The sequence below is a fragment of the Saccharopolyspora sp. NPDC002376 genome, from assembly GCF_053593195.1.
The window spans coordinates 1-57,671 of sequence record NZ_JBSFBZ010000013.1 but is presented as its reverse complement, the minus strand read 5'-3'; the positions used below and the strand labels follow the sequence as shown (position 1 = coordinate 57,671).

The window sequence follows — 57,671 nt, the reverse complement described above, 5'->3', positions numbered from 1 at the left end:
GCGACCGAGCAGGCTCAGCGCGCGCAGCGCGAGTGGGCGCAGGTTCCGGCACCGGTGCGCGGGCGCGTGATCGCCGGGCTGGGCCGGCTGGTGGAGGCCAACAAGGAGTCGCTGGCGCGGCTGGTGACCCGCGAGATCGGCAAGCCGCACGCCGAGGCGCTGGGCGAGGTCCAGGAGATCATCGACACCTGCGACTTCTTCGTGGGCGAGGGGCGGCGGCTCTACGGCCAGACCGTGCCCTCGGAGATGCCGGACAAGCAGCTGTTCACCTTCCGGGTCCCGGTGGGCGTGGCAGTTGTGATCACCGCGGGCAACTTCCCCGTCGCGGTCCCGTCCTGGTACCTGGTGCCCGCGCTGCTGTGCGGCAACGCCGTGGTGTGGAAGCCCGCCGAGTACGCCGCCGGTGCCGCTCGCGCGCTGGCCGAACTGGCCTGGCGGGCCGGGGTGCCCAAGGGCGTGCTGAACCTGGTCTACGCCGACGGCGAATCGACCTTCCAGGGCCTGGAGACCGCGTTGGCGGCGGGCACCGTGAACAAGGTCGGGTTCACCGGCTCCAGCGCGGTCGGCGCGCAGGTCGGCGCGCTGTGCGGCAAGTACCTGCAGAGCCCGTGCCTGGAGCTGGGCGGCAAGAACCCGATGATCGTCACCCCGGACGCCGAGCTGGACCTGGCGGTGGAGGGCGCGCTGTTCTCCGGCTGGGGCACCGCCGGGCAGCGCTGCACCTCGCTGGGCAACCTGATCGTGCACCGGGACATCCACGACGAGTTCGTGCGCCGGCTCGACGCGTCGCTGCGCGCGGCGACCATCGGCGACCCGAGCGGTGACGTGCTCTACGGGCCGCTGCTGGACCAGAAGTTCGCCGACAACTTCGAGAACATCCTGGGCCAGATCCAGGATCACCACACCGTGCTCGGTTCCGAATCGGTCGGGCGGATCACCGAATCCGCGCCGCGCAAGGGTTTCCACGGCGACCCGTCGACCGGCCTGTACTACCACCCGGTGCTGCTGGACGGGCTGCGCCCGGACGACCACGTGTTCCGCAACGAAACCTTCGGGCCGATCGTCGGTGTGAGCACCTACGAGACGCTGGACGAGGCCATCGAGCTGGGCAACGCGCCAGGCTACGGGCTGTCCGCGGCGATCTACACCACTGACCCGGCCAGCGCGTTCCGGTTCCGGCAGGGCATCGGCGCGGGCATGGTCAGCGTGAACAACTCCACCTCCGGCGCCGAGGCGCACCTGCCCTTCGGCGGCAACGGCAAGTCCGGCAACGGCAGCCGCCAGTCCGGGGTGTGGGTGCTCGACCAGTTCACCCGCTGGCAGTCGCTGAACTGGGACTTCTCCGGCAAGCTCCAGAAGGCCCAGATGGACGTCGACACCGTGGAGCCGGAGCTGGACTACCAGTTGCCGCCCGAACTCGGTGGTGCGCGGTGACGCTGCCCGCGCGGGCCGAGGTCGTCGTGATCGGCGGCGGGGTGGTGGGCGCGAGCACCGCCTTCCACCTCGCCGAGGCCGGCGTGGACGTACTGCTGCTGGAGCGCGACGAACTCGGTTCGGGCAGCACCAGCAAGGCCGCCGGGGGCGTTCGGGCGCAGTTCTCCGACCCGGTCAACATCGAGCTGGGCCAGCGCAGCCTGCGCGCGTTCGAAGACTTCGCGCGCAGGCCCGGCGGGGAGATCGACCTCAAGCAGCACGGTTACCTGTTCCTGCTGTCGGATCCCGAGGACGTCGCGGCGTTCGAGGACGGCGTCCGGCTGCAGAACGAGTTCGGGGTGCCGAGCCGGATGCTGAGCGTCGCCGAGGCCTGCGAGCTCTCCCCGTACGCGGTGCCCGACGGGCTGCTGGCCGCCGCCTTCTCCCCCACCGACGGGCACTGCACGCCGGAGGCCGTGGTGCAGGGCTACGCGCAGGCCGCGCGGAAGCACGGTGCGGTGATCCGGCGGCACTGCGCGGTCACCGGGATCGACGTGACCGGCGGGCAGATCACCGCCGTGCACACCGATCTCGGGTCGGTGGCGACCTCGGCCGTGGTGTGCGCGGCGGGTGCGTGGTCGGCGGCGATCGGCGAGTTCGTCGGCGTCGAGCTTCCGGTCCGCCCGCTGCGGCGGCAGATCCTGGTCACCGAGCCGGTCGCGGACCTGCCGCCCCGGCTGCCGTTCACCATCGACTTCGCCACCAGCTTCTACTTCCACGACGAAGGCCCCGGGCTGCTCATCGGGATGTCCGATCCCGACGAGGAGTACGGGTTCAACCTGAGCACCGACGACCGCTGGCTCGGGCGGCTCTCCGACGCGGTGGCTCGGCGGGCACCCCGATTAGCCGAGGTCGGCGTGGCGCACGGGTGGGCCGGGCTCTACGAGGTCACCCCCGACCACAACGCGCTGGTCGGCGAGGCCGACGGGCCGGGCCGGTTCCTGTACGCCACTGGTTTCTCCGGGCACGGTTTCCTGCAAGGCCCCGCCATCGGCGAGGTGCTGCGCGATCTCGTGCTCGACCGTCCCCCGGTGGTCGACGTCTCGGCGCTGGACGTGCGCCGGTTCGCCGCCGCCGAGATCCGCCCCGAGCACAACTGCGTGTGACCGGTGATGCGATTTCAAGGGAAATCGCGCCTGGAGGGCGAACAGCACCACCGCGCAGGACAAATTCCGCATTCTCGACGAGGAGCGCTAACCGTGCGTGATCTGTTGCAGGAGATCGACGAGTGGGGTCCGGAGAAGGTCGTGTGCGTCTCGGACGCGCGCACCGGGATGCGGGGCGTGCTGGTCATCGACAACACCGCCCGCGGCACCGGCAAGGGCGGCACCCGGATGAGCCCGACCGTCACCGTCGGCGAGATCGCCCGGCTGGCGCGGGTGATGACGTGGAAGTGGGCCGCGGTCGACCTGTTCCACGGCGGGGCCAAGGCGGGCATCTTCGCCGACCCCGACTCCCCCGACAAGGAGCGGATCGTGCGCGCCTTCGCGCGGCGGCTGGCCGACCAGATCCCGGCCAGCTACGTCGCCGGACTGGACATGGGCATGACCGAGCACGACGCGGCGATCATCCAGGACGAGCTGGGTGACCGCGGCGCAGCGGTCGGCGTGCCGGAAACGCTGGGTGGGGTGCCCTACGACCAGCTCGGCGTGACCGGGCACGGGGTCGCCGAAGCCGTCGAAGCCGCGCTGACGCACCAGGGGCGCGACATCAAGGGCGCTCGAGTCGCGGTGCAGGGCTTCGGCGCGGTCGGTGCGGCTGCGGCCAAGCGGCTGCACGAGCTCGGCGCGCAGCTGGTCGCGTTGTCCACGATCGAGGGTTCGGTGCACGACCCGGACGGCTTGGACGTGCCGAAGTGGCTGGACGCGCGTGCCGATTTCGGCGACGCCTGCGTGGCCAAAGCCGCTGATTCGCAACGCATTCCGCGCGGCGACGAGCTGCTGGTGGACTGCGACGTGCTCGTTCCCGCGGCCGGGCAGGACGTCATCGACGAGGGCGTGGCAGCGAAGATCCGGGCCGATCTGATCGTGGAGGGCGCGAACCTGCCGACCACCCCCGAGGCGCGAATGCTGTTGGCCGGGCGCGAGATCACGGTGGTGCCGGACTTCATCGCCAACGCCGGTGGCGCCATCGCCGCCGGGTTCGCCATGGACGCGCGGCACTCAGCGTTCCGCCCGGAACCAACCGCCATCCTGACGGCGGTCGCCGAACGCACCCGCAACAACACCGCGCTCGTCCTCGACACCGCGAACCGCAGCGGAATGCTCCCGCACGAAGCCGCTCTCGACCTGGCCAAGCAACGGGTGCGCACCGCGATGGAGCTGCGCGGAAGGCTGCCTCAACCGGCCTGATACCGAGAACCCGCAGGTCAGATCCCGTGAGCACTTCGTGGCGCACTAACACCACCAAGCGCTCACGGGGCTACCGTCGCCGTCCCGGGTATTGCGCCTGAGCACCCCGAAGGTCGAACGTTGCTTCGAAGCTCGAGAGTTGAAGGGGCCGGCATGCTGAACCCGATCCACTTGCGAACACTCCAGGAATGCGTGCGCACCGGTTCGTTCGCCGAAGCGGGCCGGGCACTCGGCTACACCGCATCAGCCGTCTCGCAGCAGATGGTGCTGCTGGAGCGCGCGATCGGATCACCGCTGTTCGAACGCTCCGCCCGCAGCGCCCGCAGCACGGCGTTGGCCATCCGGCTCGCCGACCGCAGCCGCGACGCGCTCGGCGCGTTGGAATCCCTAGAGCGCGAAGTACGCGCGATGGTCGCCGGTGAGGAGGGCAGCCTGCGGCTGGCCAGCTTCGCCACCGCCAACGCGCGGGTGCTGCCGGACGTGCTGGCCGCGGTGGTCTCGCAACGCCCGAACGCCGAGGTGCAGCTCGACGAGGGTGAGCCGGACGAGGTGCTCGGCGGGGTGCTGGACGGAACAGTGGACGCGGCAGTGGTCTTCGAATACGACCTGGACCCCCGCCAGTGGCCGATCGAGCTGTGCGTCGAGGAGCTGATGGCCGAGCCGCTGCGGCTGGCGCTGCCCGAGGCGCACCGGCTAGCCCGCAACACCGAAGTGGATCTGCGCGAGCTCGCCGACGACGCCTGGATATGCACCCGGCAGGACACCGCGGGCGCCCGGTCGCTGGTTCGGTTAGCCGCCGCAGCGGGCTTCGTCCCGCGGATCACCTTCCGCAGCAACGACTACTCGGTCATCCGGGACCTCGTCAGCCGCGACCTCGGGGTGGCCTTGCTGCCCGGGCTGGCGATCCCGGACCAGGCGGTGCGGATCTGCCGCATCGCCGGGTGGCAGCCCTACCGGCGGGTGAAAGCCCTGTACCGCAAGCAGAACACCAATCCGCTGCTGCCGATGGCACTGGAGTTCCTGGCCAAGTCCTGCGCCCTGGTCGCCAACGACTGGCACGCCGAACCACACGAGTCATGAGCCATGACCGGAGCACGGGAGGCCCCATGAGCAGCCCTCGGCCCGCGGCGGCGCGCGGAGATCACGGCATGATCAGCCCTGTGCCAACCCGAGTGCTACTCAACCGCACTCCAGGGGAACGTGACGCCACCCAACCACAAGAAACCCCGAAAACGCGAGATCGCCCCGAAAAGCAACCACCACTGAAAATCGCGGAGAGGCGGAACTGTGCCCGTTGACGAGTTCTTCCATCGCACCGTGGCCGGTTGGTCCGCTCACCCGGCGACCGGCTCGGACCTCGCCGACGACCTGCTGGCCCTGTTCGACGCGCAGGCCGGCAGCCGACACCTCGACCTGCAAGCGCGGCAGTTGGGCAAGCAGGGCAAGGGCTTCTACAGCATCGGCTCGTCCGGACACGAGTCCAACGCCGCGGTCGCCGCCGCGCTGCGGCCGACGGACCCGGCGCTGCTGCACTACCGCTCCGGCGGCTTCTACGTGCGCCGCGCCGGCCAGCTGCCCGACCAGCACCCGCTGCGCGACGTGCTGCTCGGCGTCGTCGCCTCCGCTGACGAGCCGATCTCGGCCGGACGGCACAAGGTGTTCGGCAACGCCGAGCTGGCGGTCATCCCGCAGACCTCGACCATCGCCTCCCACCTGCCGCGCGCGGTCGGCCTGGCCTTCTCGCTGGGGCGGGCGGCCAAGCTCGGCGTGACCAGCGGCTGGCCGGAGGACTCGGTGGTGGTGTGCAGCTTCGGCGACGCCTCGGCCAACCACTCCACCACCACGGGGGCGATCAACTCCGCGCTGCACTGCGCCTTCCAGGGCCTGGCCATGCCGCTGCTGCTGGTGTGCGAGGACAACGGCATCGGGATCAGCGTGCGGACGCCGAAGGGCTGGATCGAGTCGACCTACGGCAACCGCCCGGGGCTGCGGTACTTCACCGCCGACGGCTCCGATCCGGTGCAGTGCCTGTCGGCCGCGCAGCAAGCCGCGGACTGGGTTCGCCGCCACCGCTCGCCGGCGTTCCTGCACCTGCGGACGGTGCGGCTGATGGGGCACGCCGGTTCGGACGTGGAATCCGGCTACCGGTCGCGCACCGAGATCACCACCGACTACCAGCGCGATCCGCTGCTGGGCACGGCGAAGTCCCTGGTGGACAACGGGATCCTGCGCCCGGACGAGGTACTGGCGCGCTACGAGGACAAGCGCGCCGAGGTCGCTCGCATCGCCGAAGAGGCGTTGGGACGCCGGAAGTTGACCAGCGCCGCTGAGGTGATGGCCTCGATCTGCCAGAACCGGCCAGACGCCGTGGAGCGCCGGGCACGCGAGATTCCCGCACAGCGCCAGGAACACTTCGGCGGGCAACTGCCCGAGGACGAAGGCCCGCTGACGGTGGCACAGGCGATCAACCGGTCCCTGGCCGAGGAGCTGGGACGGGATCCGGGCGTGATCGCGTTCGGCGAGGACGTCTCCCGCAAGGGCGGCGTGTACGGGGTGACCCGCGGACTGCGCAAGAAGTTCGGCGCCACCAAGGTCTTCGACACGCTGCTGGACGAGCAGAGCATCCTCGGCACCGCCCTCGGCGCCGGACTCGCCGGTCTGGTCCCGATTCCCGAGATCCAGTACCTCGCCTACGTGCACAACGCGGCCGACCAGCTGCGCGGCGAGGCCAGCACGCTGAGCTTCTTCTCCGACGGCCAGTACCGAAACCCGATGGTCGTGCGCATCGCGGGTTACGGCTACCAGAAGGGCTTCGGCGGCCATTTCCACAACGACAACAGCATCGCCGCCCTGCGCGACATGCCAGGCGTGGTGCTCGCATCACCGTCCCGCCCGGACGACGCAGCAGCGATGCTGCGCACCTGCGTGGCAGCGGCTCGCGAGGACGGCCGGGTGTGCGTGTTCCTGGAGCCCATCGCCCTCTACCACACGCGTGACCTGTACGAACCCGGCGACGCCGAATGGCTGGCACCGTACCCGGCACCGGGCGAGCACCACGTTCCGATCGGCCGAGCCCGCCAGTACGGCGACGGCTCAGACCTCACCCTGGTCACCTTCGGCAACGGCGTACCGATGAGCCTCCGGACGGCGAAACGCTTGCGGGAACGCGGAATCCACACCCGAGTCCTCGATCTCCGCTGGCTGTCCCCACTCCCGGTCGACGACCTGCTCACGGCAGCGGAAGCAACGGGCCGGGTCCTCGTGGTCGACGAAACCCGCCGCAGCGGCGGAGTCTCCGAATCGGTGGTGACAGCCCTGATCGACGGCGGCTTCACCGGCCCCATCTCGCGCGTAACCAGCGAGGACAGCTTCATCCCCCTCGGCGCAGCGGCCTACCACGTCCTCCTCGACGAAGAAACCATCGAAACCGCCGCGTTGAAGCTCGCCAACGGCTGAGGGATCGTTCACGTTACGTTCATACGCATCTACGCTGTGCCCACCGAGTCTGGGGAGGAACGGCAGGATGCGGCAGGGCGACGCGCGGAACATCGTTGGCAAGGGTGCTGTCTTGGGAGCAGCGGTCCAAGCGAACACCGTCGGGGACGTCACGATCAATGTCGGACCACCCGGTGCGAATCCTCCCGACGGAGCGGACGAGTGGGTCGAGTTAGCCTTCGAATCGAGCGTGTGGCAGCACGCTTCCGCCGACATCGAACGGTTCCGTCAACACGTCTGCACATTGGTTGCGAAGCTCGCGGCGCTGCGGGATGAGGCTGAGCAACAGCTGGCTGGCGATCCTTGGCAGGACCCGGACGTGGTACGGCGTTTCACCGAGCGCATCGAGTGGCTGCTCGGCGAGCCGGGATCAGATCCCCTCGACCTGTACCCGGCTGAAGCTGCGTTGTTCGTGCTCACACCGTTCCTGTATCGGGTCCACCACCTGCGGCTTGCCTCCCGGTTCGCCGAGGTTGGGCCAGCGGAGCTCGGCGAACGCGCCGAAGACCGCACTCCCCTGCGAAAGTCGTTCGAAGAGTTCGCCGACGGCCACGAGCTCCTATCCGGACGGGCTCAGCAGGCAGACTCCAAGGCACTGATCGGCTGGTGGCTGTTCCACCGCTGGTTGGCCCAGCGCGAGGAGTTCGCTGACCCCGACCAGGTCGACGAGCTACTCGATCTGGTCGGCCCGCCGGCCGCGGAGCTGCGCGGAGTCCTCAACTCGAAGCGGGTCAGCCGACTCCTGCACGGTCTTTGGCGCGGGCCTGACGTCGGTAACCCCGAATACCTGGAGGAGCTGCCCGCCGACGACCGCGTCGGCCCGCAGCAACGAATCCGGTACCGACGCCTGGCTCTACTCACCTGCCTGGCATATAACGCGTCGGTGGAGATGACGAGCCTGCCCAGCATCATCGCCGAGCACCTCGGCATCCCCTACCCTGTCAAGCTGGAAGAGCTGCTCAGCACCCTGGAACACGCGGACTGGAGCGGTTCGCCGGACATTCCAGTACTCCGCGCGAACTGTCACCACGAAGCCGTAATCGAAGCAGTCCGCGAATACGTGATGCGGGTGGACGAGCTGCTGCACGCAGTGCGTCGGACCGCCGATGAACGCATCACCCATCCCATGCCTCAGCTGCCGAGCCGACTGTCCGCGAACGAAGTCGTACCGGTCGGCGATGTGTTCACCGGCTGGGCGAAGTTCCGGCTCAATGAACGACGCATCCGCGACCTGCTGATGGGCGTCCAGCTCTACAAAGACCGCGACCTCGCTGTGCGTGAGCTGTACCAGAATGCACTGGATGCATGCCGCTACCGCCGTGCGCGGACCCAGTACCTGGATCGCACCGGGCCTGCCAGCTACGGGTACGACGGCAAGATCACGTTCGTGCAGGGCGTGGACGAAGATGGTCGTGAGTACCTGGACTGTATCGACAACGGCATCGGCATGGGCGAATCCGAGCTCCGCGGCGTCTTCTCCAATGCAGGCGCTCGCTTCGCCGAACAGCCGGAGTTCCTGCTCGAACAGGCGAAGTGGAACCGTCTCGATCCGCCGGTGAAGCTGTACCCCAACAGCCGGTTCGGCATCGGCGTGATGAGCTATTTTATGCTCGCCGACGAAATCCGTGTGACCACTTGCCGAATGGGCCTAGACGGCCACCCCGGCCCGGAGCTCGAGGTTTCCATCTTCGGACCCGGCCACCTGTTCCGAATCGTCCAACGCGCCGAGCGCGGTCCGGGCATCGGGACGAAAGTGCGGCTGTACCTGCGCCCGGACAAGGAGCGGCCCGCGAACTGGTCATGCATGGAGGTGATCGAGCGGCTGCTAGGTATCGCGGAATTCCCCATCACGGTTCAACACGATCAGCAACGTAACGAGTGGGCCGCCGGAGAACTGAAATCCAGGCTGAAGAACCCCAATGAGACCTTCGGGCTCGACGTGCGCGAAATTAAGATTCCCTGGACTGGTGCACCGAACGGTGTGCAGGTGTTTTGGTGTGAGGGCGGTGGCGGCCTGCTCGTCGACGGTCTGGTCGTCGAGCCAGCTGTGCGCCGGGGCGTACTTTCTAGCCGTCCCACCCTGAAGGGTGTCGTGGTGAACCTCTTCGGGGAGTTCGCCCCGAACCGCCTATCCGCTGACCGCACAGAAGTTCTTGATGACATCTCCGATCAAATCCGCACGCTCCTCGAGTCCGCGGCCACGGATCTAGTCAACAAGGGTGCCGCACTGCCCACCTTCAAATGGATCTGCAATGTGGCCGAGGCTAACGGCCAGCTAGCAGACGTCATCACTTCGGCCGCCGTCGAGAATCAGGTCCGATTGGAATCCCCACATCTGACCTTTGACACCAGCATGACCGGATGTTTTCCTGCAGACACGGAGATTCTCGCCCAGTACAGTCATAGAATCCCGCAGAACCGGAAGATCCGGGGCACAATCCCCGACCACATCCTACTGTGGCGTCTATTGGCGCATCGCTCCGCCGAACCCCTCGCCATGCTCACAGAGATCTGCCCCGAGATCGGACATATCCGGGAAGTTCGCCCAGCGACGCCCTCGCATCTGATCCTCTTGTGCAGAGACTCGAACCAGGGTGTCTGGAGCTTTGCTCTGGACTTCGAGCTGCGATCAGAAGAGCACCTCTCCCGGGTTTCGTCGGGTCTCGGGATCACAAAACATGAAGCGGCAACCACTTTGACCGAGCTGGGATTCGACCGGATCCACCCCGACAACTTTCCGGAATCTGATGTCCACAGCAAAATTCCCGACGACACCCACATCGGCAGGACAACGAGCCGCCACATGACTGGTTCGGCGACGAAAGATCCGCTTCTGCAGAGGAACCTCAACAGCTTCAACACGCTGCGGCCAGGCGAACCGGTGCCACTGGGACACATCGCTCAGGCCAGCCTTAAGCTCGATCTCCCGGTATCCGAGGTGCGCTCTCGGCTGTCCGGACACGGCCTGGACACCGATCCAGGCTGGCTGCCTGAACGACCTCAGAACTGGATGCCAGTGCTGCTGAGCACGCACCTGGACGGAAACTGGCCGTGGCTACACTGGTCGGCGCCGGTTCCGCCCGGCCATGTGCTCGCAGCGGCCCAGCAACTCGACCTCGAGCCAACGGATACCCTTGTCGCTCTTGCTGAACTCGGTCTCAAACCGCCGGAAACGTTCCCAGACGACGCTCACTTTGACGATCTACCCTTGCTCCGGAGTCCGCGCTCCCAATCCTTCCTGCTCTGTCCCGGCCCAACGTATTACTCCGACCTGTTCCTAGTCGCAGAGAATCTGCAACGCCCGCTCAGAGCAGTGCTCGCGCGGTTGCGTGCCTACGGCTTTGATTTTCCACTGCTCCTTCCCGAGGAGCCCCAACTACTGGATGGAGCACTCCTCCAGCCAATCGGACTCTGGCTGGGTGTGGGATCCCATACTGTGATGCCATTCGCACACGTAGTGCTGGCCACGCATTCTCTCAATGCCAGTCCTCGCGACGTAACCGCCCACCTCGCACGTTATGGCGTCAAGACCTCGCGCAAGGAACTCCCGGAAGGGTTGCCCTTGGAGACCGCACGCAAACTTCTTTCCCGCTACTCCTACGGCAGCCCCGTACTGAGAGGCATGCTCCCCGTCAAGTTCAAGGACCTGCTTGATACTTCCTTGCAGATGCGGATTCCCATCACCGAAGTAGCGCACTGGTATCGCGAGCTAGGGCTTAACGTTCCCGATGTTGCCGAGACCATTCGGAATGCACTCGCTCACGTACCACGCTCCAAGAAGTGACGGGCCTCTGTCAAGCGTCGGGGTCGCCGAAGACCTTGCCTGGGTTGAAGATTCCTGCTGGGTCGAGGGCGTTCTTGATGGCGTGGTGCATGCCGACGACCGTGGGGCTGAGCTCGGCGTGGAGACCTTTTCGTTTGAGGAGGCCGACTCCGTGTTCTCCGGTGACCGTGCCGCCCATGGCGATTGCGTCGGCGACGATGTCGTCGAAGGCTCGTTGGGCTCGTTCGCGGGCTTCGTCGTCTCCGGGTGGGGTGATGATCAGCGGGTGGAGGTTGCCGTCGCCGGCGTGGGCGATGTTGGCGATCTGGGTGTTGTGGCGCTGGGCTGAGGCTTCGATGCGGGACAGCATTTCCGGGACCTTCGCGCGCGGCACGCAGACGTCTTCGGTGAGCACCGGGCCGAGGCGTTCCAGCGCCGGGTAGGCCAGTCGGCGCGCGGCGAACAGGGCGTCGGCCTCGTGTTCGTCGGTGGAGCGGGCGCTCCAGGTGGCTCCGGCCTCGTCGAAGCAGCGAAGCAGCGTGTCGACTTCCTGCTCCCCCGCCGCGCCCGGGGTGTCCGAGCGGCCCAAGAGCAGCACGTTCGCCTCGGCGCTGAGGCCCATGTTCTTCCACTCGTCGACCGCGCGCAGGCAGTGCTGGTCGAGCAGTTCCAGGGCTGAGGGCACTACTCCGGCAGCAGCCACCGCCGCGACCGCTTCGCCGGCCTCCACCAGCGAATCGAAGTAGCCGACCACCGTGCGTTCCGGGGCACGCAGACCCGGCAGCAGCTTGACCGTGATCTCGGTGATCACGCCGAGCGTGCCCTCCGAGCCCACGAAGAGGCCACACAGGTCGTAGCCCGCGACGCCCTTGGCGGTACGCCTACCGAGGCGGACCACCTCGCCGTTGCCGACGACGGCTTCCAGGCCCAGCACGTAGTCGCGGGTCACGCCGTACTTCACGCAGCACACGCCGCCGGCGTTGGTGGAGGCGTTGCCTCCGATGGTCGACCACGGCGAGCTGGCCGGGTCCGGCGGGTACCAGGCGCCGTGCTCGCGGCAGGCGGCACGCAGGTCGTCGTTCACGACGCCGGGTTGCACCACAGCAAGCTGCTCGCGCGGGTTGATCTCCAGGATCTGGTTCATGTCGGCCAGCGAGATGAGCACGCAGCCGTCAATGGCGTTGGCACCACCGGACAACCCCGTCCCCGCACCGCGCGGGACGACCGGAACGCCCAGTTCAGCGCAGATCCGGACGGTGATCGCCACGTCGTCGGTGCTGGTCGCGCGCACCACGGCGAGGGGTTTGCCGAACGGTGCCCACTCGGCTTCGTCGTGGGCGAAGCGGGCGGTGGAATCGGGATCCCTCAACAGCACCGACTCCGGAAGTTCCGCGCTCAAGGCCGCAAGCGCCCTCTCCGCCGTTCCCGACATATCGACCTCCGTCCGGGTTGAACCTCCCCCACGTTAACCAACGCGCCCGCAAACCGTTTCGCCAGAGCAACGACCTTCTGCACAGTCACCGGGCGAGCACTGTGGGTTTCCAAATTTCCCTAAATTTGGAAACCGGATCAGGCGGAGGCTTCGAGGAAGTGCGCGAGGACGTTGTGGAGGACCTCTGGCTGTTCGAGGTGCAGTTCGTGGGTCGTGTCGGGGACGCTCATCGCCGTCGTTTCCGGGCGCCATTCGAGCATCTCGGCAACGTCGGACGGCGACCCCAAGCGTTCCGGCATGATCATGCCGCATCGCCCGTGCAGGAGGTCAGCTGTTCGTCGCGATGATGGTGTTCACCAGGTCCGCACCCGGGAAGTCCATCATGATCACGCCGGTGCGAGGAAGATCGTTGCCCTGCAAGTGTTCCAGGGCATAGTCGTTCACGCCCCGGAATCCCGCCGCTCCGCAGGCAACCGCGTTCGGGAACGCCGCGGCGCTGGAGCCGCTGGTGAAGTTCAGGAACATCTCGCCCTGGTCCGCCGCCGTCGTCTTGTCCAGGTGGTCGCGGACCTTCGTCCACTTGTCGTCGATGTCGAACAGCGTCGGCACGTTGTACTCGTCCTGGACGTAGGTGCCCCAGGTTTCGTCGTTGAACTGGCCGATGCCGCGCCCCTGGTGCAGTCCGCCGCGCGGGCCCTGCAGCGCCGTCAGCACGATCTTGCCGCGCGCTTCGCCGAGCGTGGGCATCACGCCACCCGCTGGGTCGTGCAGGTACTTGCCGTTGGGGTCGTTATCGCGGTACCAGTCCAGGATCTGGGTCTCGTCGAGCTGGCTGTTCTCGTCGGTGCAGGAGCCGGTTTCGCCGGTGCACTCGGCTTTCAGCCGCAGCAGCAGCGTTTCGCCCGGGTGCGCGGCCAGGAAGTCGCCTGCCTTCTGCAGCACGTCGGAGAAGTTCGCGTTCTGGTAGAAGGGCCCGTGGTGCAGGGTGAACTTGTCGTCGTAGCGGCGCACCCGGATGTCGATGGCGCGGATGCCCGACTGCAGCTGGACGGCGAGGGTTTCCGCGCTGTCGCCGTGGTTCTCCTGCGTCTGGGAGAGGTCCCCGCCATGCAGCGACAGGGTCTGGTGCGTGCCTGGGATCGACAGCTGCGCCAGGCTCGCATCGTCGGGCAGCCCGGCCATCCAGTCCGGGTTCGACGCATCGGTGATGCTCTGGCAGTACGGCGCGGCAGCCGCCGTCCCCGGCACCATCGAGACCGACAACGCCAGCGCGAGCACAGCTGCCGCGCGAACCGCCTTCCCAGACATGCGCCCCAGAATTCCCGCCCCTGCTGCAACAACGGCCCGAATGGCGGGAAATCGCCAGTTCAGCCCGAGAAGCGGTGCTGCCAGATCTCCCGCGAGGCCTTGATCGGGTCCGCGACCACCGACGACGGGACGTTCCAGATGCGGACGCGGCGGTCGGCCTCCGAGTACGTCGGCCAGCCCGGGTCACCGGTCGTGGCGAAGGAGATCCAGGACTCGCGCAGTTCCGCCGAGAGGACCTCGAAGTCCGCGGGCATCTCCTCGCCGAGCATCCGGCGGAGCGGGTCTCCCGCGACGCCGAAGGTGAACGGCAGGTCCAGGCCGTGGCACGCGCCGAACACTCCACCGTTGAGCGGGCTGGGCCACGCGAACTCGTAGAGATAGCTGCGGCCGCCCGCCTGAGCGTGCGCTTCAGCGCTCCACAACGCCGGAATCCGGAACAGGTTGTCGCTGAGCATCAGCGTGTACAGCGCCGCGTCGTCCGTTCCCGGATATCCGGCCCGGTACTGCTCCACCGCGGACGGATCCAGCCGCAGGCCTCGTGCCAACAGCGCCGGATCCTTGACGGCCGCGGGCAGGTCCGCCGTGAACATGGTGGCTTCGTCGGCGTTGTAACCGCAGATCAGGTCCACGCCCTGACCCGAGCCGCCGCGCAGCATCGCCCACGGCAGGTCGTCGAGGACTTCGCCGTCGAAGACCACCGCGTACGGCGTCGAATTCGTCCAGGCCGCGCGGTTCTCGTTCATCTCCGCCATCGCCGCCGTTTGCGCGGTGTGGATGGTTTCCGGTGACACCTCGCCCAACGCGTCGGCCGTCGCCGGAACCCCCAGGCGGCTGACGACCAGGTCACTGGCCTTGCTGAACTCGTCCTCAGCGCAGAAAAGCGCACCGACGCTCTGCGCGATGCCGCGGCGGAACAGTCCTTGCCGGGCCGATCCGGCGGCTAGCGTGACCACCGAGGTCGCCCCGGCGGACTCACCGAAGATCGTCACGTTGCCCGAGTCGCCGCCGAACGCCGCGATGTTGTTCTGCACCCAGCGCAACGCCGCCAGCTGGTCCAGGATGCCGCGGTTGGCCGGAGCGTCCTGCACACGGCCGAATCCCTCGTATCCGACCCGGTAGTTCACCGTCACCACGACCACACCGGCCTGCGCCAGCCGCGTCGGGTCGTACTCCCCGCTCGTCCCGCCGAGGTAGGCGCCGCCGTGGATCCACACCATCACCGGCAGCCCGCCAGCGCGGTCCGGCGTCCACACGTTGAGGGTCAGCGAATCCGTGCTGTCACCGGGATTCCACGCCGCCGGGATGCCCGGCAGGAGCACCGGCTGCGGCACCGCAGCGCTGAACTCGGACGCATCCCGCACCCCGTCCCAGGGCTCAGGGGGTTGTGGCGCTTGGAACCGGCGCGGCCCGTCCAACGGGGCTGCGTAAGGAATTCCTTTGAAAACGCTCAACTCGCCGTCGGCGACACCACGCACCGCACCGTGCTCGGTCCGCGCCACAAGGTCCATGTCCTCATGAAACCAGGAAAACTCCGTTTGCGCGGCTGATTTCCTCCGAGCTCAAGCGCGGTCGGCCAGTTCGGCGACCGCCAGCGGCAGGGCCTCGCGGAACTTCTCCAGGTCCGGCACCGCGGCTCGGTTGGCCTGCACCCCGACGTGCACCGCGCCGTTGAACTGCGACACGGCGATCGCCAGCGCGTGCCCGGCCGCCAGCGGCGCCACCGGGTAGAGCTCGGCGAGCTCCGCGCCGTCCAGGGTTGCGCGGAAGCTCGGCAGCGGGACGTTGCTGATCAGCGCGTCGAACAGCAGCGCCGCGCCCTGCCCGGCCAGTGGCCCCGCCACCTGGTGCACGAGTTGCGGCATCCGCCCGGCCAGCACCGGGAACGCACCGGGCCCGCGCTGCGGTCCTGCGCTCTTGTTGCGCGCCATCTCCGCCCTGATCCACTGCAACCGCGCGACCGGGTCCAGCTCGGCCACCGGCAGCTCGCACAGGTAGCCGGAGAGCTGGTTGTTCCCGCCGTTGCGCTGGTTCGCACGGCGCCTGGACACGGGGACCAGCACGCGCACCGGCAGTTCGAGGTCGTGCCCGCGGGTGGCCAGCCACCGGCGCAGGGCTCCGGAGATCACCGCGAGCACCACGTCGTTGGTCGTGCCGCCGTGCTGGGCGCGGATCTGGCGCAGTTCGGCCAGATCCAGCGGCACGAGGGCGACTTTGCGTGCCGCGGAACCGGAGGCGTGCAGGGGCGAATCCGACTGCGGGAGCCGCACGTTGCGCATCACGGAAGAGGCGATGCCGAGCGACTCCCCCGACTTCGCTAGGGTCGAGCGCACCGTGCCGAACAGCTGCTGCGGACGTCCGAGCAGCCCCATCGCATCGCCGATCGGATTGCGCGGCGCTGGGACGGTTCCGGGCTTCGGGGTGAGACCGTCGAGCAGTCCGAGACCGACCTCCACCGCGTCGCGGCCGTCGGCCAGCGCGTGGTGGAACTTCACCAGCACCGCGAACCGGCCCTCGGCCAGTCCGGTGATCAGGTGCAGTTCCCACAACGGGCGGCGCCGGTCCAGCGACTCGGCGGCCAGTTCCGCGACCAGCTCGGCCAGCTCCTCGCGGCCGCCCGGAGTGGGCACCTGGTGGCCGTGCACGTGCTCGGCAGCATCGAAGCCGGGCGCCTCGGTCCAGCGCGGCTGCATCCAGGACCGGTCCAGGCGCAGCCGCAGCCGCGCGATCCGCTGGGCGCGCTCGGCCAGCAGCGCCAGCAGCCGCTCGCGGTCCGACTCGCCCTGCGGGGCGAACACCGCGACCGCGCCGAGGTGCATCGGCGCGGTTTCCCGTTCCAGGCACAGGAAAGCCCAGTCGAGCGTGTTGATCCCACTCGTCATCATCGGCACACCTCGTCGCGTGATCGACGTCATGCCGGAATCATCCGGCACCGCGGTTAAGGGATTGTTTCCGAGCCATGAACACCCAGGGATCGACAAATTCCGGCGGCCAGCTTCTCGGCGAGTTCGCCGAACGCCCGGTCCGGCAATTCCGAAACCAATTCACCTTCAACCGTGGGCTCGTCCCCCGCCCCACCTGCGATCACGCGGTGTTCGGGCACTGCTGGCGGCACCGACATCGATCTGGTCCTCCCTGCTGCGGACGCCATCCGGTACGACCGGAAAACCCGTTTCCCATTCCGGAGTCCGACACGTCCTCTTCACGTCGGCGCACCATTGCACCCAGCAGCGGAGTCCGAAATGGACCCTGCTGCGAGCGGCGAGTGCTTCGACCATAACGGAGCGGAAAGCGCGGGGAAGAACAGGGCGGTGTCAAGAATGCGCAAAGCCGAGCGTGATCGCTTCGTTGCGTGCGCCCGGACCGGCACCTGGTCCCCCACACGGCGCACGGAGCCAGCACGAATCCGACATCTGGCACGGGAGCCGGTGACACCGCGCATTGATCTGCCCAGCGCCCTGTGAGCGGATTCACCTGCGGTGCAAGCGAAAAACCCCGCCGCCCGGCGGTCTGACCGGGACGGCGGGGTTGTTCGGTTCAGCGGGTCAGGCGGCCTTCAGCACGCCCCCGATCAGCCCGAGGTTTGCCAGCACCTCGCGGGTGGCCTTGGACCGGTTGAGGCTGTAGAAGTGCAGCGCCGGAACGCCTTCGGCGATCAGCTTCTCGCACAGCCGGGTGGTGATCTCCAGCCCGGCCGCCCGGAAACCGGCCGCGTCCTCGCGCAGCGGGTCCAGCACCGCCGAGACCTCGTCCGGGATCGTCATGTTGCTCAGCTGGGTCGTCATGCCCAGCACCTTCGGCGTGGTGATCGGCATGATCCCCGGCAGCAGCGGCTGGTCGCAGCCGTGCTGGGCCAACCGGTCCCGCAGCCGCAGGAAGCGTTCCGGTTCCAGGAACATCTGCGCCACCGAGAAGTCCGCCCCGGCCCGCAGCTTGTTGACCATGTGCTTGGTGTCCGACTCCAGGTCGGGCGAGCGCGGGTGCAGGTGCGGGAACGCCGCGACGCCCACGCTGAAGTCACCGCACTCGCGCACCAAGCGCACCAGCTCGTCGGCGTAGGTGATGCCCTCCGGGTGCGGGATCCACTCGCCCAGCGGGTCGCCCGGCGGGTCGCCGCGGATCACCAGCACGTTCTTGATGCCCTCGGCCGCGTACGACCCGATGACGTGCCGCAGCTCGGCGATCGAGTGGTTCACCCCGGTCAGGTGCGCCATCGCCACCAGGGTGGTGTCGTTGGCGATCCGGCCGGTGGTGCGCACCGTGCGGTCCCGGCTGGATCCACCCGCGCCGTAGGTGACCGACACGTAAGCGGGGTCCAGCGGCTCCAGCTCCCGGATGGCTCGCCACAGGTGGCGTTCCTCCTCGTCGGTCTTCGGCGGGAAGAACTCCACCGAGAACACCGTCTTGCCGGGGCGCAGCCGGTCGATGACTTTGGTCATTACTGGCCTCCCTCATTCCCAGCTTGGTCTCGTCAAGCGGCAGAACCGCACCGTCCCGGGCAGCAGAACCCAACCCCGTGAGCACTTCGGGCTGCCACAGCAGCCCAACGTGCTCGCGGACCCCGCGGTGGCGACGCGGATCACCAAGTCGACCACCGTCAGGCAAGCGGCGGGGCCGCTTTCGGCGGTGAACAGCTACCGCGAGGCTCAACTGGCGACGGTCGGCGAACGTCGCATGCGCCGCCAGGCGCATAGCCCACCCTCGCAACCGGCACCGCCGCGGGTTCTCAGAGGCTTTCTCGCGTGGACAGCCCGTTTGCAGTGTATTTGTCATACATGAAAACGGGATCCCGCAGCGAGAAAGCCTCTGAGGTTCCGCTACCCGCACCGCCGCTCAGGACGAGTGCAGCTCTTTAAACCTCGGACGAACTCAGTACCGGTAGTGCTCCGGCTTGTACGGGCCGTCGACGTCGACGCCGATGTACGCGGCCTGCTCCTTGGTCAGCTTGGTGAGCTTGACGCCCAGAGCGTCGAGGTGCAGGCGGGCGACCTTCTCGTCCAGGTGCTTCGGCAGCACGTAGACCTGCTTGTCGTACTCGCCCGGCTTGGTGAACAGCTCGATCTGGGCGATCGTCTGGTTGGTGAACGAGTTCGACATGACGAAGCTGGGGTGGCCGGTGGCGTTGCCCAGGTTCAGCAGGCGGCCCTCGGACAGCACGATGATCGAGTGCCCGTCCGGGAACGCGTACTCGTGGACCTGCGGCTTGATCTCCTGCTTTTTGACGCCCGGGGTCTTCTCCAGGCCGGCCATGTCGATCTCGTTGTCGAAGTGGCCGATGTTGCCCACGATGGCGTTGTGCTTCATCTGCGCCATGTGGTCGGCGGTGATGATGTTGAAGTTGCCGGTCGTGGTGACGAAGATGTCCGCGATCGAGACGACCTCTTCCAGGGTGGTGACCTGGTATCCGTCCATCGCCGCCTGCAGCGCGCAGATCGGGTCGACCTCGGTGACGATCACGCGGGCGCCCTGGCCGCGCAGCGACTCCGCGGAGCCCTTGCCGACGTCGCCGTAGCCGCAGATCACCGCGACCTTGCCGCCGATGAGCACGTCGGTGGCGCGGTTGATGCCGTCGACCAGCGAGTGGCGGCAGCCGTACTTGTTGTCGAACTTCGACTTGGTGACCGAGTCGTTGACGTTGATCGCCGGGAACAGCAGTTCACCGGTCTTGGCCAGCTCGTAGAGCCGGTGCACGCCGGTGGTGGTCTCCTCGGTGACGCCCTTGATCTCCGCAGCGATCTTGGTGAACCGCTTGCCGTCGGCGGCGATGCTGTTGCGCAGCGTCTCCAGGATGACCTTGTATTCGTCCGGGTCGTCCTCGGAAGCCTGCGGCACCACGCCGGTCGCCTCGAACTCGACGCCCTTGTGCACCAGCAGGGTGGCGTCACCGCCGTCGTCGAGGATCATGTTCGGGCCCTGCTCGCCGAACTGGAACAGCTGGTCGGTGCACCACCAGTACTCCTCCAGCGTCTCGCCCTTCCAGGCGAACACCGGGATGCCCTCGGGCTTGTCCGGGGTGCCGTTCGGGCCGACGACGATCGCCGCGGCGGCCTCGTCCTGGGTGGAGAAGATGTTGCAGGACACCCAGCGGACCTCGGCGCCCAGCGCGACCAGGGTCTCGATCAGCACGGCGGTCTGCACGGTCATGTGCAGCGAGCCGGCGATCCGCGCGCCCTTCAACGGCTGGGCGGCCGCGTACTCCTCGCGGGTCGCCATCAGGCCCGGCATCTCGTGCTCGGCCAACCGGATCTGGTGCCGCCCGGCCTCGGCCAGCGCCAGATCCCTGACGGCGAACTCCAGGCCGTTGACCTTCTGCAGCTTCGCGCTCATGGCTTCCTTTCTCGTTTCGGAGATCTTGTCAGGTCTCCGCGGATCGGGTTCGTGTGCAGGGTAACGCCATTCCCACGGCGCCGACCTGCGTCGATCCGCGCTTTACGTGTTGAAGTACTTGGCTTCGGGGTGGTGCGCCACGATCGCGTCGGTGGACTGCTCCGGGTGGAGCTGGAACTCCTCGGACAGCACCACGCCGATGCGTTCGGACTCGAGCAGGTCGACGATCTTGGCGCGGTCCTCGATGTCCGGGCACGCGCCGTAGCCGAAGGAGTACCGGGCACCGCGGTAGCCGAGCTTGAAGAACTCCCGCACGTCCTCGGGGTCCTCCTGGGCCACCGTGCCGCCCTTGGACCAGGCCAGCTCGCGGCGGACGCGGCGGTGCCAGTACTCGGCCAGCGCCTCGGTGAGCTGCACGCTCAGCCCGTGCACCTCCAGGTAGTCCCGGTAGGCGTTCTTCGCGAACAGCTCGTTGGCGTAGTCGGCGATCGGCTGGCCCATGGTGACCAGCTGCATCGGCAGCACGTCCACCTGGCCGGTGCGCTCGGCCTGCTCCCGGGTGCGGAAGAAGTCCGACAGGCACAGCCGCCGGTCGCGCTTCTGCCGCGGGAAGAAGAACCGGGTGCGCTCCGGGGCGTCCGGCTCGTCCTTGTCCAGCACGACGAGGTGGTTGCCCTCGGTCACGCACGGGAAGTAGCCGTAGACCACCGCCGCGTGCTGCAGGATGCCCGCGGTGGACAGCTCGTCGATCCAGTGCCGCATCCGCGGCCGGCCTTCGGTCTCGACCAGCTCCTCGTAGGAAGGGCCTTCGCCCTTCTTGGCGCCGCGCAGGCCCCACTGGCCGAAGAACGTCGCCCGCTCGTCCAGCAGCGCCAGGTAGTCGGCGACAGCGACGCCCTTGACCACCTTGGATCCCCAGAACGGCGGGGTCGGCACCGGCTCGTCGGTGGCCACGTCGGACCGGGTGGTGTCGTCGTAACCGGGCTCCTCGCCCTGCTCGGCCTTGCGCTTCTCCGCGATGCGCAGCGAACGCTCGCGCCGGGCCTTGCGCTCGGCCTTCTTGGCCTCCTCAGCGGCGTCCTCCTCGGGGCTGTCACCGCGCTTGATGGACATCAGCCGGTCCATCAGGTGCAGGCCCTCGAAGGCGTCCTTGGCGTAGCGGACGTCGCCCTGGTAGGCCTCGTCGAGGTCGTGCTCGACGAAGGAGCGGGTCAGCGCCGCACCACCCAGCATCACCGGGTACTTCTGCGCCAGCCCCCTGGAGTTCATCTCCTCCAGGTTCTCCTTCATGATCACCGTGGACTTCACCAGCAGGCCGGACATGCCGATGGCGTCGACGCGGTGCTCCTCGGCGGCTTCGAGGATGGCGCCGATCGGCTGCTTGATGCCGATGTTGACCACGTCGTAGCCGTTGTTGGACACGATGATGTCGACCAGGTTCTTGCCGATGTCGTGCACATCGCCCTTGACCGTGGCCAGCAGCAGCTTGCCCTTGCCGCTGGAGTCGTCCTTCTCCATGTGCGGTTCCAGGTGCGCCACCGCGGCCTTCATCACCTCGGCGGACTGCAGCACGAACGGCAGCTGCATCTGCCCGGAACCGAACAGCTCGCCGACGACCTTCATGCCGGCCAGCAGGTTCTCGTTGATGATCTGCAGCGGCGCCTTCTCGAGCATCGCCGCTTCCAGGTCGGCCTCCAGGCCGTTGCGCTCGCCGTCGACGATCCGCCGCTCCAGCCGCTCGAACAGCGGCAGCTTGGCGAGCTCCGCAGCACGGGAGGCGCTGCTGGACTTCGCGGTCTGCCCCTCGAACAGCTCCATCAACTTCTGCAGCGGGTCGTAGCCCTCGCGGCGCCGGTCGTAGACCAGGTCCAGGGCGACGTTGCGAGCCTTCTCGTCGATCTTGCTCATCGGCAGGATCTTGGAGGCGTTGAGGATCGCGGTGTCCAGCCCGGCTTCCCGGCACTCGTTGAGGAACACCGAGTTGAGCACCTGCCGCGCCGCCGGGTTCAGACCGAAGGACACGTTGGACAGGCCCAGCGTGGTCTGCACCTCCGGGTGGCGCGTCTTGAGCTCCCGGATCGCGTTGATCGTCTCGATGGCGTCCTTGCGGACCTCTTCCTGACCGGTGGTGATCGGGAAGACCAGGCAGTCGATGATGATCGCGGACTCGTCCAGACCCCAGTTGGTGGTCATGTCCTCGATCAGCCGCTCGGCGACTCGCAGCTTCCACTCCGCGGTGCGTGCCTGGCCCTCCTCGTCGATGCAGGTCACCACCACGGTGGCGCCGTGTTCGACGGCCATCCGCATGACCCGCTCGTAACGGGAGCCCGGCTCGTGGCCGTCCTCCCAGTTGACCGAGTTGATCGCGCACCGGCCGCCCAGGTGCTCCAGTCCGGCCTGGATCACCTCGGGCTCGGTGGAGTCGACCATGATCGGCAGCGTCGAGGCGGTGGCCAGCCGCGAGGCCAGCTCCCGCATGTCGACCGTGCCGTCCCGGCCCACGTAGTCCACGCACAGGTCGAGCATGTGCGCGCCCTCGCGGGTCTGGGCCTTGGCGATCTCCACGCAGTCGTCGTAGCGGCCCTCCAGCATCGCCTCGCGGAACGCCTTGGAACCGTTGGTGTTGGTCCGCTCGCCGACGTTGAGGATCGAGGCGTCCTGGTCGAACGGCACCGTCTGGTACACCGACGACACCGCCGGAACGTGCTCCGGGCTGCGCGGCTCGGGGGTGATCCCCCGGACCGCCTCGGCCACCGCACGCACGTGCTCGGTGGTGGTGCCGCAGCAGCCGCCGACCAGGCGTGCGCCGTAGTCGTTGACGAAGCCGACCAGCGCTTCGGCCAGCTCGTCGGGCTGCAGCGGGTACACCGCGCCGTTGGGGCCCAGCTCGGGCAGGCCGGCGTTGGGCATCACCGACAGCGGGATCCGGGAGTTCTGCGCCAGCACCCGGAGGTGCTCGCTCATCTCCGCGGGACCGGTCGCGCAGTTCATCCCGATCAGGTCGATGCCCAGCGGCTCCAGCGCGGTCAGCGCCGCGCCGATCTCCGAGCCGACCAGCATGGTGCCGGTGGTCTCCACGGTGACCTGCGCGATGATCGGCACGTGCCGCCCGGCTTGGGCCATCGCCCGCTTGGCGGCGACGATCGAGGCCTTGGTCTGCAGCAGGTCCTGCGAGGTCTCCACGAGCACCACGTCGATGCCGCCGTCGAGCATGCCCAGGACCTGCTCGAGGTAGGCGTCGCGCAGCTGCGTGTAGGGAGCGTGGCCCAGCGTCGGCAGCTTGGTGCCCGGACCGACCGAGCCCAGCACGAACCGGGGCCGGTCCGGGGTGGAGTACTTGTCGGCGGCCTCGCGGGCCAGCGCCGAGCCCTTCTCGGCTAGCTCCCGGATGCGCTCCGGGATGTCGTACTCGGCGAGGTTGGCCCAGTTCGCGCCGAAGGTGTTGGTCTCGATCGCGTCCGAGCCCGCCTCCAGGTAGCCCCGGTAGATCGAGGACACCACATCGGGCCGGGTCACGTTCAGGATCTCGTTGCAGCCCTCCAGGTTGGCGAAGTCGTCCAGCGTCAGGTCGAAGCCCTGCAACGCGGTGCCCATCCCGCCGTCGGCGACGAGGACGCGCTCGCCGAGGGCGGTCAGGAACCCGCTCGGATCGTTCTGCCGATCTGCCATGCCGTGCCTACTCCCGTTGCTCAGCTGAGCTTCGCCCCGATCTCACCCGCAGCCTCGTCACCGTATGCCTCGGCGACTCGAACGAGGAACGATTCGCGCTCCACCTGGTACTCCTGCGGGCCGTCCGCCTCCAGTGAAACGGTCGCCAGCGCGCAACCTAGCTGGAGCGTCCGCTCGAGTTCCATATCGTGGGAAAGGCCGGCCAGGAACCCGGCGCGCAGCGCGTCGCCGACGCCGGTCGGGTCGCCCTTCTGCTTCTCCCTCGGCGGAGCCACCTCGAGGGTGGGCTGGTCCTTCGACTCCACCTGGACGCCCTTGGGGCCCAGCGTCGTCACCCACTTGCCGACCCGGTCGAGCACCTCGCCGTGGCTCCAGCCGGTGCTCTGCAGCAGCAGGCCGTGCTCATACTCGTTGGTGAACAGGTACTCGGCACCGTCGACCAGCTTGCGGATCGCGTCGCCGTCCATCCGGGCCAGCTGCTGGCCGGGGTCGGCGAGGAACCGGTAGCCGCGGTCCCGGCACTCCTGGGTGTGCCGCAGCATCGCGTCCGGGTCGTTGGCGGAGACGACGACCACGTCCAGTCCGCCGACGCGGTCGGCGACCGGCTTGAGCTCGATGTCGCGGGCCTCGGCCATCGCACCGGCGTAGAAGGTGGCGATCTGGTTGAAGTCGGTGTCGGTGGTGCACAGGAACCGAGCGGTGTGCTTGGTCTCCGAGACGTGCACCGAGCCGGTGTCCACGCCGTGCCGCTCCAGCCAGGATCGGTAGTCGTCGAAGTCGCGGCCGACGGCGCCGACCAGGATCGATCCGACGCCCAGCTGCCCGAGGCCGAAGGTGATGTTGGGCGCCACCCCACCGCGGCGCAGCACCAGCTCGTCGGCCAGGAACGACAGCGACACCTGCTCCAGGCGGTCGGCGACGAGCTGCTCGGCGAACCTACCGGGGTAGGTCATCAGGTGGTCGGTGGCGATGGATCCGGTCACCGCAATCCGCACTGCACTACTCCTTTACCAGGGGGCGATGGCCCCTAAGCTCCATTGAACGACCGGCGCACCGGGCTGCGGGGCGCAGTTGCCCGCGCCCCGCAGCCCGCGCACCAGCTCCGGGCGACCGACTCAGATGCCGGCGGCGCTCTTCAGCGCCTCGGCGCGGTCGGTGCGCTCCCACGGCAGGTCGACGTCACTGCGCCCGAAGTGACCGTACGCGGCGGTCGGGGCGTAGATCGGGCGCAAGAGGTCCAGGTCACGCACGATGGCGGCCGGACGGAGGTCGAAGACCTCGTTGACCGCGGCCTGGATCTTGACCGGATCGACGTTCTCGGTGCCGAAGGTCTCGACGAACAGGCCCACCGGGGCGGCCTTGCCGATCGCGTAGGCGACCTGCACCTCGATGCGGCTGGCCAGACCAGCGGCGACGGCGTTCTTGGCGACCCAGCGCATCGCGTAGGCGGCCGAGCGGTCGACCTTCGACGGGTCCTTGCCGGAGAACGCGCCACCGCCGTGGCGGGCCATGCCGCCGTAGGTGTCGACGATGATCTTCCGACCGGTCAGGCCCGCGTCGCCCATCGGGCCACCGACCACGAACCGGCCGGTCGGGTTGACCAGCAGCCGGGTGTCGGCGGAGTCCAGCCCGACCCGCTCGATCTCCGGGTCGATGACCTTCTCCTTGATGTCACCGGCCAGCATGCCCTCGAGGTCGATGTCGGCGGCGTGCTGGGTGGACAGCACCACGGTGTCGAGGCGAACGGCCTGGTCACCGGCGTACTCGATGGTGACCTGGGTCTTGCCGTCGGGACGCAGGTACGGCAGCACGCCGTCCTTGCGGACCTTGGTCAGCCGCCGCGACAGGCGGTGGGCCAGCGCGATCGGCAGCGGCATCAGCTCGTCGGTGTCGTTGCAGGCGTAGCCGAACATCAGGCCCTGGTCGCCGGCGCCCTGCTTGTCGATCTCGTCCTCGGCGCCCTCGACCCGGGTCTCGTGGGCGGTGTCCACGCCCTGGGCGATGTCCGGGGACTGCGATCCGATCGCGACGTTGACGCCGCAGGAAGCACCGTCGAAGCCCTTCGCGGAGGAGTCGTAGCCGATCTCCAGGACCTTGTCCCGCACGATGGTCGGGATGTCGGCGTAAGCGCTGGTGGTGACCTCGCCGGCGACGTGCACCTGACCGGTGGTCACCATGGTCTCGACGGCCACGCGCGACTTGGGGTCCTGGGCCAACAACGCGTCCAACACGGCGTCGCTGATCGCATCGCAGATCTTGTCCGGGTGTCCCTCGGTCACCGACTCACTGGTGAACAACCTGCGGTTGATCTCACTCACGACTGCTCCTCACCTCACACTGCTGCGGCGTTGATCCTTGCGTACGGCGGTGACCATTTACGGCACCGGGGGGTCTCACGCCCGGGCGTGGATGATGCCCCAGGCCAGGTTGCCCGCCTTACCACCGGAGACCCAGTTCTTCAGACCGGTCTTCATCTTGGCCCGGTACTCGTCGCTGATCTTGTCGGCGAGCTCGGCCTCGCGGCTCTCCAGCACCTCCAGCACGCGCCCGTAGTGGACGGGCAGGTACTGGGTCAGGTCGTCGAACTCGAAGTTCTGCAGACCGAGCCGGGCCAGCTCGCGGCGGTAGAAGCTCGGGGAGCCCATCGTGTCGAGGTTGATCCGGTTCAGGATCGGCCCGAGGTCCTTCATCCGCGCACCGTCGGCTGCCATCGGGTCGGTGAAGATGAAGGAACCCCTGCCCTTGAGCACGCGGGTCACCTCTTCCAGCACCCGCTCCCGGTCGCCGCTGTGCAGGATCGCATCCTGCGACCAGACGATGTCGAAGGCATTGTCCTGGAACGGGATGTCCTCGAAGGAACCGTCCTTGACCTCGATCAGCTCGTCCAGGCCGACGGCCCGGTTGAACTCGACGTTGCGGGCGTTCTCCACCTCGCTGAGGTTGAGGCAGGACACCTTGCAGCCGTAGGTCTTGGCCAGGTGGCGGGCGGCGCCGCCGTAGCCGGAGCCGATGTCGAGGATCCGGGTGTCCGGGGTGACCTCGACCTTGCTCGCCATCCGCTCCACGGTCCGGCGGGACGCGGCGTCGATGTCCTCGTCGGGCGTCTGGTAGATGCCGACGTGGATGTCGTTGCCTCCCCAGACGTGGTAGTAGAAGTTGTCCGCGTCCTCGGAGTTGTAGTAATCGCGGGCGGTGTGCACTGCGGTCGAGTAGACGTCGGAGAGCTCCTCGTCCGGCCGGTACTTCTTCTCCGCGACGTGGATGAAGAAGTCCGGTTCGTCGTCGTGGTAGGTCTCCTGGAAGTCGCCGTAGGTGTCGATCCGCTGGAAGCCGACCTCGCGCATGAGCCGCCGCGTGTAGTTCTTCCGCAGCGGGTACATGTTCAAGAAGAATTCGGACTTGTCCGGGAACGTGTACTTGAATCGAGCCAGGCCGTCGTCGATGTAATCCGGTTCCGCGGAAACATCATCACCGGCGTAGTAATAGGTGTGCTTCGAGGAGAATCCGTTGTCCAGAATCGCGTCGTAATTTCGCTGGTCGATGATCAGCACGCCGTCGTGCTTGAGCATCGCGTAGAACTCAGCGAGCGCTTTGCGCCGATCCCGTTCGGAGAACAGGTGGGTGAACGAGTTGCCCAGGCAGATGATCGCGTCGTATTCGCCGTGCACGTCACGATTCAGCCAGCGCCAATCCGCGTGCACCACGCGCAGGATGTGACCGCCGTAGGTCAGACCGTTGCTGAAGGCCTTGGCCAGCATCTGCGGGCTGCCGTCGGCGCTAACCGCCTCGAAGCCCTCCTCCAGCAGCCGCACCGAGTGGAATCCGGTGCCGGTGGCCACGTCGAGGACCGAACGAACGCCGCGAGCCTTGAGCTGGTCGATGAAGAACGAGCCTTCGCTCTCGTAGCGTTTCTTCCAGTCGATGAGCTCATCCCACTTCTCCACGAAGCTGCCGACGTACTCGTGGGTGTAGTGGTCGGACTCGCGCACTTCCAACGGATTCTCGCCGAACACCTGCTCCTCGCGCGCCACCAGATCGGCGGTATCCGGAGATCCGGGGGTTGCGCTGGATGCGAGGTCGTCCACGCTCTTGGCCATGCTCCACTCCCACCACTCACGTTGGTCATGCGCCACCGCACACACTCGAGCGCGCGCAAAATCGCACCCGAGCTCGTCCGTGGCCGCGCCGGGTCGCCACTGCAAAAAGGCAACACCTCAGATCGGCGCGGGCAGCCGAGAAACGCTCAAGGCCGCAATGCACAACGCCGATCTCACTCGATCGGCATCCTTGCCGATCGGCGTGACGCGGAATTCCTGCGTCAGTTGAACAACTTATGCGAAGGAGATCTCAAAGCAAGCGTACAAACGTGTGACGCTAATCACCGCAATACGATGAATGCGTGATTCGAAAAATCACCCTGGGTGAATGAATGCGCTACCACCAGCGCCAATTCAGAGTATTTGCACGAGGGGTAACGATCGGATGCGTGCAGTGCGTCATGGAGTTGTGTACACTGCGCGCGCATCGACTTAGCACAACAGTTGAAAATTCCGCAACCGCAAGCCGATGAGAATTGGATGACCAGGCGCCGCGGCGGTCGACTTCTTCTCTTCTCAGCCGTTTCATCGCGACGCGGACCAAAGATGTTACGATGCCGGCCCGTGCAATTCCAGTGCCATTCGCGACGTTTCGATCCCCCATTCGGACCTGCGGTGGAACGTGGCACGCACCCGGAGGCGCGTGCCACGCGTGCTCACCCCTTCAGCTCCGGGAAGTCCTCCTCGCGGAACTCCCCGCCCCGACCGCCGGCGTCGGTCAGCTCGTCCTCCCGGCGGCGCAGCTCCACCCGGCGGATCTTGCCGGAGATCGTCTTCGGCAGCTCGTAGAACTCCAGCCGCCGCACCCGTTTGTAGGGCGCCAGCTGCTCGCGCGCGAACCGCAGGATGGACAGCGCGGTCTCCCTGGTCGGCTCGTGCTGCCCGGTGAGCACCACGTACGCCTTCGGCACCGACAGCCGGATGGCGTCCGGCGCCGGCACCACCGCCGCCTCCGCGACCGCCTCGTGCTCCAGCAGCACGCTCTCCAGCTCGAACGGCGAGATCCGGTAGTCGGAGGCCTTGAACACGTCGTCGGTGCGGCCCACGTAGGTGATGTAGCCGTCCGCGTCGCGGGAACCGACGTCACCGGTGTGGTAGTGACCGCCCCGCGTCACCGCGGCGGTGCGCTCGGTGTCGTCGGCGTAGCCGGTCATCAGCCCCACCGGGCGCGGCTGCAGCGCCAGGCAGATCTCGCCCTCCTCGGCGGGCTCACCGGTGACCGGGTCGAGCAGCTGGACGTCGAACCCGGGCAGCGGCCGCCCCATCGAACCGGACCGCACGTCCTGCCCCGGGGTATTGGCCACCTGCACGCTGGTCTCGGTCTGGCCGAAGCCGTCGCGGATGGTCACCCGCCAGGCGCGGCGCACCTGCTCGATGATCTCCGGGTTCAGCGGCTCGCCCGCGCCGACCACTTTGGACGGCGGAGTGGCCAATGTGGTCAGGTCGGCCTGGATCAGCATCCGCCACACCGTCGGCGGGGCGCAGAAGCTGGTGACGCCGCAACGCTGCATCTGCGCCATCAGCGCGGCGGCGTCGAACCGCTCGTAGTTGTAGATGAACACCGTCGATTCGGCGTTCCACGGCGCGAAGACGTTGCTCCAGGCGTGCTTTGCCCATCCCGGCGAGGAGATGTTGAGGTGCACATCGCCCGGTTCCAGGCCGATCCAGTACATCGTGGACAGATGTCCGATCGGGTAGGAGACGTGGGTGTGCTCCACCAACTTCGGCAGCGCGGTGGTGCCGGAGGTGAAGTACAGCAGCATCGGATCGTCTGCGCGGGTGGTCCTGTCCGGCGTGAACTCCTCGTCGGCGACAGCGCTGTCCGTATAGGACGTCCACTCCGGAACCGGCTCACCGACGGCGATCCGGGTGTAGTCGCCGGGCACGTCGGCGAACTTCGCGGCATCGGCCGATGTGGTCACCACGTGCTTGGCGCGGCCCCGGTCGATGCGGTCGCGCAGGTCGGCCGGGCCGAGCAGCGGTGTCGCCGGGATGATCACCGCGCCGAGCTTCATCGCGGCCAGGATCGTCTCCCACAGCTCCACCTGGTTGCCCAGCATGAGCACCAGCCGGTCGCCGCGGGCCACGCCGAGCCCGCGCAGCCAGTTCGCGACCTGGTTGGAGCGCCGCGTCATGGCCCGAAACGACACCTTGCGCTCCGAGCCGTCGGCCTCGACGATCCACAGCGCGGTACCGTCGCGCCGCTGACCGATCGAGTCGAACCAGTCCAGCGCCCAGTTGAACTCGGCCGGTCGCGGCCACTGGAACTCCCGCCGCGCGGTGTCGTAGTCCGTCCGGTGCCGCAACAGAAAATCCCGCGCGGTCAGGAACATCTCGGTAGCGCTACCTCGGGCCTCGGTCACGTCCACACCCTCCTGGGCTCGGCAACATCGCCGGAATGCTGAAGCGGGCCAACAACGTAACCCCGTTGATCCCAGCGGATCCACGACTTTGCTCCGATTTGCGGGCCCTCTTTCGGCCGCGTTGACTGTCCGTGCGTTCATGGTCATTGTTGTCGATTGATGGAGCTCCGTGTTCGATCAAAATCGACAGCTCGCCCCCGGCGATGAGGAGTGGTTCCAGCATGGGCTTGCGCGGCGATTCGAGCAGCGATCCCCTCTCCGGCTCCCCCGCCGCCTGCCCTCCACCGACCACCGCGACGCGACTTCCGTTGAAGTCGGACGTGCGATTTCAATGGAATTCGCACACATCCCTCTCGGTTCCGCCTGCATCTGGAGGCAACGTTGTTGTTGCGCGTCCTGCTGCTCACCGCACTGCTCGCGGCGTCTTCCGGGATCACCGCGCCCCCCGCGATGGCCTCCGCTGAGGCGTGGCGGCCGAAGCCGCCGCCGTTGACCACGCCGTGGACCGACCAAGTCGGCCCGGACAACGCGCTGCCCGAGTACCCCCGCCCGCAGCTGACCCGCGACCACTGGCTGAACCTCAACGGCCTGTGGTCCTACGGCGGTGGCAGCACGCCGCCGCGGCAGACCCACGAGCAGATCCTGGTGCCCTACCCGCCGGAATCCGGGCTGTCGGGCATCCAGCGACACGACGACCACATGCTGTACCGGCGGACGTTCCAGCTGCCGCCGGACTGGGCCGGGCAACGCGTGCTGCTGCACTTCGGCGCAGTCGACCAGAAGGCCGAGGTGTCGGTCAACGGCCGCCAGGTCGCGGTGCACGAAGGCGGCTACACCGCATTCAGCGCGGACATCACCGATGCGCTCAACGGCAAGGGCAGGCAGGAAGTCTCGGTCGCCGTGGAGGACCGCAACGAGGCCAACCCGTATCCCGTGGGCAAGCAGCGCAACCACCCGAGCGGAATCCTCTACACCTCGGCCTCCGGGATCTGGCAGACCGCCTGGCTGGAGCCAGTGCCGCCGGAGCACGTCGCCAAGCTCGACATCACCCCGGACCTGACCGGGTTCGATCTCACCGCGCACACCTCGGCGCAAGGCGGGCAGCCGGTCGAAGCCGTCGTCCTCGACCGGGACGGCCAGGAGGTCTCCCGGACCGAAGGACAGGCCGGCACCACGCTGCGGCTGCCGGTGCCCGAGCCGCACCTGTGGACGCCCGACGACCCGTACCTCTACGACATCAAGGTGCGGCTGCTCGACTCCGGCGACGAGGTGGGCAGCTACGCCGGGCTCCGCACCGTCGAACTGCTGCCCGACGCGCAGGGCCGACCGCGGATGGCGCTCAACGGCAAGATCGTGTTCCAACACGGGCCCCTGGACCAGGGCTTCTGGCCGGACGGCATCTACACCGCGCCGACCGACGAAGCGCTGCGCTTCGACCTGGAGGCCACGAAGGAGCTGGGCTTCAACATGGTCCGCAAGCACGTCAAGGTCGAACCGGCCCGCTGGTACTTCTGGGCCGACCGGCTGGGCCTGCTGGTGTGGCAGGACATGCCGTCGCTGCCGATCGACCTCGCCGACCCGCCGGGCAGCAACCCGGCGCCGACCGAGCAGGAGCGCGCCAACTACCGCACCGAGCTGACCGCCATGATCGACCAACTGCGCAGCGTCACCTCGATCGTGGCCTGGGTGCCGTTCAACGAAGGCTGGGGCGAGTTCGAGACCGCCGACATCGCCGACCTGACCAAGCGCACCGACCCCACCCGCCTCATCAACATCAGCAGCGGTGTGAACTGCTGCTACTCGCTGCCCGACAGCGGCGCCGGGGACATCTACGACGACCACACCTACGTGGGGCCGGGCAGCCCGCAGGTGCGCGACCACCGCGTGGTGGTCGACGGCGAGTACGGCGGTCTGGGGCTGGTCGAGGAGGGCCACCTGTGGCCGGGCCCGCCCGGCGCGTACGAGATGACCGACAGCCGCGAGGCTTTGACCCGGCGCTACGTCGAGGTCAACGACGCCCTGGTGCGGATCATCAAGTCCAACGGCTTGTCCGCGGCGGTCTACACCCAGACCACCGACGTGGAGAACGAGGTCAACGGCTTCCTCACCTACGACCGCCGAATCCTCAAACCCGACCAGGACGCGGTCCGCACCGCCAACCAGGAAGCCATCGACGCGGGCACCCCCTGACGTCGACTGGCATGCCCACCAGCACCGGGCCACAGTGGACCCGGCCACCACGCGTCACCGTTCTCCGAGGTCCCGTCACCTAACGAGGAACTACAGTTTCAATTGAAACTGTAAAACCCACCCACGGCGGATCACAGTTTCAATTGAAACTGTGGCTCGGGTTGTCCACCCATCGGGAGGAAAGCACGATGCGACGCTTCAGCAGACGCGCGGCGCTCGTCACCGCGGCCGGCGCCACCACCGCCGCCGCGCTCGCCGGACCCGCCGGCGGCTCCGCTGTGGCGCAGCCGCCCGGTGGGGTGCAGACCGCGAACGGCCGGTTGTACGAGATCCGCTCCGGCAGGCAGCGGGCGGTGATCGCCGGGGTGTCCGCGACGCTGCTGTCCTGGCAGGTCGATGGGCGGGAGCTGTTGCTCACGCACAGCGCCGACGAGGTTGGCGAGGGCTACCGGGGCAAGACGATCCTGCCGTGGCCCAACCGCATCGACCACGGCAGCTACACCTTCGAAGGCCAGAAATTGCAGGTACCGGTCAGCGAGCCCGAGCGCGATGCAGCGCTGCACGGCCTGATGAGCTTCGTGGAGTGGCAGCCCGTCCAGCACCGAGCGGACGGGGTGGTGCTGGAGTACCTGCTACCGCCGTCCTACGGCTACCCGTTCCAGCTGTCGTTCCAGATCGAGTTCGCCGTGGACGACTCCGGGGTGCGCAGCACGCTGACGGCGAAGAACGTCGGCCGCACCGCCGCCCCGTTCGGCACCGCCAACCACACCTACCTCGCCGCGGGCGCCGACCGCATCGACGGCATCGTCTTCGAGCTGCCCGCGAGCACGCACTACTTGGTGAACGACCGGCTGATCCCGACCGGGAAGGACTCGGTGGAAGGCAGCCAGTACGACTACCGCCAGGCCCGGCCGATCGGCGATACCAAGATGGACACCGCCTTCACCGACCTGACCCGCGGTCCCGACGGCAACGCCGTGGTGCGCTTCGCCCGCCAGGACGGCATCACCGCCGAGCTCTGGGTCGACCCCACGCACGGCTACCTGCAGGTCTACACCGACGACAGCCCGAGCACGGAGCGGCCGACACGCCAGGGCATCACCGTGGAGCCGATGACCTGCGCCCCCAACGCTTTCGTCACCGGCGACGGTCTGATCACCCTGCAACCGGGCGAAACCCACCGCGGCACCTGGGGATACCGCATCGCCCGCTGACGGATCGTCGTTCCTCGGCCCGCCGGTACAGTGATCGCGTGGCCGAGTACATCCAGATCCCCACGCCCGCCGGGAAGTTCGACGCCCTGACCGCCGGCCCGCAGGACGGCCGCCCGGTCCTGTTGCTGCACGGCTTCCCCGAAGCCGCCGTGGAGTGGAGCGAGCAGCTCTCGGTGCTCGGCGCCGCCGAGTGTTTCGCGGTCGCGCCGGACCAGCGCGGCTACTCCCCGGGCGTGCGCCCGGAGCAGGTCAGCGACTACCGGATGTCGGAACTGGTCGGGGACGTGCTGGCCATCGCCGAGCACTTCGGCTGGGATCGCTTCGACCTGGTCGGCCACGACTGGGGCGCCGCTGTGGCGTGGGCGACCGCCGCCGAGCACCCCGACCGCATCCGCACCCTGACCTCCGTGTCGGTGCCACACCTGGACGCGTTCAACGCGGCGCTGGGCAGCGACGAGGACCAAGCCCAGCGCTCGGCGTACATGCAGGGCTTCCGCAATTCCACCGCGGAGAAGACGCTGCTGGCCGACAACGCCAAGAAGCTCCGGCAGATCTACTACCCCGGCGTGCCGGAGCACCACGTCGACGACTACGTGCAGCGGCTGACCGAGCCGGGCGCGCTGACCGCGGCGCTGAACTGGTACCGGGCCGCGCGCTACGACAGCGGCGAGCTCGGGCCGATCGAGGTGCCGACGCTGTACGTCTGGAGCACCGAGGACGTGGCGTTCGGTTCGACGGCGGCGATGGCCACCGCGGCGCACGTCACCGGGCCCTACCGGTTCGAGATGCTGGAGGAAGTCTCGCACTGGGTCCCGGAGGAAGCGCCGGACAGCTTCACCCGGCTACTGCTGCAGCACCTGGTCAGCCACCAGGCGTGAAAGAACGTGCGGCGGGATCCAGGTCCCGCCGCACGTTTCGCTGGAGAAGATCAGGGGCGGTTCTGCGGCAGCGAGTCCGCCAGGAACCCGACGAACTCCGTGCCGACCGCGTCGAACACCGCGCCCTCGTGGCCGCCCGGCACGTAGGAGACCACCGGGGTGTTCGGGTGCCGCTCGATCAGCTCGTTGATGCCGTCCAGGAACGGGTCCGCGTCGCCGGTCCACACGCCGACCGGCACGTCGCCGAGCTCGTCGAGACGGCGCAGCGGGTCCACCTTCAGCCACTCGTCCTCACTGGTGAAGGCTTCCTTCTCCTTCATGCCGTCCCAGTCCAGCTGCAGCGCCGGGGCGAGCTCGGCGACAGCGGCAACGGGCTTGCCCGCCACGCTGCGGTCCTCGGCGTAGGTCAGCGCGCCGAACCCTCCGGTCGATATCCCCGCAACGGCGAAGGGCAGACCTTCCTCATCGCCGAAACCGCGCTCGCGCAGCCAGTCCGGCAGCTCGTCGTTCAACATCGACGCGAGGTCACCGTTGGCCGAACCGTCGTTCCAGTACGGGTTGTAGCCGCCGTCGGCCACTGCGAACGCGAACGCCGGGATCTGGCCCTCGTGGTAGAGCCGCTCCAGCGAAGCCAGCGTGTCGTACGGGATCGGCGTCGGGTCCACGCCGTCGCGACCGTGCAGGTAGAGCACGACCGGCAGGTTCTCGGTGGACTCCAGCCCGGTCGGGTAGGCCAGGTAGAGCTGCACGTCGGTGCCGCGGCTCTCGGAGTAGACCTGCTCGGTGTGGATCTCCGGCATGGCCTGTTCGGACGCGGCCGGCGCGGCGTCGACCGCCGGTTCCGGCGGGGCGGGTGGAGCCGGTGGAGCCGGTGGCTCTGCGCACCCGGCGAGCGATACCACTGCTGCTGCCGCCGCGAGCAAGCTTCCGATTCTCCGTGCGCGGGACACGCCACCTCCAAGTCCGTTAGGTCTGATTCCCACGTTACCGACCCGTAGATCCTTGCCCGGACCTCGGGTGGCCGCGAGCATGGCAGCAAGATCCGCCAGCGCGGGCGGATCAGGAACGCTGAGGAGCGGCACGTGAAGGGTTCCGAAAGCCTGCTGGCCACCGCGGTCAGCGCCGGCGTCCAGGTCTGCTTCGCCAACCCCGGCACCACCGAGATCCCACTGGTCGAGGCGTTCGACCAGGTCAAGGGACTGCGGTCGGTGCTAGCGCTGTCCGAGGGAGTGGTCACCGGAGCAGCCGACGGTCACGCCCGGATGACCGGTACTCCAGCGATGACGCTGCTGCACCTCGGCCCGGGATTCGCCAACGGGATCGCGAACCTGCACAACGCGCGCCGCGCCCGCACACCGATGATGAATCTCATAGGCGAGCACGCCTCCTGGCACCAGGCCGCCGATGCGCCGCTAACCAGCGATATCGAATCGTTGGCGGGCCCCGTTTCGGGCTCGGTGAGTCGCACCACGTCGGCGGCGAACGCCGCCGCGGAGTTCGCCGAGGCATACCAAGCCACCATGCAGCAGCGGCTCCCCGCCACGCTCATCACTGCTGCCGACCACATGTGGGAACAGGGCGGCAAACCCGTCGAGATCGCGGCGGTGCCCGAGCCACCGACGGTGGACGACGAGCAGGTCACCGCGATCGCCAAGCTGCTCGCCAGCGGAAGCGGGCGCCCCGCTTTCCTGCTCGGCGGGCGCGCGCTGGAACCCGACGGGGTCCGCGCCGCGGCGCGCATCGCCGCCACGGTCGGCGGTGAGCTGTTCGCCGAACGCTCTCCCGCTCGCATCGACCGAAGTCCGGGGATCCCTCCCATGCGGTCGATCCCGTACTTCCCGGAGGACGTTCTCCGCACCCTGGAAGGGTTTTCGCACCTGATTCTGGTCGGCGCCCGCACCCCGGTGTCGTTCTTCGGCTACCCGGGCGTGCCGAGCTACCCAGTGCCTGACGACATGCAGGTGCAGACCCTCGCCGACGTCGAGCAGAACGCCGTCGAGGCGTTGCAGGCACTGGCGGAGGCGACCGGCAGCGCGGCCACCGAACTACCGGTGATCGCGCGGCCCGAGGTGCCGACGCCGAACGGCGCGCTGTCCGCGGCCGACATCGCAGCGGCGATCGTGCTCACCCAGCCGGAGAACGCGATCGTGGTCAACGAAGGCGTGTCCTCCGGTGCGGCGTTCCCCGCGATTGCCGCGGCTGCGCCAGCGCATTCGGAGCTGACCAACACCGGCGGCGCGATCGGCATGGGTCTGCCGGTGGCCACGGGTGCCGCGATCGCCTGCCCGGACCGGGCGGTCATCAACTTCCAGGCGGACGGCAGCGCGGCCTACAGCGTCCAGGCACTGTGGACACAAGCTCGCGAAGGCTTGAACGTCACGACCGTGATCTGCGCGAACTCCCGCTACGGAATCCTGCAAGCGGAGCTCCGCCGGGCGGGCGTCGACCACCCAGGTCCGGCGGCCGCGAGCATGACGAGCCTCGCCGGGCCCACAGTGGACTGGACGGCGGCAGCGCGCGGCTTCGGCGTCCCCAGCACCCGCGCTACGACCGGCACCGAACTCCTCGACGCCCTGCGCCGAGCCCACGCCGAACCTGGCCCCCACCTCATCGAAGCCGTCCTTTGAAGTCGACCTCCGGGATCCCTTGGGCGGGGTGTCAGTTCTGCCTATAACTGACACCCCGCCGTGCCCGGCGTTCACAGGACGACGATGCCGAGGAAGGCCCGGGTCATGCGACCTCCAGCTCGCGGGTCGGGCCGAAGAGCTCGAAGTGGATCCGGTCTTCGGCCAGGCCTCGGGCGATCAGTTGGCGGCGCACTCGCGCCATGAACGGCAACGGTCCGCACAGGTAGGCCTCCGCTTCGGCGGGCAGGTCGACGTCGTCGAGGTCGATCAGGCCGGACCGCAGGTGGACGTCGGTCCGCCGGACGTCGAGATCCTCGTACCAGCGGTGCAAGGTCGCGGACGGGAGCTCGTCGACGAGGGTCTTCAGCTCGGCGCGGTGGGCGTGGCGGGCCGGTGAGCGATCGGCGTGCAGCACCAGCACTTCCCGGTGCGGTGAGGTGCGCCGGAGGTGGTGCAGGAAACCGATCATCGGGGTGATCCCGATGCCCGCGGAAACGAGCACCAGCGGAGCCTCACCGTCGGACAGGACCAGTTCTCCGAAGGGCGCGGAAACTTCGAGCTCGTCGCCTTCGAAGACGTTGTCGTGCAAGAAGTTCGAGACCTCGCCGGCGGGGACGAGCGCGTCTTCGGACCGGTTGGGCGGGACCGCCTTCACCGAGATGCCCACCGAAGTCTCGTCGGGCACCCGGGTGATGCTGTACTGCCGGATCTGGCGGGCTCCGTCGCGGAGCCGGACCGCGACCGAGACGTACTGCCCCGGCCGCGCGGACGGTAATGGCGCATCATCGGGCGCTGCCAGCACGAAACTCACGGTGTCAGGCGCCTCCTGCGCCCGCTGGCGAACCACGAGTGTGCGCCAGACATCGCCGGGCGCCACCCCGGCCTCGTCGTACAGGGTTCGCTCGATCTCGACGAGGGTGTCGGCCATGTGCCAGTAGACCTCGTCCCACGCGGCCGCGACCTCCGGTGTCACCACCTCCTCGCCGAGGACTTGGACGATCGCGGCGAAGAGGTGTTCGTGGACGATCGGGTACTGGTCCGCGGTGATGCCCAGCGAGGCGTGCTTGTGCGCGATCCTGGTGAGCACCGTCCGCGGGTCCGGGCCCTCCGCCGCGACGAGCAGGGTGGCGTAGGCCGCGATGGCCCCGGCCAGCGCGCGCTGCTGGTCGCCCTGTGCCTGGTTGCCGCGGTTGAACAGGTCGCGCTCCAGTTCGGGGTGCGCGGCGAAGAGGCGCCGGTAGAACACCGGCGTGATGTCGTCGATGGCCGCGCCGATCACGGGCAGGGTGGCGCGGACGACTTCGGTCGAAGCTGAGGAGATCATCGGGGGCGCCTTCGTCGGTCGGACCTGCTTCGGTGGGATGCCGATCAGCTCGGCGGGCCGGTGGCGAGCGAGAGCAGCAAGGATCGGGTAGGCGGCGCGGCGACGTCCGCGATGGTCAGCGGGTCCAGCGCGGCGAAGAACGCCTCCTGCGCTTGACGCAGCGCCGATCTGAGCCGGCAGCCACCGCGGAGCGGACAGGGGTTGGCGCCGTCGCACTCCACGACCTCCCCCGCGCCTTCCAGCTCGCGGACGACGAACCCCACCGAGGTCTCGTGCGCACCTGCGGCGAGGCGGAGTCCGCCCGCGCGGCCGCGCCTGGTCTCGACGAGCCCGAGCTTCTGCAGCTCGGTCACGACCTTCGCGGCGTGGGTATAGCGGACGTGGAGCTGCTCGGCGAGCGTCCTGGTCTGCGCCCGGTCGTCCTCGTCGAGCACGGCCAAGCGCATCACGATGCGGAGCGCGAGATCGGTGAACGCGGTGAGCTGCACACCTGCACGCTATTATATTCCGCATCTCAGATGCGGAATAAATTCTGGTGGGCTCCGCCACTACCTGGAGAACGACCGTGAGTCCCTCCGGGACTCGACCCGAAGGGACTCACGGACCCCCAGTGCTCAACCCGCGACGAGCATCCGCTCGTCGTCGAGCAAGCCGTGGCGGATCGCGAACGATGCCGCTTCCAGGCGGGAGTGCACCCCGAGCTTGGTCAGCACCGACTGCACGTGCGTGCGCACAGTTGTCGGTGCCACCCCCAGTTGTTTGGCCATCGCCGTGGTGTGCGCGCCGTCGACCAGCATGCGCAGGCACTGCCGTTCCCGGGCGGTCAGATGGGAGGCAAGCCTGCGGGCGTCGGTGGTGCCAGCCAGGCGCGGCGTGCGCGAGGCCGCCAGCTCGACGACCACCTCGCCGTCCATCACGCCGCGGATCGCCCCGGCCAGCACCGCCAGCCCGCACATCTTGTTCACGTAACCCGCCGCTCCCTTGCCCAGCGCCGTGCGCATGCCTTGGACGTCGCAGTCGGCGGTGAGCACCAGGATCCGGGTGCGCCCGCCGGCGTTGAGCAGCTCGCCGATCACGTCCAGGCCGTCGCCGTCGCCGAAGAACCGGTCCAGCAGGCAGAGGTCCGGTTGGTGGGCTCGGACCGCGGTGACCACGTCTCCGACGTTGTCGGCGGTGCCCACGACCCGGTGGCCGTGCTGCGGCAGGGTCGCGACCAGCGCGTCGACGAAGATCGTGTGGTCGTCGCCGAGTACCAGGTCCGTCATCCTGGTCACCTCGCCAGGTGCGACGGGAACACCAGCCGCGCGCAGGTTCCGCCGCCCGGTGCCGGGTCGACGCGCAGTTCGGCACCGCAGCGCCGGGCCAGCGCGACCACGATGCTCAGTCCGAGCGAGGCCATGCCGCGCGGTCCGCGGCCGAATCCCGGTCCGTCGTCGGTGATCTCGACGCGCAGCTCCCCCACGGACTCGCGCACCGCCACGGTCACCCTGCTGCCCGCGGCGCGCACCGCGTTGTCCAGCAGGTTCGACACCATCCGCCACAGCAGCGTCTGATCGGTGCGGATGGTGACCTCGGCGCCCTCCAGCAGCACCACCTCGGCCGGTCCGCGCAGCGACTTGACCGCGACGAGCTGGGTGAGCAGCTCTCGCAGTGCGAAGCCGTCCTCGCGCGGCTGTTCGCGCAGGTCGACCAGCTCCAGCAGCCGGTCCAGCTCCAGTTCCATCAGCTGCAACCGGTGCAGCGCTTCGCCAGGCAACGCCGGGTCGGCGCGCAGGCCGTCCGCGATGTAGGACAGCGTCGCCAGACCGTGCCCGAGATCGTGCAACAGGCTGCGCAACTCAGTTCCACCCCGCGAACCGCGAGGACCGGGCAGTTCAGGTGCCCGGACCGTTTCGGTAATCGTGTGCACAGCGACTCCTCTCCCCCAACAGCAGTCTGTGCTACCCGGCAAATCGCCTACTGCACGCGAGGTGTTGCAACTGCTGCACGATGGGGGGTGCGGCTACTCCACGTGCAGAAGGAAATCGGGCTTCCGGGCGGCACCGGTCGTCGTTCCCGCGGCGAACCGCTACGTTGCGTCACTCCGCTCGATACGCCCTGTCCAGGGCAGTTGCCAACGCCCCGATCTCGTGACGGCCGTCCAGCCGAGCGCGCGCGGCCCCTGCCAGCCGGGCGGCTTCGATCGGGTTGTCCAGGAGGTGGGCCACGGCAGCGGCCAGCAGGTCAGGCCGGTGCGGTGGCACGAGGAGTCCGGTCTCGCCGGGCGCCACGACGTCGCCGACCGCGTTGACGGCGGTGGCCACCACCGGAACTCCGCAGACCATGGCTTCGACGACCGCCAGCGGCAGCCCTTCGTACCGGCTGGGCAGGGTGAACACGTCGAACGCGGGAAGCAGGTGCGCCACGTCGTCGCGCTCCCCCGTGAACACCACTTCGACACCGGCGTCGACGGCGAGCGTGCGGACTTCCGCTGCCTCCTCACCACCACCGATCCACACGCCCACCACGTCGGGGCGCCTCAGCGCGGCCAGCGCGGCGACGAAGTGCTCGGGCGCCTTCTGGTAGGTCAGACGACCGACTGCACCGACCACCACGTCCTCGGGCGCCAATCCGAGCAGCTCCCTGGCGCGCTGCCTGTTGTCATCTGTGCAGGTAGGAGCGGTGTGGTCGACTGCCACGCCGATCGTGCGGATGCGTTCGGGCGGCACGAGGCCGCGCTGCAACGCCTCGACCGAGACACCGGTGCCGACGCACAACGCGAGGTCGGTGATGCGTCCTAGGCGGCGTTCGATCTCGATGTAGGCGCGCCGCCGGTAGGCCGGTTGGAAACGGTGGAAACCGAAGCCGTGGAAGGTGTGCACGACCCTGCCCACTCCCGCCCGGTGGGCTGCTATTCGGCCGACCGCACCAGCTTTCGAGCAGTGCGTGTGCACCACGTCGAACCGCCGCAACAGCGCGGTCAACCGGCGCAGGGCGAGCAGGTCGTAGACCGGTGAGATCGGGGCGCGCAGCGCGGGCTCGACGATGGTCTCCAGCCCGGCTGCCTCGGCTTCGGGCAGCAACCGGCCGGATCCGGCGATCACCGCGACCTCGTGCTCGTCCGGATCCAACGCCTTCGCCCCGCGCAGCGCCAGGACTCCGGCGCCGCCTTCGAGCCGGGTGATGACGGTGGCGACGCGCAGGCTCACCGCACGAGGTCCAGTTCGTCGTCGGCCCGCAGGCCGGCCGCGCAGGCGACGCTGACCGCTTCCAGCTGGCTGTGCACCTGGAGCTTGGCCAGGATGCTGCGGGTGTGCGTGCGCACGGTTTCAGCGGAGATCAGCAGGTCTTCGGCGATCTGCGCTCCGCGCTTGCCGTTGACCATGCGGGTCAGCACATCCCGCTCCCGGTCGCTGAGCACGTCCAGCGGGCCGTTGCGCTCATTGGCACGCACGGTGTCCTCGCGCAGTTCCCGCAGCACCGGGCCGAGCAGGTCCGGCGGATACCAGCTGTGCCCGCGGCACACGCCCAGCAGCACCTCGGTGAGCTCCTCGAAGCTTCGTTCCTTGGGCACCCACGCTGCCGCGCCGGCGCGAGCCGCCGCGATGGCCTGACTTGGTTCGCGGACACCGGTCAGCACGACGATCGCCGTGCTGGGCCGGATCCGCTGCAGCTGGGCCAGCAGGCGTCCGGTGCCCGCTCCGGCGGGTTCGACGTCGAGGGTGAGCACATCGGGTTTGGTCTGCCGCACCACCTCGGACAGTCGCGGATCGCTGGTGGCGCAGTGCCCCACGACCCACAGATCGGTCACCTCGGCCAGCCTGGCGCTGAGCGCCTCGGCGAGCATCACGTGGTCGTCAACCATGAGCAGTCGCAGCACGTTCACCGCCCCAGCGTGACCGAACCGCAGCGCCCAGTCCTCGTCCAACCGCACGAGAACGCCTGTCCGACATCATCATCCAGTGCGAGCGGCGCTTCGATCCACCACGTGGCGGTCGGGACTGCGCCAGCGACCAGAGGACTTCGTCAGCCAGGCACCGGGAATCGCGTACAGCGCGATCGCCGCGTCGAGAACTCTCAACGGCAGGAACAGCAGACCGACCAGCAGGTAGCGCGGTTGGCGTTGCAGCAGCGCGACTATGCAGGTCAAGGCCAGGTCCGGGATCAGCACTCCGAACAGAAGAGCGGACGGCGTCGCGAATCCGCTGACGAACTGGTGTGCCTCGCCCAAGACCGGCACGTCGAGCAGACCGGGCAGCAATGCGGGCAGCAGGAGCGCCACGAGCACCACCGGCAACACGACCAGAAGCACGCTGCTGGTGAGCATTTCCAGCAGCAGCAACGCGAGCATGGCGGTGAACAGGTTCGCCCGCGGCGGGTGCAGCCGCACCGTCTGCCACAGGCCCAGCGCCCAGCGCTTGCACTGCTTCACGTAGTCCTTGAGCGTGCCCGGGTCCTGGGTCGCGGCCACCGCTGCCGGCGTGAAACCCACCTTGCCGAGCCGTTTCTGGTACACCTCGAAGGTCATGTTGAAGTCCTCGATGACCAGCCCAGGCGGGTTGACCTCGATGCGCGGCAGCACCTCGGTGCGGTACAGGCTGGCGAAGCCGGGAACGATGTGGGTGGCGTTGGTGCGCCGCCAGGTCTGGCCGAACTTCAGCAGGTACTGCGTCATCGTGTAGATCCGCTGCCGGTGGAAGGCGACCAGCTTGCCGATCATCCCGAGACCACGTCCGCGCCAGGTGGTCTTGACGCATCCGGCGACAGCCACCACCTCGGGATCGTCGAAAAGCCGCAGTGCTGCGTCGAAATAGCCGGGCTGAACGTGGGTGTCGGCGTCCAGAAGCATCACCACCGGATACCGATCGACCAGCCTGAACCGGCGGATCGCCTCCTTCAGGGCACCCGCCTTGCCGACGTTGCGCGCGGTGCTGATCACCTGCACCCCGCACTCGCGCACCAGTTCCACGGTGCGATCGGTGGATCCGTCGGAGACCACGTGCACGTTCTCCACCGGCACGAGCGCGGTGATCGCCGCGATGCTGTCGACGATCACCGCTTCCTCGTTGTGCGCGGGCATCAGCACCGCGACGTCGTCGACACCGAGCCCGCCCTGGAGCCGGTCCAGGTCCACCACCGAATCATCAGCGCTCCGGCGGTCGCGCCAGCGCTGCGCCGAGCTGTCCAGCAGGCGCAGCAAGCCGATCACGCCCCACAGCGCGAAGTTGGCGCCGAACACCGCGATCGCCAGCAACCACCACGGAAACATCCCACCCACCCCCGACCGGTCACTTCGCCACCGGCATGCTGCGCGCGAGCTCGTGCCAGGTGTCGGTGTCCTCGTAGCCGAACATCCACAGGTAGACGCCGCCGATGCCCGAGCCTCGCGCCGCCTCGAATTTCGCCTTGGAGCTGGCCGCGTTCTCAAACCACACCTCGTGCTCACGGCCCTGCTCGTCGGTGTAGCGGAACCACGGCGACTGGGTTTCGGCGTCGTACTGCGGTTTCGCGCCGTGCTCAGTGGCCAGCTGGAACGCCTTCAACCAGGTCACCCCGGTGCCCTCACCGCCGGCCACCCAGTCGTAGCCGTAGAGCGGCACGCCCAGCACGATCCGCCCGGGCGGGATCTGGGTCTTGGCGTAGTCCAGCACCGCGCGGATCCAGGTGATCGGCGCGACCGAACCGGGCGGCGAGGTGTTCCAGTGGTAGTCGTAGCCCATCAACCGGACCTGGTCGGCGACCCGGCCGATCGCCGCGTAGTCCTGCGCCACGTTGCGCTCGTCGTAACCAGCGTCGCTGTCCTTGGCGAACACCGCCACCGACAACGTTTTGCCCTTCGCGTGCAGCGCCCCGCCCAGTTCCGTGACGAGATCGCTGAAGGCCCGGCGGTCACCGGCGCGCAGGTTCTCGTAGTCGATGTCGATGCCCGCGTAGTTCTCCCGCTCGACCAGCTCGACGATCTCGGTGACGTGCCGGTGGCGCCGCGCCGGGTCGTGCAGCAACGCGGCCACCGGTTCATAAGCCCAGCTACCGTCGGTGATGTTGGCCAGCGACGGCACGATCGGGATCCCGGCGTCGCGCAGCTGCCCGAGCCGGTGCCCGACCTCCGCGGTCTGCTCCATCGGGTACTGCTCGAGCACCTTCCCGTCCTGGCCCAGCCCGTAGATCCAGGGCGAGACCTCGTTGACCGACTCCCGGTTCTGGACCACCACGTCGGTACCGTTGCCCAGGTTCCAGAACGGCAGCGAGGCGACCACCGCCGGACTGTGCTCCACCGGACCGCTGCCACGGGGCGCCACCAGGAAGGCCACGACCAGGATCGAGATCGAGATCAGCACGAGCAGCCAGATCGACCCGCCGAGTCGGCTGACGGTGCGGACGCGCCGCGCCGCGCCGGGCCCGTTCGGCTGCAGCTCGAACCGCTCGCCGCGATCGCGCACGGCCGCGACCAGCCACCGGATCGGTCGCATGTCGCCCCCTCACGCCGTGGCAGGCTCGCCGGTGCGCACCTGCTCGTCGATCACCGCGCGGATGATGTCGTCCAGGCTGTGCTGCGGCCGGAATTCGATCAGCTCCCGCGCGCGGGCGCAGTCGGGCACCCGCCGCTGCATGTCCTCATAGCCCGGCCCGTAGGCCTCCTCATAGGGCACCCGGATCGTCGTGCTCGGCGATCCGGTCATCGCGATGATCCGCGCCGCCAGGTCCTCGATGGACACTTGCTCGGTGCTGCCGAGGTTGATCGCCATGCCCTGCGCGCGGTCCAACCCCACCAGCCTGATCAGCGCGGGCACCACGTCGGCCACGTGGCAGAAGCAACGGATCTGCCGTCCGGTGCCGAAGATGGTCAGCGGTCGCTCCTGCAGCGCCTGGGTGACCAGCCGCGGGATGACCATCCCGTACCGGCCGCTCTGCCGCGGGCCCACGGTGTTGAACAGCCGCACGATCACCGCTTTGAGACCTAGTTCGCGCACGTAGGAGTAGGTCAGGCTCTCGTCGATGGCCTTGGCTTCGGCGTAGGTCCAGCGAGACTTCAGCGGTGATCCGATCACCCGGTCGTCGCCCTCGACCAGCCCGACTTTGGTGTTCTTGCCGTAGATCTCGCTGGTGGAGGCGATCAGCGCGCGGGTGTTGTGCCGGACCGCGGCGTCGAGCACGTTCTCGGTGCCGTGCACGTTGGTCAGCAGGCCCTGCCGGGTGCGCTCCTGGATGACGAACGCGCCGACGGCCGCGGCCAGGTGGAACACCACGTCCACGCCCGCCATCAACTCGTCGACCAACGCCGCGTCCAGGATGCTGCCCGGCACCAGCCGCAAGTCCGGGTGCTCGGTCGGCAGGTTCGCCCGCCGCCCAGTGCTCAGGTCGTCGAGCCCGATGACCTGGTGCCCGTCGACCAGCAGCTGTTCGACCAGGTGCGATCCGATGAAACCGGCTGCGCCGGTGACCAGTGCGCGCATCACGCCCTCCCCGCCGGCACCGCCGGCACCGCCGCGCCGTTCCGCTGCCACAGCTGGGCGTAGAGGTCGTCGATGCGACCGGTGACCTCTTCGATGCCGTAATGCGCGCGGATCGCGGGTTCGTCCGCGCGGGGTCGGCCGGCCATGATCTCCGCGGCGATCTCGGCGCGCATCCGCTCGACCTGGCCCGGCACCTGGCGGGCCCGGTCGGTCTCGATGCCGACCAGCGCCGGGCACGTCGTGTAGAGCACCGGGATGCCGTTGGCCATCGCCTCCAGCACCGACAGGCCGAAGGTCTCCTGCTCGGAGGAGGCCACGAACAAGTCCAAAGAGGACAGCATCGCGGCGACGTCGTGCCGCTGACCGGCGAAGATCACGTGCTGGCTGACCTCGTGGGCGCGGGCTGCCGCGGCCAGCCGCTCCCGGTCCGGGCCGTCGCCGACGATCAGCAGCTTGGTCTGCTGCCCCAGCAGCGGCGCCATCGACTCGATGACCAGGTCGAAGCGCTTGTTGGGATCCAGCCGCCCGAGCACGCCCACCACGTAGGAGTCCGGGCTGATGCCGTGCTCCTGGCGCACCCGGTCGCGGGCGGCGTCGTCGAACTCGACCCGGCCGAAGTCGACCCCGTTGGGGATCACGGTGATCTTGCGCGTCGGCATGCCCCAGTTGCGCAGCCGCTCTGCGACGGTGTCGGAGACCGCGATGGTGGCGTCCGAGCACAGATCGGTACCCAGGTACAGCGCGCGCACGCCGAGCGACATCCGCCGCCGCTCCAGGTGGGTTTCGCCGATCGAGTGCTCGGTGGAGACCACGACCTTCGTCCCCGCCAACCGCGCCGCCAGCCGCCCGTACACGCAGGCCCGGTACAGGTGGGTGTGCACCACGTCGAAGCGCCCGGAGCGGATCACCTCGCGCAGCTTGAACACCGTGCTGACCTGGGTATTTCGCGTCATGCCGAGATCGCGCACGCGCACGCCGTCCCCGGCGATCATCCCGGCCACGTCGCCCGGGTTGTACAGCGATACGACCTCAGCGTCGTGCCTGGTGTGCTGCAATATCGACCGCAGCTGCAACTCAGCGCCCCCGACGCCGAGCCCAGTGATCACGTGCAGGACCTTCATCCTTCTCCCCCAAAGTCCGATGTTCTGGTCTTCCCTCACGAACCGTCGCCACCGACAGCTCCGTCACCCGAGGTGGCGTCAATTTCGCGAGAAATTGGCACCCACCCCCCCCACCCGGTGGAATCTGCTCCAGGCTCTCTACCTGCTGCGTCACCCGGGATCGTGCCAATTTCGAGAGAAATCGGGCCTGCCCCTCTCCCGACCGCCACCCCTACGGTGGCGCTTTCGCGCCGCTGTCATGTAGACCCGGGTGATGGTCAATTTCTCGCGAAATTGACCCCTCTCGTCCCGCGCCTGGTCAACGGAGCTCGGTTGGGTGGCGGGGTCGTGGTGGGCGTGGGGCGCGCAGCGCTTGCCACCGAGCTCCCACCGGAGGCAGGCAGCCACCGACGCCCGGACCACGACCGCCGCCGTGCGGAGCACGATCACCGCGTCCCACCACGGTGACCAGTGCTCGATGTACTGGTTGTCGAAGCGCGCCCGGTCCGGGATGGAGGTGTCGCCGTGCAGGCCCTGCACCTGCGCCCACCCGGTCATCCCGCCGGGCATCCTGTGCCGGTCGGCGTAGCGCGGGATCTCCTGCCCGAAGCGCAGCGCGTAGTGCGGCCGTTCCGGGCGCGGCCCGACCAGCGACATCTCGCCTCGCAGCACGTTGACCAGCTGCGGCAGTTCGTCCAGGTGCGTCCGGCGCAGCCACCTGCCGAGCGCCGTGCAGTCCTCGGCGGGCACGGCCCATCCCTGCGCAGCACCCGTGCGGACAGTGCGGAGCTTGATCACCTCGCTGGTTCGGCCCGGCCCGGTCACCCGCAGTTGGCGGAAGAACGCCGGGCCCCTGCTGTCCAGCCGCACCGCGATGGCGAGCGCCAGCAGCAGCGGAGCGAACAGCGCCAGCAGAACTGCGCTGAGGACGATGTCGAACGCCCGCTTGGCCACCGCTCCGGCCTGACTGTGGGTGAAGCGGTGCAACGGAACCAGCGGGACACCCCAGATCTCGTCCAGCGCAGCGCGCGGAAGCGCCGTGCCGATCTCGGGCAATCTGGGCACCACGCACACATCGGCGGGCAGCGGACGACTCGACCGGATCACCGACACCAGAGCCTCGTCATCAGCGCAGATCAGAACCCGGCTGATCCGATGTGCGGCGATCATCTCGACCAGCTGGTCCACTTCGGACGGATGAACCACCCTCGGCCGCAACCCCAACTCCGGGTGCTCGAGCGCACTGTCGACGATCCTGCCCGCCAGCTCACCGGACCCGACGACCAACGTCGGCTCGTTGAGGACCCCGCGCCGGTAGCCGCTGCGCAACGCCGCGTAGAAACCGCTACGAGCCAGTACCAACCCGCCGAGTCCAGAGGCGGCGATCCCGAGCAATCCGCCTCCGGTCAGCCACGGCGAGAGCGCCACGACCGGCAACCCCGACGCGACCGCCAGCTGCGGCACCTGATCGGACACGCGCGAGCAGATCCGCAACCGGTGCTGCCCCTGGATCGCCAGGACCAGCAGCACCACCAGTGCGAACGCCACACCGAGTTGCCAGCCGGCGAGAAGCACCGCCGGCACCAGTGCGACCAGGTCGACCACCGGGAGCAGCCGACCACCGACTCGCCGACGCAGCAGCGGCCGCGCATCGGGCGTGTTCGCCGCGAGCGGCCACGGCTGCGCCACGGCGGAGTCGGTCAAGCTCATGCAGCACCCCCGAGGACCAGCGGCCGGGTCGCCGTCCGCTCGATCCGCGCGGTGATCCGCCGAACCGCGTGGTCAGCGCCGTAGACGAACCGCATGACCGGGCCATGACTGGGCGCCACCAGCGGGCCGGTGAAGTACAGCCCCGGCACCGAGGACTCGAAATCGGCGTCCACTCGCGGAGTTCCGCCGACCAGCGCGATCGAGGACCGCAGCCCGAGGCCGATCATCGGCAGTCGGCTCAGCGCCGGCGGGTAACCGGTGGCGCAGATGACGTGGTCAGCGCTGAACTCGCGCACCTGACCACCGACCCGCACGCCCAAGCGCACCTGGTCACCGGTGGGTTTGGCCCAGTCCAGCCGGTGCCCGACGTGCACCGGGAAGCGGCCCTCCACCCGCTCCCGCAGCCACCAGCCACCGGCCGGGCCGAGCGCGGTGCGCGCCCGCTGGATCCGCACCGACTCCGGCAGGCGCCGGAACATCTCCGGGTGCTCGGAGTAGAACCAGGTGGACAGCCCCGAACCCAACCCGGCCTCCGGCTCGCGCATCCGCTTCCACAGTGGACGATCCGGCAGCAACGGGTAGCCGTTCCAGTTCAGTTGAGGCGTCCGCGCCACCAACCGCGTCTTGGCGCCGTTCTCGTGCAACAGTGCCGCGGTCTCCAGCGCCGACTGCCCGGCACCGACGACGATGACGTCCTGCCCGTCGAAACCGCTGAGGTCGTCGTACGCCGAGCTGTGCGTGCACAACTCGCTCGGCAGCTCCGCCAGCGTCTCCGGGATCCGCGGGAAGTACTCGACGCCGACCGCGACCACCACCTGGCGGGCGTCGACGTGCTGCCCGTCGTCGAGGGTCAGCTCGAACCAGCCGGGCCGTTGCACGATGTCGGCCACCAGCTGCTCCTCGACCTCCAATCCGCGGCCCTGCTGGAACCACTCGCCGTAGTCCACGAAGTCGCGCAGCGACACCGGAATCCCGTAGTCGGCGTAGCGCTTGCCGGTCTCCAGGCAGTAGTTGCGCAGCGTGTGCGCGCCGTCCGGGTCGGACAGGTTCGACGCGAAGCCCTGCGACTTGAGGAACATGCCGCGCGGCATGTGCGCGCGCCACAGGTTCATCGGCAGGCCGAACTGCCGGTGCGACACCCCGGCCCGGCGCAGGTGCGCGGCCAGCGAAAGGCCGTACGGTCCGGCACCGACGACGGCCACGTCCACGAGATCGTTCATGCGTACTCCTTAGAAGTCGTTGCAGAACAAGGTGAAATCGCGAGTCAGTTGGTTCTCGGCTCCTTCTTCACCCGTCCTCCGTCGTAGTTGCGACCGGCGACGTACTGCGGTTCGGCCAGTTCCGGATGCCGAGTGCGCCGCCGCCACGGCTTGGCCCGGGCCAGCGTGCGGCAGAACATCCAGGTGCACATCAGCGCGAACGGCAGCAGGTCGTCGCGGGCGAACCAGGCGCGCTCGTGCACCCGGCGCATCGACCCCGCCCACTCCCGCAACCCGAGCTCACCACGTCCCCAGTACCGCAGCGCCGCGATCGGGTCGTAGTTCTCCACCTGGAACCGGCGACCGACCTCCGGCTGCCCGACCGGCACCGACTGCCCGGTGAGGTCCAAATAGGACGCCAGCGCCACGTCCACGCCCGCGCTGTCCCGGAACAGCCGGAACTGCGCGCCCAGCCGGGGGTTGAAGTCCAGCAGCTTGTACTGCTGATCGCGGTCGTCCCACCGGAAGTCCAGGTCGACGATGCCGGCGTAGGACAGCTTCTCCAGCAGCGTCGCGGCCGAGCGCAGCAACGGGCTGTTGTCCTCGCAGCGCCCCAAGCTGGTCAGCCCCGCGTGCGCCGGGTAGGAGCGCTCCTTGACCCCGGTGAACGCCGGACGGCACACCGAGTCACCGTCGCAGTAGCCGTGGAAGAACCAGTCGTACCCGGCCCCGCCGGGGAGGTACTCCTGCAGCATCAGCCCGCCGACACCAGCACGTCCGCACCGTCGGTAGAGCGCGGCGAGGTCGGCCTCGTCGTGGACGATCGTGGTGCTGCGCACCCGGCGCCCGGACGGCAACCACGGCGCGGCGAGCTTGCCCACCAGCGGATATCCCACCTGGTCGGCGAACTCCAGCGCCTCGTCCCAGGCGCCGATCAGTCTCGCCTGCGCGCACGGCACGCCCAACCGGCGGCACAGCTCGTACATCGTGAACTTGCCGGCCAGCTGGCGCGGCAGGTCGTGCGGCGGCTGCGCGAACCGGAACCACATGCGCAGCGGATCGCCGTGCTCGGCGAGGAAGATCGCCGCCGCGTCGTCGGTGGGGATCAGCACCGCGGTGCGGCCGATCCGCTGGGCCAGCTGCATCAGCCCGTGCCTGATCGCTTCGGCGTCCTCGGGATCCGGGCTCCACAACCACCGGCCTCGTACGTAGCGCGAATGTGCCGCGGGAGCAAGGGAATCCTCATGCACCGCGTACACCGGAACCCCGACGCGGCCGAGACTGCGGATCACCCCGAGCCCGCCGTGGTGCAGCACGTTCGGATCGAGCTTGAACACCACGGCAGGGGTCGTCGTGTCGAACATCGGCTGCACCTCACAACACGCGCCGGTGCGGCACGGAATCGAACTGGTAGGTCGCGTCGAGCACCCGCGGGCAGTCCCGCGCCCAGCTGTAGTCGGAGCCCGGATGCACGGTGTGGATGACCGTGGCGTCCCAGTCCCGGCCGCGCGGCTCGGGCTCGCTGGTCATCCGGGAACCGTCGGGCAGCTCGATCTCCGGCAGCAGCGGATCGTGATAGTGAACGTCCATGCCCAATCGGCGCAGCCCGGCCAGGATCGGCAGCGCCGGGGACTCCCGCAGGTCCCGCACGCCTGCTTTGTAGCTGACCCCGGCCACCAGCACCCGGGCGCCGGAGTGGTCGATGCCCGACTCGCCGAGCATCTCCACCACCCGCTTCACCACCTGGCCCGGCCGCCGGTCGATCGAGCGCATGGCTTCCTCGATCAGCGGCGACGACAACCCGCGCCGCCCCAACTGCCACAGCAGGTAGTGCGGATCGCAGGGGATGCAGTGCCCGCCGACGCCCGGTCCCGGGAAGCTGCCCAGGAAGCCGTAGGGCTTGGTGCCGGCCGCGACCGTGACCTCGATCGGGTCCAGGCCCAGTACCGCGCAGGCATCGGCGATCTCGTTGGCCAGCGCCAGGTTCACCGCGCGGAAGATGTTCTCGTAGAGCTTGGTCAGCTCAGCGGCCTCCGGCGAACTGACCAGGTAGACCTGGTCTGTCATCCGCCGCACCACCTCGGCCGCACGCTGCGCGCACCGCTGCGTGACGCCACCGAGGACTCGTGGGGTCCGGCGCTGCACGTGGTCGAAGTTGCCGGGGTCGATGCGCTCCGGGCTGAACGCCACGTGCACCTCGTCACCGACCTGCAGACCGCGCTCGCGCAACGGCTCCACCAGCAGCTGCCGGGTGGTGCCGACGTAGGTCGTCGAGGTCAGCACGATCACCTGGCCGGGCCGGGCGTGCGACACCGCGGTCCGGCAAGCCGCGCGCAAGGCCGTCAGGTCCGGGGCCCGCGCGGCGTCCACCGGCGTCGGCACGCACACGATCACCGCGTCCGCATCTGCCAGCACCGCCGGGTCGCTGGTCAACGTCAGCCCACCCTCTGCCAGCGCGGAGGCCAGCCCGCGCCGGTCGTCCTCGGACAGGTCAGCCTCGCCCGCCTTGATCTCGCGCAGCCGCTCCTCGCTGATGTCGAACCCGATGACGCGGGTCGTTGAGTCCTGCAACGCGCAGGCGGTGGGCAACCCGACGTAGCCCAGGCCGACGACCGCCACCGTCTCGGTGCGTTCCGGCGTGGCCGGTTCGAAGGCGATCAGCCGGTCGGTCAGCAGCCGTTCCCGCCCGTTGATCGCCAGCGACAGCGAATGTCCGCTCACGGTCCCTCCCCCAGTTCGCCGTGTTCGCTGCGGAAAACCGTCGCATCCCGGGCCGCCGGGGGTCTCCCACACCGAGGGGAACCCGCTTACCGAAACTTGAGGACATTTCCCACTTGCGCCCGAGCCCGACACGTCCAGCGGACACGTGGGAGCCACAGTTTCTATTGAAACTGTGATCCGCCGTGGGTGGGATTTACAGTTTCAATTGAAACTGTGGTTCACCCTCATACTCCCGGCTGGACTCAGCGGTTGCTGGTGAGCCGGTGGCGCAGGTGCTTGGCGCGCAGGCGCAGGGCACCGTCGTGGTCGCCGATGTAGGTACGGGGCAGGGCGTGCACGCCAGACGCCTCGGAGCGCCAGATGGCGCAGGCGTAGTCGTAACCGGCCGCCTCCACAGCGTTCACCAGACGCTGGTCGACGTCGCCGTACGGGTAGCAGAAACCGGCGACGTCCTGGCCGCTGATCCCGCGCAGCAGTTCCTGGCTCTCGACTACTTCGGCGAACAGCTCGTCATCGTCCAAATAGGGCAGATGCTGGTGCAGCAGCCCGTGCGAGCCGACCTCCATGCCGGCCTCGGCGACCTCCTGCACCTCCTCGATGGTCATCAACCGCTTGCGCGGCCCCGCCGGATCCCACTCGTTGTCGCCGCCGAGCCGCCCGGCGATCATGAAAACGGTGGCGCTGCACCCGTGCCGCTGCAGCGCCGGGACCACGTTGCGCGCGAAGTCGGCGTAGCCGTCGTCGAAGGTCAGCCCGACCAGGCCGCGCGCGTCCCCCGCTCGGCGGGCCTGCATCAGCTCGCGCATCGACACCCCGCGCAGGCCGTTGCTCCGCAGCCACCGCAGCTGCTGGTCGAAGCGGCGCGGGTCGACGGTCACCAGGTACGGATCGCGCTGGTAGACGGCGACCGAGTGGTACATCAGCACGTACGGGAACGGACGCCCGGTATCGCTCCAGGTCCGCTTGCTCACGGTCTGCGTCATGGCTCGCCGCTCTCCTCGGCAACGGGGCCCGGTCGGGCGTTAGCACGTCACACCAACCGGTCAGCCGAGCCTATGCACCGATCGGCCGTCCGAGATCCGATCGGTGCAGTACGCGCCCTACCGCATAGGCACGGTCAGAGCTCCCCGTACTCGCCGACGCGGCGCCCGGCGACCCAGTTCTGCAGCGTCTTGGTCTGCCAGCGCGCCCGACCCGGCGGCGGGTCCAGCGGATCCTGGTCGAGGATGACGAAGTCCGCCCACTTGCCCGGCTCCAGACTGCCGATCACCCGCTCCTGGTGCGCGGCGAACGCGGCATCGAGGGTGAACGAGCGCAGCGCCTCCAGCGGGTTCATCGCCTGCTGCGGATACCAGCCGCCGACCGGCTGGCCGTCCCGGTCGGTGCGGGTGATCGCGGCGTGAAGCCCGTCGAACGGGTTCTCCGAGGACACCGGGAAGTCCGATCCCGACGCGATCGGGATGCCCTGCTCCAGCATCGTCCGCCACGCGTAGGCACCCGCGATGCGCTGCGGCCCGACGCGCTTCTCGGCCATGTTCATGTCGTCGGTGGCGTGCACCGGCTGCATCGAGGCGATGATCCCGTGGCTGCGCAGGCGCGGGATGTCCTCGACAGCGAGGACCTGCGCGTGCTCGATGCGGTGCCGCATGTCGCCGCCGACCTCGGCCATCGCGGCCTCGTAAGCGTCGAGCACCATCCGGTTCCCTGCGTCGCCGATGGCGTGCGTGGCGACCTGGAAGCCGTCCCGCATCACCTGCATGACCCGATCGCGCAGCTCGGCGGCGTCCAGCTGCGGCAGCCCGGAGTTGCCGGGGTCGTCGGCGTAGGGCTGGAGCATCGCGGCGCCGTGCGAGCCGAGCGCGCCGTCGATGTAGAGCTTGACGGTGCGGACCCGCAGCATGTCGTCGGCGAAGGAGTCGCCACGCGCCTGCGCGCCGAGCTCGCGGTAGGCGTCGTAGGTGAGGAACGAGTTGGTGCGGATCGTCAGCTCGCCGGAGGCGGCCAGCTGGTGCAGGACCGCGAGTTCGGCGGCGCTGGTGCCCGCATCGCTGACCGAAGTGAGCCCGACCTCGTTGAGCTTTCGCTGCGCGGCGAGGAAGTTCTGCTTGATGTCCTCGGTGGTCGGCTTCGGCAGGTGCTCCTCGACGAGGTCCTGCGCAGCATCGACGAAGGCCCCGGTGGGCGCGCCATCGGCACCTCGCACGATCTCCCCGCCCGAGGGCGTCGGGGTGTCTTGGGTGACGCCGATCTGCCGCAGCGCGGCGGAATTCGCCACCCCGGCGTGTCCGTCGACCCGCACCAACCAGACCGGCCGGTCCGGCACCACGGCGTCCAGGTCCGCAGCGGACGGCAACCGCCCCAAGCCCCAGATCACGTCATTCCAACCGCGACCGAGGATCCACTGCCGATCCGCATGCTCCGCGGCGAAGGCCTTGAGCGCCTTCATCGCCTCGTCCAGCGACTTGGTCCCGGCGAGGTTGAGCTGCGAAACGTTGGCCCCGAGCTGCCCGAAGTGGCCGTGCGCGTCGTGCAGGCCCGGGATGAGCACCCGACCCCGCCCGTCGATGCGCTCGGCGCCCCCGGCACTGGCGACGTCGAGTCCGCCAACGCGTCCATCTGCCTCGACCAGCAGGCTGGAGAACTCGAACGGCCCGTCGGGGGTCAGCGTGAAGCCCCGCACGTTGTCGATCAGCACCGGCCCACCTTCCCGCACGGGACCCGGCGCACCGGTAGAACACCCCGCCGACACCGCAACACCCGCCGTGGCCAACCCGACGAGCTTGAGGAACTGAGCCCGCGAGATCCGGGGCTGCGGGGAACGCCGACAACACTCCTGGCACATGCCGACCTCCTAGCCGATCATTCGCCAAGCGAACGTATGCCCACGTCCAAGCCCGGTCAATCGGCTGCAGGAGGGCAAATCCCCCACCAAGCCCGCCCCCTCGTTGCGCTCACCCCGACCACCCCTGGGGTCGTGAGTGCCGGAAAACCGGCTGCACGCGCGGCGATCCCTGATGTACGGTGACGGCACTCTGATCAGGTTCCCCAGGAGTACGCCGTAGAACGGGAACCCGCTTGCGCGAAACGAGGGGGCGGCACAGGTGTTCACCCTGCCCTTTTGGAGACGCAAGACATGAAGATCGGCCTCGGCCTACCCATCGCCGACCCGGCCGCCCTGCTCGCCTGGGCACGACGAGCAGACGAAGGCCCGTTCAGCACCCTCGGCCTGCTGGATCGCCTGGTCTACGACAACCCAGAACCCCTGGTCACCCTCGCAACGCTGGCTGGCGCAACTCACCGCATCCGGCTCCAGACCGAAGTCCTGCTCGCTCCGCTCCGCCAAACCCCGCTGCTGGCCAAGCAGGCCGCGACTCTGGCCCAGCTGAGCGGAACGACCGTTCACCCTCCACCGGCGGATGATTGGCGCGGAGCTCGCGGAGAGCCCGCTCCCCTTTCGAAACAAGGCGTTCCAAGCCCTCCTCGGTGAAGACGATGTCCATCACGTCGATCTGCCTGCCTAGGCGGAACTCCACCTCGTCGCCGAAGATCGCGTACGGCCGGTTGTGGAATGACTTCATCAGCAAGCTCAAGCTCGGCAGCTTCGACCTCCGCTAGCGGACTGAGAGCTGTCAGCACTGGTGGTAGAAGTGCGCTTCATCGCCGACCGGGGCTAGTTGGCGGTCTCGGATCACCGTTGCTCTCGGTCGATCCGGTCGGGCGCACGTCTGCGCTGGTGGTTCCGCGAGGTTGTCCGTGTACTCGATGCCGATGACGCGGTCTCCGTAAGCGCCCGTGTATTCGGTGCATTCGTCGTACTGGAGGCATTCCTCCGCGACCACGAAGTCGAAGCCCACCTGGTCCTCGGCCCGGCTGGTCAGGTCCGCGGCGTTCTTCTGGCCGATGAGCAGGCCGGAGTCGTGTGCGATCCGGGCCAGTTCCGCTGCGAAGGCCAGGTTGTCCTCGGCCGTGAGCGCTCCGCGCGAGCGGCTGTAGGAGTCCAGGTTGTCGACCTCCACCGCATCGAACCCGGCTGCCGAGCACCCTTCGATCGTCCGGCCCTGGATCTCGGCCAGCCTGCGGCGCTTGTCCGCCGTGGAGGTGTCGATGACGAACTCATCGGGCCATTCCTCGTCGACGACCGGACGACCGCCGTCGAACAGGACCAGGTCGCGGCGATCGCGCAGCCACACCTCGCGCTCCCCCGGCTGCGTCTGGAAACCGTTCACGTAGCAGATGTTGAAGACACCAGCGGCTGGTTCGGCCGTGCTGTCCCGGACCACGATCCCGACGCCTGCCGGCGGAGGATAGGCACCGCCCAACTGGTAGTCGACTCCTGCGGGAGAAAACACCGGCGCCTTCTCCGGAGTCCCCGAGCGCTGCTCCCCAGCGGATCCATGATTCGACGAACACCCGCTGACCGCACCCAGCACCACGACGATCACCCAACACACCAACCGCACCGCCGAGCCCAAGCCTTCCGCCTCCACCACGATGACCGCGCCTTCGGAACCGGCGAGACGCGCGTCGCTCCGCCGACCACTCACCACCGGGAACCAAGCCTAGGCCCATGCCCCCGCACGAAATGAAAGACCTGGTCGCGAACTCACCGGCACCGCCGATCACGTCATCTCGATCGCAGACCTCGGCAGAGCCCAAGAACACGCCGTGACGTCCAGCAGCGTCGCCGAAGGCCTCGCCCCTCAACGACATCAGCCTGATCAAGTGCGGCCGCTTCACCCCTCCCAGTCGCCAGACCGTCCCCTTGTCACCGAGGTCGCCGAAGCAAACCGAATCAGCGAACAGCGCCACGTACGCGGAAAGCTCGTACCACTGATCAGCTGCCCCGTCACCGCGAGCACCAACAAGAGGTGAAGGGCACCTTTGAAGTCACTGGACCCGGATCCGCCGGTGTTGTGTTGGGGTTTGTGCCGGTGGGGGTCGTGTCGTGGTGGGGCAGATGCCCTCTGGCCTGGGATGATTGTTCTTGCGACAGAAACAAT

Annotated in this window: 43 protein-coding genes (1 of these 43 running past the window's edge); 12 read left to right on the top strand and 31 right to left on the bottom strand. The window is 68.5% G+C overall.

All coding sequences use genetic code 11. The annotated features are described in order from the left end of the window. The 6 genes from ACWCO2_RS11780 to ACWCO2_RS11755 all read left to right on the top strand — a co-directional run. Positions 1–1,434: the 3' portion of an aldehyde dehydrogenase family protein gene (locus ACWCO2_RS11780; protein ID WP_450127701.1), read on the top strand. The gene continues 231 nt to the left of window position 1, outside the view; 1,434 of the gene's 1,665 nt are visible here — the last part of the coding sequence; its start codon lies off the left edge, out of view; the stop codon is at positions 1,432–1,434. Beyond that, entirely contained in the window at positions 1,431–2,579 is a 1,149-nt protein-coding gene (locus tag ACWCO2_RS11775; RefSeq protein ID WP_450127700.1) for an NAD(P)/FAD-dependent oxidoreductase, read from the top strand. The genes ACWCO2_RS11780 and ACWCO2_RS11775 overlap by 4 nt, the downstream gene beginning before the upstream one ends. Positions 2,580–2,672: 93 nt before the next feature. Next, complete coding sequence (locus ACWCO2_RS11770) at positions 2,673–3,824, top strand: Glu/Leu/Phe/Val family dehydrogenase (protein WP_450127699.1); 1,152 nt, start codon at positions 2,673–2,675, stop codon at positions 3,822–3,824. Between the two features lie 153 nt (positions 3,825–3,977). Further along, positions 3,978–4,904: a LysR substrate-binding domain-containing protein gene (locus ACWCO2_RS11765; RefSeq protein WP_450127698.1), complete on the top strand. Its 927-nt coding sequence runs from the start codon at positions 3,978–3,980 to the stop codon at positions 4,902–4,904. A 237-nt stretch (positions 4,905–5,141) separates the two neighbouring features. Next, positions 5,142–7,280, top strand: a complete 2,139-nt coding sequence (locus tag ACWCO2_RS11760) for a thiamine pyrophosphate-dependent enzyme (protein WP_450127697.1) — start codon at positions 5,142–5,144, stop codon at positions 7,278–7,280. A 67-nt stretch (positions 7,281–7,347) separates the two neighbouring features. Continuing rightward, a complete protein-coding gene (locus tag ACWCO2_RS11755; protein WP_450127696.1) occupies positions 7,348–11,103 on the top strand; it encodes a wHTH domain-containing protein in 3,756 nt (1,251 codons plus the stop codon). Positions 11,104–11,113: 10 nt separating this feature from the next. On the opposite strand, the gene ACWCO2_RS11750 is transcribed toward ACWCO2_RS11755, so the two are convergent. From ACWCO2_RS11750 to ACWCO2_RS11690, 13 genes are all read right to left on the bottom strand, one after another. Then, positions 11,114–12,514: an FAD-binding oxidoreductase gene (locus tag ACWCO2_RS11750; RefSeq protein ID WP_450127695.1), complete on the bottom strand. Its 1,401-nt coding sequence runs from the start codon at positions 12,512–12,514 to the stop codon at positions 11,114–11,116. 137 nt (positions 12,515–12,651) lie between these two features. Further along, positions 12,652–12,819 (bottom strand): hypothetical protein, encoded by a 168-nt coding sequence (locus ACWCO2_RS11745; protein ID WP_450127694.1) that lies wholly within the window; start codon positions 12,817–12,819, stop codon positions 12,652–12,654. Between the two features lie 22 nt (positions 12,820–12,841). Beyond that, positions 12,842–13,822: a phosphatidylinositol-specific phospholipase C gene (locus ACWCO2_RS11740; protein ID WP_450127693.1), complete on the bottom strand. Its 981-nt coding sequence runs from the start codon at positions 13,820–13,822 to the stop codon at positions 12,842–12,844. A 59-nt stretch (positions 13,823–13,881) separates the two neighbouring features. After that, positions 13,882–15,330 carry a carboxylesterase/lipase family protein gene (locus ACWCO2_RS11735; protein ID WP_450127692.1) on the bottom strand — a complete coding sequence of 483 codons (1,449 nt, stop codon included), beginning with the start codon at positions 15,328–15,330 and terminating at the stop codon, positions 13,882–13,884. Positions 15,331–15,381: 51 nt separating this feature from the next. Then, positions 15,382–16,734 (bottom strand): wax ester/triacylglycerol synthase family O-acyltransferase, encoded by a 1,353-nt coding sequence (locus tag ACWCO2_RS11730; protein ID WP_450127691.1) that lies wholly within the window; start codon positions 16,732–16,734, stop codon positions 15,382–15,384. A gap of 23 nt (positions 16,735–16,757) precedes the next feature. Then, the gene (locus ACWCO2_RS11725) at positions 16,758–16,940 is read right to left on the bottom strand and encodes a hypothetical protein (RefSeq protein WP_450127690.1); all 183 of its coding nucleotides are present in this window, start codon (positions 16,938–16,940) and stop codon (positions 16,758–16,760) included. A gap of 424 nt (positions 16,941–17,364) precedes the next feature. Beyond that, positions 17,365–18,258: a methylenetetrahydrofolate reductase gene (locus ACWCO2_RS11720; protein WP_450127689.1), complete on the bottom strand. Its 894-nt coding sequence runs from the start codon at positions 18,256–18,258 to the stop codon at positions 17,365–17,367. Positions 18,259–18,688: 430 nt separating this feature from the next. After that, entirely contained in the window at positions 18,689–20,146 is a 1,458-nt protein-coding gene (ahcY, locus tag ACWCO2_RS11715) for an adenosylhomocysteinase (protein WP_450127688.1), read from the bottom strand. 102 nt (positions 20,147–20,248) lie between these two features. Then, complete coding sequence (metH, locus tag ACWCO2_RS11710) at positions 20,249–23,815, bottom strand: methionine synthase (RefSeq protein WP_450127687.1); 3,567 nt, start codon at positions 23,813–23,815, stop codon at positions 20,249–20,251. A 20-nt stretch (positions 23,816–23,835) separates the two neighbouring features. Beyond that, positions 23,836–24,810 (bottom strand): carbohydrate kinase family protein, encoded by a 975-nt coding sequence (locus ACWCO2_RS11705; protein WP_450127686.1) that lies wholly within the window; start codon positions 24,808–24,810, stop codon positions 23,836–23,838. Positions 24,811–24,930: 120 nt separating this feature from the next. After that, positions 24,931–26,133 (bottom strand): methionine adenosyltransferase, encoded by a 1,203-nt coding sequence (gene metK / locus ACWCO2_RS11700; protein WP_450127685.1) that lies wholly within the window; start codon positions 26,131–26,133, stop codon positions 24,931–24,933. A gap of 75 nt (positions 26,134–26,208) precedes the next feature. After that, on the bottom strand, positions 26,209–27,912 hold the full coding sequence (locus tag ACWCO2_RS11695) for a glycine/sarcosine N-methyltransferase (RefSeq protein ID WP_450127684.1): 1,704 nt from the start codon (positions 27,910–27,912) through the stop codon (positions 26,209–26,211). A 656-nt stretch (positions 27,913–28,568) separates the two neighbouring features. Beyond that, positions 28,569–30,245, bottom strand: coding sequence for an AMP-binding protein (locus ACWCO2_RS11690; protein ID WP_450127765.1), 1,677 nt, complete (start codon positions 30,243–30,245; stop codon positions 28,569–28,571). 480 nt (positions 30,246–30,725) lie between these two features. On the opposite strand from ACWCO2_RS11690, the gene ACWCO2_RS11685 reads away from it, so the two are divergent. The 3 genes from ACWCO2_RS11685 (at position 30,726) to ACWCO2_RS11675 (ending at position 34,557) form a co-directional block, all read left to right on the top strand. Further along, positions 30,726–32,465 carry a glycoside hydrolase family 2 protein gene (locus tag ACWCO2_RS11685; protein WP_450127764.1) on the top strand — a complete coding sequence of 580 codons (1,740 nt, stop codon included), beginning with the start codon at positions 30,726–30,728 and terminating at the stop codon, positions 32,463–32,465. A 188-nt stretch (positions 32,466–32,653) separates the two neighbouring features. Further along, a complete protein-coding gene (locus tag ACWCO2_RS11680) occupies positions 32,654–33,679 on the top strand; it encodes an aldose 1-epimerase family protein (protein ID WP_450127683.1) in 1,026 nt (341 codons plus the stop codon). A 38-nt stretch (positions 33,680–33,717) separates the two neighbouring features. Next, the gene (locus ACWCO2_RS11675; protein ID WP_450127682.1) at positions 33,718–34,557 is read left to right on the top strand and encodes an alpha/beta fold hydrolase; all 840 of its coding nucleotides are present in this window, start codon (positions 33,718–33,720) and stop codon (positions 34,555–34,557) included. 50 nt (positions 34,558–34,607) lie between these two features. Here the strand turns inward: ACWCO2_RS11675 and ACWCO2_RS11670 are convergent, their stop codons facing one another. Further along, on the bottom strand, positions 34,608–35,357 hold the full coding sequence (locus ACWCO2_RS11670) for an alpha/beta hydrolase (RefSeq protein WP_450127681.1): 750 nt from the start codon (positions 35,355–35,357) through the stop codon (positions 34,608–34,610). A 282-nt stretch (positions 35,358–35,639) separates the two neighbouring features. Here ACWCO2_RS11670 and ACWCO2_RS11665 point away from each other — a divergent pair, with 282 nt between their 5' ends. Further along, positions 35,640–37,184, top strand: coding sequence for an acetolactate synthase large subunit (locus ACWCO2_RS11665; protein ID WP_450127680.1), 1,545 nt, complete (start codon positions 35,640–35,642; stop codon positions 37,182–37,184). A gap of 103 nt (positions 37,185–37,287) precedes the next feature. Here ACWCO2_RS11665 and ACWCO2_RS11660 read toward each other — a convergent pair whose 3' ends face one another. The 16 genes from ACWCO2_RS11660 to ACWCO2_RS11585 form a co-directional block, all read right to left on the bottom strand. Continuing rightward, complete coding sequence (locus tag ACWCO2_RS11660; RefSeq protein WP_450127679.1) at positions 37,288–38,508, bottom strand: globin domain-containing protein; 1,221 nt, start codon at positions 38,506–38,508, stop codon at positions 37,288–37,290. A gap of 44 nt (positions 38,509–38,552) precedes the next feature. Next, positions 38,553–38,996, bottom strand: a complete 444-nt coding sequence (locus ACWCO2_RS11655) for an RrF2 family transcriptional regulator (RefSeq protein WP_450127678.1) — start codon at positions 38,994–38,996, stop codon at positions 38,553–38,555. Between the two features lie 126 nt (positions 38,997–39,122). Beyond that, positions 39,123–39,773, bottom strand: coding sequence for a LuxR C-terminal-related transcriptional regulator (locus ACWCO2_RS11650; protein WP_450127677.1), 651 nt, complete (start codon positions 39,771–39,773; stop codon positions 39,123–39,125). A gap of 5 nt (positions 39,774–39,778) precedes the next feature. Then, the gene (locus ACWCO2_RS11645; protein WP_450127676.1) at positions 39,779–40,345 is read right to left on the bottom strand and encodes an ATP-binding protein; all 567 of its coding nucleotides are present in this window, start codon (positions 40,343–40,345) and stop codon (positions 39,779–39,781) included. Positions 40,346–40,586: 241 nt separating this feature from the next. Then, a complete protein-coding gene (locus ACWCO2_RS11640; protein ID WP_450127675.1) occupies positions 40,587–41,696 on the bottom strand; it encodes a glycosyltransferase in 1,110 nt (369 codons plus the stop codon). Next, positions 41,693–42,421 carry a LuxR C-terminal-related transcriptional regulator gene (locus tag ACWCO2_RS11635; RefSeq protein ID WP_450127674.1) on the bottom strand — a complete coding sequence of 243 codons (729 nt, stop codon included), beginning with the start codon at positions 42,419–42,421 and terminating at the stop codon, positions 41,693–41,695. The genes ACWCO2_RS11640 and ACWCO2_RS11635 overlap by 4 nt, the downstream gene beginning before the upstream one ends. A 21-nt stretch (positions 42,422–42,442) precedes the next feature. Further along, complete coding sequence (locus ACWCO2_RS11630; protein ID WP_450127673.1) at positions 42,443–43,756, bottom strand: glycosyltransferase family 2 protein; 1,314 nt, start codon at positions 43,754–43,756, stop codon at positions 42,443–42,445. A gap of 19 nt (positions 43,757–43,775) precedes the next feature. Continuing rightward, positions 43,776–44,957 carry a glycosyl hydrolase family 18 protein gene (locus ACWCO2_RS11625; protein ID WP_450127672.1) on the bottom strand — a complete coding sequence of 394 codons (1,182 nt, stop codon included), beginning with the start codon at positions 44,955–44,957 and terminating at the stop codon, positions 43,776–43,778. Between the two features lie 9 nt (positions 44,958–44,966). Further along, entirely contained in the window at positions 44,967–45,941 is a 975-nt protein-coding gene (locus ACWCO2_RS11620; RefSeq protein WP_450127671.1) for an NAD-dependent epimerase/dehydratase family protein, read from the bottom strand. Continuing rightward, on the bottom strand, positions 45,941–47,062 hold the full coding sequence (locus ACWCO2_RS11615) for a glycosyltransferase (RefSeq protein ID WP_450127670.1): 1,122 nt from the start codon (positions 47,060–47,062) through the stop codon (positions 45,941–45,943). The genes ACWCO2_RS11620 and ACWCO2_RS11615 overlap by 1 nt, the downstream gene beginning before the upstream one ends. Positions 47,063–47,212: 150 nt before the next feature. Then, positions 47,213–48,751, bottom strand: coding sequence for an exopolysaccharide biosynthesis polyprenyl glycosylphosphotransferase (locus tag ACWCO2_RS11610; protein ID WP_450127669.1), 1,539 nt, complete (start codon positions 48,749–48,751; stop codon positions 47,213–47,215). Beyond that, positions 48,748–49,971: an NAD(P)-binding domain-containing protein gene (locus tag ACWCO2_RS11605; RefSeq protein ID WP_450127668.1), complete on the bottom strand. Its 1,224-nt coding sequence runs from the start codon at positions 49,969–49,971 to the stop codon at positions 48,748–48,750. The genes ACWCO2_RS11610 and ACWCO2_RS11605 overlap by 4 nt, the downstream gene beginning before the upstream one ends. 44 nt (positions 49,972–50,015) lie before the next feature. Then, entirely contained in the window at positions 50,016–51,314 is a 1,299-nt protein-coding gene (locus ACWCO2_RS11600) for a carboxylate--amine ligase (protein WP_450127667.1), read from the bottom strand. A gap of 10 nt (positions 51,315–51,324) precedes the next feature. After that, a complete protein-coding gene (locus ACWCO2_RS11595; RefSeq protein ID WP_450127666.1) occupies positions 51,325–52,671 on the bottom strand; it encodes a nucleotide sugar dehydrogenase in 1,347 nt (448 codons plus the stop codon). A gap of 242 nt (positions 52,672–52,913) precedes the next feature. After that, positions 52,914–53,654 carry a polysaccharide deacetylase family protein gene (locus ACWCO2_RS11590; protein WP_450127665.1) on the bottom strand — a complete coding sequence of 247 codons (741 nt, stop codon included), beginning with the start codon at positions 53,652–53,654 and terminating at the stop codon, positions 52,914–52,916. A gap of 134 nt (positions 53,655–53,788) precedes the next feature. Next, the gene (locus tag ACWCO2_RS11585; RefSeq protein WP_450127664.1) at positions 53,789–55,366 is read right to left on the bottom strand and encodes an amidohydrolase; all 1,578 of its coding nucleotides are present in this window, start codon (positions 55,364–55,366) and stop codon (positions 53,789–53,791) included. Between the two features lie 438 nt (positions 55,367–55,804). On the opposite strand from ACWCO2_RS11585, the gene ACWCO2_RS11580 reads away from it, so the two are divergent. Together ACWCO2_RS11580 and ACWCO2_RS11575 are read left to right on the top strand one after the other, a co-directional pair. Further along, positions 55,805–56,158, top strand: a complete 354-nt coding sequence (locus tag ACWCO2_RS11580; RefSeq protein WP_450127663.1) for an LLM class flavin-dependent oxidoreductase — start codon at positions 55,805–55,807, stop codon at positions 56,156–56,158. A 5-nt stretch (positions 56,159–56,163) separates the two neighbouring features. Continuing rightward, on the top strand, positions 56,164–56,286 hold the full coding sequence (locus tag ACWCO2_RS11575) for a hypothetical protein (protein WP_450127662.1): 123 nt from the start codon (positions 56,164–56,166) through the stop codon (positions 56,284–56,286). 14 nt (positions 56,287–56,300) lie between these two features. Here ACWCO2_RS11575 and ACWCO2_RS11570 read toward each other — a convergent pair whose 3' ends face one another. Then, a complete protein-coding gene (locus tag ACWCO2_RS11570) occupies positions 56,301–57,215 on the bottom strand; it encodes an endo alpha-1,4 polygalactosaminidase (RefSeq protein WP_450127661.1) in 915 nt (304 codons plus the stop codon). Positions 57,216–57,671 lie beyond the last annotated feature (456 nt).

Excerpts from the sequence above, each read along its gene's own strand:
- metH (WP_450127687.1), bottom strand. The coding sequence starts at position 23,815 with ATGGCAGATCGGCAGAACGATCCGAGCGGGTTCCTGACCGCCCTCGGC.
- ACWCO2_RS11670 (WP_450127681.1), bottom strand. The coding sequence starts at position 35,357 with ATGCCGGAGATCCACACCGAGCAGGTCTACTCCGAGAGCCGCGGCACC.
- ACWCO2_RS11615 (WP_450127670.1), bottom strand. The coding sequence starts at position 47,062 with ATGAAGGTCCTGCACGTGATCACTGGGCTCGGCGTCGGGGGCGCTGAG.
- ACWCO2_RS11650 (WP_450127677.1), bottom strand. The coding sequence starts at position 39,773 with ATGACGGACCTGGTACTCGGCGACGACCACACGATCTTCGTCGACGCG.
- ACWCO2_RS11725 (WP_450127690.1), bottom strand. The coding sequence starts at position 16,940 with ATGTCGGTGCCGCCAGCAGTGCCCGAACACCGCGTGATCGCAGGTGGG.
- ACWCO2_RS11590 (WP_450127665.1), bottom strand. The coding sequence starts at position 53,654 with ATGACGCAGACCGTGAGCAAGCGGACCTGGAGCGATACCGGGCGTCCG.
- ACWCO2_RS11755 (WP_450127696.1), top strand. The coding sequence starts at position 7,348 with ATGCGGCAGGGCGACGCGCGGAACATCGTTGGCAAGGGTGCTGTCTTG.
- ACWCO2_RS11680 (WP_450127683.1), top strand. The coding sequence starts at position 32,654 with ATGCGACGCTTCAGCAGACGCGCGGCGCTCGTCACCGCGGCCGGCGCC.
- ACWCO2_RS11625 (WP_450127672.1), bottom strand. The coding sequence starts at position 44,957 with ATGCGACCGATCCGGTGGCTGGTCGCGGCCGTGCGCGATCGCGGCGAG.
- ACWCO2_RS11720 (WP_450127689.1), bottom strand. The coding sequence starts at position 18,258 with ATGACCAAAGTCATCGACCGGCTGCGCCCCGGCAAGACGGTGTTCTCG.
- ACWCO2_RS11735 (WP_450127692.1), bottom strand. The coding sequence starts at position 15,330 with ATGGACCTTGTGGCGCGGACCGAGCACGGTGCGGTGCGTGGTGTCGCC.
- ACWCO2_RS11685 (WP_450127764.1), top strand. The coding sequence starts at position 30,726 with ATGGCCTCCGCTGAGGCGTGGCGGCCGAAGCCGCCGCCGTTGACCACG.
- ACWCO2_RS11580 (WP_450127663.1), top strand. The coding sequence starts at position 55,805 with ATGAAGATCGGCCTCGGCCTACCCATCGCCGACCCGGCCGCCCTGCTC.
- ACWCO2_RS11600 (WP_450127667.1), bottom strand. The coding sequence starts at position 51,314 with ATGTTCGACACGACGACCCCTGCCGTGGTGTTCAAGCTCGATCCGAAC.
- ACWCO2_RS11620 (WP_450127671.1), bottom strand. The coding sequence starts at position 45,941 with ATGCGCGCACTGGTCACCGGCGCAGCCGGTTTCATCGGATCGCACCTG.
- ACWCO2_RS11695 (WP_450127684.1), bottom strand. The coding sequence starts at position 27,912 with ATGGCCAAGAGCGTGGACGACCTCGCATCCAGCGCAACCCCCGGATCT.
- ACWCO2_RS11730 (WP_450127691.1), bottom strand. The coding sequence starts at position 16,734 with ATGACGTCGATCACGCGACGAGGTGTGCCGATGATGACGAGTGGGATC.
- ACWCO2_RS11605 (WP_450127668.1), bottom strand. The coding sequence starts at position 49,971 with ATGAACGATCTCGTGGACGTGGCCGTCGTCGGTGCCGGACCGTACGGC.
- ACWCO2_RS11630 (WP_450127673.1), bottom strand. The coding sequence starts at position 43,756 with ATGTTTCCGTGGTGGTTGCTGGCGATCGCGGTGTTCGGCGCCAACTTC.
- ACWCO2_RS11575 (WP_450127662.1), top strand. The coding sequence starts at position 56,164 with ATGTCCATCACGTCGATCTGCCTGCCTAGGCGGAACTCCACCTCGTCG.
- ACWCO2_RS11765 (WP_450127698.1), top strand. The coding sequence starts at position 3,978 with ATGCTGAACCCGATCCACTTGCGAACACTCCAGGAATGCGTGCGCACC.
- ACWCO2_RS11660 (WP_450127679.1), bottom strand. The coding sequence starts at position 38,508 with ATGATCTCCTCAGCTTCGACCGAAGTCGTCCGCGCCACCCTGCCCGTG.
- ACWCO2_RS11690 (WP_450127765.1), bottom strand. The coding sequence starts at position 30,245 with ATGTTCCTGACCGCGCGGGATTTTCTGTTGCGGCACCGGACGGACTAC.
- ahcY (WP_450127688.1), bottom strand. The coding sequence starts at position 20,146 with ATGAGCGCGAAGCTGCAGAAGGTCAACGGCCTGGAGTTCGCCGTCAGG.
- ACWCO2_RS11745 (WP_450127694.1), bottom strand. The coding sequence starts at position 12,819 with ATGATCATGCCGGAACGCTTGGGGTCGCCGTCCGACGTTGCCGAGATG.
- ACWCO2_RS11740 (WP_450127693.1), bottom strand. The coding sequence starts at position 13,822 with ATGTCTGGGAAGGCGGTTCGCGCGGCAGCTGTGCTCGCGCTGGCGTTG.
- ACWCO2_RS11610 (WP_450127669.1), bottom strand. The coding sequence starts at position 48,751 with ATGAGCTTGACCGACTCCGCCGTGGCGCAGCCGTGGCCGCTCGCGGCG.
- ACWCO2_RS11750 (WP_450127695.1), bottom strand. The coding sequence starts at position 12,514 with ATGTCGGGAACGGCGGAGAGGGCGCTTGCGGCCTTGAGCGCGGAACTT.